The 56910-nt window shown below is 72.5% G+C and carries 53 protein-coding genes, 1 pseudogene and 1 riboswitch (1 of these 55 only partly in view); of the genes and pseudogenes, 33 read left to right on the top strand and 21 right to left on the bottom strand.

Translation table 11 applies throughout. The annotated features are described in order from the left end of the window. The first annotated feature begins 32 nt into the window (after window positions 1-32). The 16 genes from LL648_RS10615 to LL648_RS10540 all read left to right on the top strand — a co-directional run bounded on the left by LL648_RS10615 (window position 33) and on the right by LL648_RS10540 (window position 17431). Entirely contained in the window at window positions 33-1478 is a 1446-nt protein-coding gene (locus tag LL648_RS10615) for an FGGY-family carbohydrate kinase (protein WP_232662295.1), read from the top strand. Further along, the gene (locus tag LL648_RS10610) at window positions 1475-2113 is read left to right on the top strand and encodes a histidine phosphatase family protein (protein ID WP_232662294.1); all 639 of its coding nucleotides are present in this window, start codon (window positions 1475-1477) and stop codon (window positions 2111-2113) included. Before LL648_RS10615 ends, LL648_RS10610 begins: the two co-directional genes overlap by 4 nt. Continuing rightward, window positions 2110-3540 (top strand): extracellular solute-binding protein, encoded by a 1431-nt coding sequence (locus tag LL648_RS10605; RefSeq protein WP_232662293.1) that lies wholly within the window; start codon window positions 2110-2112, stop codon window positions 3538-3540. The genes LL648_RS10610 and LL648_RS10605 overlap by 4 nt, the downstream gene beginning before the upstream one ends. A gap of 3 nt (window positions 3541-3543) precedes the next feature. Then, complete coding sequence (locus LL648_RS10600) at window positions 3544-4479, top strand: carbohydrate ABC transporter permease (protein ID WP_232662292.1); 936 nt, start codon at window positions 3544-3546, stop codon at window positions 4477-4479. Between the two features lie 3 nt (window positions 4480-4482). Then, window positions 4483-5349, top strand: coding sequence for a carbohydrate ABC transporter permease (locus tag LL648_RS10595; RefSeq protein ID WP_232662291.1), 867 nt, complete (start codon window positions 4483-4485; stop codon window positions 5347-5349). Window positions 5350-5371: 22 nt separating this feature from the next. Next, entirely contained in the window at window positions 5372-6505 is a 1134-nt protein-coding gene (locus LL648_RS10590; protein WP_232662290.1) for an ABC transporter ATP-binding protein, read from the top strand. After that, complete coding sequence (locus LL648_RS10585) at window positions 6502-7626, top strand: ABC transporter ATP-binding protein (protein WP_232662289.1); 1125 nt, start codon at window positions 6502-6504, stop codon at window positions 7624-7626. Before LL648_RS10590 ends, LL648_RS10585 begins: the two co-directional genes overlap by 4 nt. Next, window positions 7623-8660 (top strand): NAD(P)-dependent oxidoreductase, encoded by a 1038-nt coding sequence (locus LL648_RS10580; RefSeq protein WP_232662288.1) that lies wholly within the window; start codon window positions 7623-7625, stop codon window positions 8658-8660. Before LL648_RS10585 ends, LL648_RS10580 begins: the two co-directional genes overlap by 4 nt. Window positions 8661-8900: 240 nt before the next feature. Beyond that, window positions 8901-10232, top strand: a complete 1332-nt coding sequence (locus LL648_RS10575; RefSeq protein ID WP_232662287.1) for a sodium/glutamate symporter — start codon at window positions 8901-8903, stop codon at window positions 10230-10232. 181 nt (window positions 10233-10413) lie between these two features. Further along, on the top strand, window positions 10414-11223 hold the full coding sequence (gene cobM, locus LL648_RS10570) for a precorrin-4 C(11)-methyltransferase (RefSeq protein WP_232662286.1): 810 nt from the start codon (window positions 10414-10416) through the stop codon (window positions 11221-11223). Further along, complete coding sequence (gene cbiE / locus LL648_RS10565; RefSeq protein ID WP_232662285.1) at window positions 11220-12407, top strand: precorrin-6y C5,15-methyltransferase (decarboxylating) subunit CbiE; 1188 nt, start codon at window positions 11220-11222, stop codon at window positions 12405-12407. The genes cobM and cbiE overlap by 4 nt, the downstream gene beginning before the upstream one ends. Further along, window positions 12404-14101: a precorrin-3B C(17)-methyltransferase gene (gene cobJ / locus LL648_RS10560; RefSeq protein ID WP_232662284.1), complete on the top strand. Its 1698-nt coding sequence runs from the start codon at window positions 12404-12406 to the stop codon at window positions 14099-14101. Before cbiE ends, cobJ begins: the two co-directional genes overlap by 4 nt. Window positions 14102-14150: 49 nt before the next feature. Further along, entirely contained in the window at window positions 14151-14750 is a 600-nt protein-coding gene (locus tag LL648_RS10555; RefSeq protein WP_232662283.1) for a precorrin-8X methylmutase, read from the top strand. Continuing rightward, window positions 14747-15673, top strand: coding sequence for a sirohydrochlorin chelatase (locus LL648_RS10550; protein WP_232662282.1), 927 nt, complete (start codon window positions 14747-14749; stop codon window positions 15671-15673). The genes LL648_RS10555 and LL648_RS10550 overlap by 4 nt, the downstream gene beginning before the upstream one ends. Further along, complete coding sequence (cobA, locus tag LL648_RS10545) at window positions 15670-16875, top strand: uroporphyrinogen-III C-methyltransferase (RefSeq protein ID WP_232662281.1); 1206 nt, start codon at window positions 15670-15672, stop codon at window positions 16873-16875. Before LL648_RS10550 ends, cobA begins: the two co-directional genes overlap by 4 nt. Window positions 16876-16882: 7 nt before the next feature. Then, the gene (locus LL648_RS10540) at window positions 16883-17431 is read left to right on the top strand and encodes a cyclodeaminase/cyclohydrolase family protein (protein ID WP_232662280.1); all 549 of its coding nucleotides are present in this window, start codon (window positions 16883-16885) and stop codon (window positions 17429-17431) included. A 38-nt stretch (window positions 17432-17469) separates the two neighbouring features. Here LL648_RS10540 and LL648_RS10535 read toward each other — a convergent pair whose 3' ends face one another. The 4 genes from LL648_RS10535 to LL648_RS10520 form a co-directional block, all read right to left on the bottom strand. After that, window positions 17470-17985 (bottom strand): TrmH family RNA methyltransferase, encoded by a 516-nt coding sequence (locus LL648_RS10535; protein ID WP_232662279.1) that lies wholly within the window; start codon window positions 17983-17985, stop codon window positions 17470-17472. 77 nt (window positions 17986-18062) lie between these two features. Then, window positions 18063-20162 (bottom strand): MMPL family transporter, encoded by a 2100-nt coding sequence (locus LL648_RS10530; protein ID WP_232662278.1) that lies wholly within the window; start codon window positions 20160-20162, stop codon window positions 18063-18065. Window positions 20163-20391: 229 nt separating this feature from the next. Then, window positions 20392-20982, bottom strand: a complete 591-nt coding sequence (locus LL648_RS10525) for a hypothetical protein (protein ID WP_232662277.1) — start codon at window positions 20980-20982, stop codon at window positions 20392-20394. Next, on the bottom strand, window positions 20979-21656 hold the full coding sequence (locus LL648_RS10520; RefSeq protein WP_232662276.1) for a hypothetical protein: 678 nt from the start codon (window positions 21654-21656) through the stop codon (window positions 20979-20981). The genes LL648_RS10525 and LL648_RS10520 overlap by 4 nt, the downstream gene beginning before the upstream one ends. A 131-nt stretch (window positions 21657-21787) precedes the next feature. After that, window positions 21788-21960, top strand: a riboswitch (cobalamin riboswitch). Window positions 21961-21992: 32 nt separating this feature from the next. Here LL648_RS10520 and cobN point away from each other — a divergent pair. The 3 genes from cobN to cobT are packed head-to-tail and all read left to right on the top strand — an operon-like array spanning window position 21993 to window position 28154. Continuing rightward, entirely contained in the window at window positions 21993-25691 is a 3699-nt protein-coding gene (cobN, locus tag LL648_RS10515; protein ID WP_232662275.1) for a cobaltochelatase subunit CobN, read from the top strand. Continuing rightward, window positions 25688-26425, top strand: a complete 738-nt coding sequence (gene cobI / locus LL648_RS10510) for a precorrin-2 C(20)-methyltransferase (protein ID WP_232662274.1) — start codon at window positions 25688-25690, stop codon at window positions 26423-26425. Before cobN ends, cobI begins: the two co-directional genes overlap by 4 nt. Before the next feature lie 10 nt (window positions 26426-26435). After that, window positions 26436-28154 (top strand): nicotinate-nucleotide--dimethylbenzimidazole phosphoribosyltransferase, encoded by a 1719-nt coding sequence (gene cobT, locus LL648_RS45145; RefSeq protein WP_232662273.1) that lies wholly within the window; start codon window positions 26436-26438, stop codon window positions 28152-28154. 134 nt (window positions 28155-28288) lie between these two features. Here cobT and LL648_RS10500 read toward each other — a convergent pair whose 3' ends face one another. The 6 genes and pseudogenes from LL648_RS10500 to LL648_RS10475 all read right to left on the bottom strand — a co-directional run bounded on the left by LL648_RS10500 (window position 28289) and on the right by LL648_RS10475 (window position 32560). Then, window positions 28289-29029 (bottom strand): DUF998 domain-containing protein, encoded by a 741-nt coding sequence (locus LL648_RS10500; protein ID WP_232662272.1) that lies wholly within the window; start codon window positions 29027-29029, stop codon window positions 28289-28291. Window positions 29030-29123: 94 nt separating this feature from the next. Then, on the bottom strand, window positions 29124-30458 hold the full coding sequence (locus LL648_RS10495) for a DNA polymerase IV (RefSeq protein WP_308190288.1): 1335 nt from the start codon (window positions 30456-30458) through the stop codon (window positions 29124-29126). Between the two features lie 174 nt (window positions 30459-30632). After that, window positions 30633-30941 (bottom strand): annotated as a pseudogene (locus LL648_RS10490) (VOC family protein); the annotation flags it as partial. Next, on the bottom strand, window positions 30938-31558 hold the full coding sequence (locus LL648_RS10485) for a TetR/AcrR family transcriptional regulator (RefSeq protein ID WP_232662270.1): 621 nt from the start codon (window positions 31556-31558) through the stop codon (window positions 30938-30940). The pseudogene LL648_RS10490 and the gene LL648_RS10485, both read right to left, overlap by 4 nt. A 33-nt stretch (window positions 31559-31591) precedes the next feature. Further along, the gene (locus LL648_RS45140) at window positions 31592-32275 is read right to left on the bottom strand and encodes a 4'-phosphopantetheinyl transferase family protein (RefSeq protein WP_232662269.1); all 684 of its coding nucleotides are present in this window, start codon (window positions 32273-32275) and stop codon (window positions 31592-31594) included. An 81-nt stretch (window positions 32276-32356) separates the two neighbouring features. Further along, entirely contained in the window at window positions 32357-32560 is a 204-nt protein-coding gene (locus tag LL648_RS10475; RefSeq protein WP_232662268.1) for a hypothetical protein, read from the bottom strand. A 352-nt stretch (window positions 32561-32912) separates the two neighbouring features. On the opposite strand from LL648_RS10475, the gene LL648_RS45135 reads away from it, so the two are divergent. Next, window positions 32913-34097 (top strand): cytochrome P450 family protein, encoded by a 1185-nt coding sequence (locus LL648_RS45135; RefSeq protein ID WP_232662267.1) that lies wholly within the window; start codon window positions 32913-32915, stop codon window positions 34095-34097. A 66-nt stretch (window positions 34098-34163) separates the two neighbouring features. Further along, entirely contained in the window at window positions 34164-35285 is a 1122-nt protein-coding gene (pcaB, locus tag LL648_RS10465) for a 3-carboxy-cis,cis-muconate cycloisomerase (protein WP_232662266.1), read from the top strand. Between the two features lie 133 nt (window positions 35286-35418). Here the strand turns inward: pcaB and LL648_RS10460 are convergent, their stop codons facing one another. Beyond that, window positions 35419-36846, bottom strand: coding sequence for an MFS transporter (locus LL648_RS10460; protein ID WP_232662265.1), 1428 nt, complete (start codon window positions 36844-36846; stop codon window positions 35419-35421). A gap of 102 nt (window positions 36847-36948) precedes the next feature. Here LL648_RS10460 and LL648_RS10455 point away from each other — a divergent pair, with 102 nt between their 5' ends. Then, the gene (locus tag LL648_RS10455; protein ID WP_232662264.1) at window positions 36949-37815 is read left to right on the top strand and encodes a helix-turn-helix transcriptional regulator; all 867 of its coding nucleotides are present in this window, start codon (window positions 36949-36951) and stop codon (window positions 37813-37815) included. Between the two features lie 102 nt (window positions 37816-37917). Next, entirely contained in the window at window positions 37918-38970 is a 1053-nt protein-coding gene (locus tag LL648_RS10450; RefSeq protein ID WP_232662263.1) for a winged helix DNA-binding domain-containing protein, read from the top strand. Between the two features lie 10 nt (window positions 38971-38980). Here LL648_RS10450 and LL648_RS10445 read toward each other — a convergent pair whose 3' ends face one another. Continuing rightward, complete coding sequence (locus tag LL648_RS10445; RefSeq protein WP_232662262.1) at window positions 38981-39136, bottom strand: hypothetical protein; 156 nt, start codon at window positions 39134-39136, stop codon at window positions 38981-38983. Between the two features lie 85 nt (window positions 39137-39221). Between LL648_RS10445 and LL648_RS10440 the strand changes: the two genes are divergently transcribed. Next, window positions 39222-40205 (top strand): GlxA family transcriptional regulator, encoded by a 984-nt coding sequence (locus LL648_RS10440; protein WP_232662261.1) that lies wholly within the window; start codon window positions 39222-39224, stop codon window positions 40203-40205. On the opposite strand, the gene LL648_RS10435 is transcribed toward LL648_RS10440, so the two are convergent. Next, window positions 40183-41289 carry a DICT sensory domain-containing protein gene (locus tag LL648_RS10435; RefSeq protein WP_232662260.1) on the bottom strand — a complete coding sequence of 369 codons (1107 nt, stop codon included), beginning with the start codon at window positions 41287-41289 and terminating at the stop codon, window positions 40183-40185. The two genes, LL648_RS10440 and LL648_RS10435, sit on opposite strands and share 23 nt — an antisense overlap. A 129-nt stretch (window positions 41290-41418) precedes the next feature. Between LL648_RS10435 and LL648_RS10430 the strand changes: the two genes are divergently transcribed. From LL648_RS10430 to LL648_RS10415, 4 genes are all read left to right on the top strand, one after another. Continuing rightward, window positions 41419-42222 (top strand): crotonase/enoyl-CoA hydratase family protein, encoded by an 804-nt coding sequence (locus LL648_RS10430; RefSeq protein ID WP_232662259.1) that lies wholly within the window; start codon window positions 41419-41421, stop codon window positions 42220-42222. Further along, window positions 42219-42995, top strand: a complete 777-nt coding sequence (locus LL648_RS10425) for an enoyl-CoA hydratase-related protein (protein WP_232662258.1) — start codon at window positions 42219-42221, stop codon at window positions 42993-42995. The genes LL648_RS10430 and LL648_RS10425 overlap by 4 nt, the downstream gene beginning before the upstream one ends. A gap of 107 nt (window positions 42996-43102) precedes the next feature. Next, window positions 43103-44455: an FAD-dependent oxidoreductase gene (locus tag LL648_RS10420; RefSeq protein ID WP_232662257.1), complete on the top strand. Its 1353-nt coding sequence runs from the start codon at window positions 43103-43105 to the stop codon at window positions 44453-44455. 246 nt (window positions 44456-44701) lie between these two features. Beyond that, the gene (locus LL648_RS10415) at window positions 44702-46492 is read left to right on the top strand and encodes an acyl-CoA dehydrogenase (protein WP_232662256.1); all 1791 of its coding nucleotides are present in this window, start codon (window positions 44702-44704) and stop codon (window positions 46490-46492) included. A gap of 238 nt (window positions 46493-46730) precedes the next feature. Here the strand turns inward: LL648_RS10415 and LL648_RS10410 are convergent, their stop codons facing one another. The 3 genes from LL648_RS10410 to LL648_RS10400 form a co-directional block, all read right to left on the bottom strand. After that, the gene (locus LL648_RS10410) at window positions 46731-47477 is read right to left on the bottom strand and encodes a DUF4190 domain-containing protein (protein ID WP_232662255.1); all 747 of its coding nucleotides are present in this window, start codon (window positions 47475-47477) and stop codon (window positions 46731-46733) included. 79 nt (window positions 47478-47556) lie between these two features. Beyond that, entirely contained in the window at window positions 47557-48297 is a 741-nt protein-coding gene (locus tag LL648_RS10405) for a DUF4190 domain-containing protein (protein ID WP_232662254.1), read from the bottom strand. A 66-nt stretch (window positions 48298-48363) separates the two neighbouring features. Then, a complete protein-coding gene (locus tag LL648_RS10400; protein ID WP_232662253.1) occupies window positions 48364-48639 on the bottom strand; it encodes a hypothetical protein in 276 nt (91 codons plus the stop codon). A 200-nt stretch (window positions 48640-48839) separates the two neighbouring features. On the opposite strand from LL648_RS10400, the gene LL648_RS10395 reads away from it, so the two are divergent. Genes LL648_RS10395 through LL648_RS10385 form a run of 3 tightly spaced genes read left to right on the top strand, consistent with a single transcriptional unit; the run spans window position 48840 to window position 50373 of the window. Further along, a complete protein-coding gene (locus LL648_RS10395; RefSeq protein WP_232662252.1) occupies window positions 48840-49697 on the top strand; it encodes an NAD-dependent epimerase/dehydratase family protein in 858 nt (285 codons plus the stop codon). A gap of 29 nt (window positions 49698-49726) precedes the next feature. Next, window positions 49727-49963: a type II toxin-antitoxin system Phd/YefM family antitoxin gene (locus LL648_RS10390; protein ID WP_232662251.1), complete on the top strand. Its 237-nt coding sequence runs from the start codon at window positions 49727-49729 to the stop codon at window positions 49961-49963. Beyond that, entirely contained in the window at window positions 49960-50373 is a 414-nt protein-coding gene (locus tag LL648_RS10385) for a type II toxin-antitoxin system VapC family toxin (protein ID WP_232662250.1), read from the top strand. Before LL648_RS10390 ends, LL648_RS10385 begins: the two co-directional genes overlap by 4 nt. Window positions 50374-50384: 11 nt before the next feature. Here the strand turns inward: LL648_RS10385 and LL648_RS10380 are convergent, their stop codons facing one another. From LL648_RS10380 to ctaE, 5 genes are all read right to left on the bottom strand, one after another. Further along, entirely contained in the window at window positions 50385-51407 is a 1023-nt protein-coding gene (locus LL648_RS10380; RefSeq protein ID WP_232662249.1) for an LLM class F420-dependent oxidoreductase, read from the bottom strand. Window positions 51408-51727: 320 nt separating this feature from the next. Next, window positions 51728-53443 carry a cytochrome bc1 complex cytochrome b subunit gene (gene qcrB / locus LL648_RS10375; RefSeq protein WP_232662248.1) on the bottom strand — a complete coding sequence of 572 codons (1716 nt, stop codon included), beginning with the start codon at window positions 53441-53443 and terminating at the stop codon, window positions 51728-51730. Beyond that, window positions 53440-54567, bottom strand: a complete 1128-nt coding sequence (gene qcrA / locus LL648_RS10370) for a cytochrome bc1 complex Rieske iron-sulfur subunit (RefSeq protein ID WP_255685005.1) — start codon at window positions 54565-54567, stop codon at window positions 53440-53442. The genes qcrB and qcrA overlap by 4 nt, the downstream gene beginning before the upstream one ends. Then, the gene (gene qcrC, locus LL648_RS10365) at window positions 54564-55406 is read right to left on the bottom strand and encodes a cytochrome bc1 complex diheme cytochrome c subunit (RefSeq protein ID WP_232662247.1); all 843 of its coding nucleotides are present in this window, start codon (window positions 55404-55406) and stop codon (window positions 54564-54566) included. The genes qcrA and qcrC overlap by 4 nt, the downstream gene beginning before the upstream one ends. Window positions 55407-55440: 34 nt before the next feature. Next, window positions 55441-56055, bottom strand: a complete 615-nt coding sequence (ctaE, locus tag LL648_RS10360) for an aa3-type cytochrome oxidase subunit III (protein ID WP_232662246.1) — start codon at window positions 56053-56055, stop codon at window positions 55441-55443. Window positions 56056-56292: 237 nt separating this feature from the next. On the opposite strand from ctaE, the gene LL648_RS10355 reads away from it, so the two are divergent. Next, the gene (locus LL648_RS10355) at window positions 56293-56724 is read left to right on the top strand and encodes a hypothetical protein (RefSeq protein WP_232662245.1); all 432 of its coding nucleotides are present in this window, start codon (window positions 56293-56295) and stop codon (window positions 56722-56724) included. 5 nt (window positions 56725-56729) lie between these two features. Next, a protein-coding gene (gene trpD, locus LL648_RS10350) for an anthranilate phosphoribosyltransferase (protein ID WP_232662244.1) crosses the window boundary here: on the top strand, window positions 56730-56910 show its start. 869 nt of this gene lie beyond the right edge of the window; the window shows 181 of its 1050 coding nt (coding positions 1-181); the start codon lies at window positions 56730-56732; the stop codon falls past the right edge of the window.

Here is a 56910-nt window from a genome sequence, read left to right as displayed (position 1 = left end):
CGGGTGAACAAGCTCACAAAGGAGGCGCTGCTGTGCCGGGAGTCTGGCTCGGTGTCGACATCGGAACCCAGGGGGTGCGCGCGGTACTGGTCGACGGTGCCGGCGAACTGCTGGGTGAAGGTGCCGCCCCGCTGCGCAGCGTGCACGGCGCCGACGGCCGCCACGAGCAGGACCCGGCCGAGTGGTGGAGCGCGACGTGCGCCGCGACCCGTGCCGCCACCGCCGCGGCGCCCGACGTCACCGTCGACGGCCTGAGCATCGACTCCACCTCCGGCACGCTCGTCGTGCAGGACGGCGACTGCCGACCGGTCGGCCCCGGCCTCCTCTACGACGACCGCCGCGGCGCGAGCGAGTTCGACCGAGTCCGCGACGCCGGCAGCGAGCTCTGGGCCCAGCTGGGCTACCGGATGCAGGCGAGCTGGGCACTGCCGAAGGTCGCGTGGCTCACCGCGCACGATGCGATCCCGGCTGCGCACCACGTCGCGCACCAGGCCGACCACATCGGGGCGCGGCTGACCGGCCACCGGGTCGCCTCCGACTGGAGCCACGTGCTCAAGACCGGGTACGACCTGCTCACCGACCAGTGGCCGAGCGCCCTGCTCGACACGCTCGGCATCAACCCGGCCGTGCTGCCCGACGTCGTCCGGCCGGGGACGCAGGTCGGCGTCGTGAGCGCGGCCGCGGCGCAGGAGAGCGGAATCCCCGCCGGCACGCCGGTGGTCGCCGGGATGACCGACGGCTGTGCGGCGCAGGTCGCGTCGGCCGCGCTGGCGCAGGGCGAGTGGTGCTCCGCACTGGGCACCACGCTCGTGCTGAAAGGCTCCACCGACAAGCTGCTGCGCGACGCGACCGGGGCCGTCTACAGCCACCGCAACCCCGACGGCGGCTGGCTGCCCGGCGGGGCGTCGAGCATCGGGGCCGGCGTGCTCACCAGCGACCTGCCCGGCGCCGACCTCGACGCGCTCACCGCGCAGGCCGCGACGATGGGCGTCCCGGCAGGCGCGACGTACCCGCTGGCCGGCAAGGGCGAGCGGTTCCCCTTCGTGGCGGGCGACGCCGTCGGGTTCGACATCGGTGGGCCTGACACCGGGGACGCCGCGACCCGGCTGCAGCGGGTCGCGCACGGCGTGGCCTACGTCGAGCGGCTCGCGTTCGACGAGATCGCCGCGCTGGGTGCCGAGGTGGGCGACGAGGTCGTCGTCACCGGTGGGGCCACCCGCAACGACTGGTGGACGCAGCTGCGCGCCGACGTCCTGCAGCGCAGCCTCGCGGTCCCGGAGCGCTCCGGCTCGGCGTTCGGCTCGGCGGTGCTCGCCGCCGCGCCCGTCGGACGGCTCGCCGCAACGGCCCGCGACATGGTCCGGATCCGGCGGTGGTTCGAGCCGCGGCCGGCCGCGGCGGCCGAGCTCGACGACGGCTACCGCCGTCTCGTCGCCGCGCTGCGCGATCGCGGCTGGTTGCAGGCTGCGCGCCCATGACCGAGCACACGCACCTCACGCTGGTCCGGCACGGCCGGACGGTCTGGCACGCGGAGAACCGCTACGCCGGCATCAGCGACATCGCGCTCGACGACACCGGCGTGGAGCAGGCGCAGCAGCTGGCGGAGTGGGTGCGCGAGCACCCGCAGGACGCCGTCGTCTGCTCGCCGCTCTCGCGGGCCAGGGTGACCGCGGCCCCCGCGGCGGCCGTGCTGGGGGTGACCCCGGAGGTCGTCGACGAGCTGCGTGAGGTCGACTTCGGCGCGATCGAGGGCCGCACGCTCGCCGAGATGCGCGAGAGCGACCCCGCGGCGGCCGAGGCGTTCGTCGCCGACCCGGTGCGAAACGCGTTCGTCGGCGCCGAGCCGCCGGACGCCGCGGCCGCGCGCGTGCTCGGCGGGCTGCGCGGGGTCGCCGAGCGGCACCGCGGCTCGTCCGTCCTGGTGGTCGCGCACAACACGGCGTTCCGGCTGGCGCTCTGCGCGTGGCTGGGCATCCCGCTCGCCCGCTACCGCGACGTGTTCCCCCGGCTCGACAACGCGGCGATCACCCGGCTCCGGGTCGCCGACGACACCACGCGGAGCCCCGCACTCCTTTGTCTGAACGTCCCCACCCACTCAAGGAGAAACTCATGATCCGGAATCGAACACCGGAGTACGCCCGGCGCGACGTGCTGCGGATGCTCGGCGTCGGAGGCGCCGCGGTCGCGTCCGCAAGTGCCCTCTCCGCCTGCGGTCTCGGTACCGGTGGATCGTCGGCGTCGAACGGTGCCAACGAGGTGACCGGCTCCTTCGACTGGAAGAAGGCGGCCGGCACGGAGATCTCGATCCTGCAGACGCCGCACCCGTACCAGGTGGCGTTCCAGCCGCTGCTGGCCGAGTTCACCGAGCTCACCGGCATCACCGTCAAGGCCGACCTGGTGGCGGAGGCCGACTACTTCACGCGCCTCAACACCGAGCTGGCCTCGGGCGCCGGCAACTACGACGCGTTCATGACCGGCGCATACTTCATCTGGACCTACGGGCCTCCCGGATGGATGGAGGACCTGCGCCCCTGGATCGACAACCCGGCCGCGACCGCCGGGGAGTACGACTTCGAGGACATCTACGAAGGCCTGCGCACCTCGACCGCGTGGGACTTCCAGGTCGGCAGCCCGCTCGGCACCGGCGGGCAGTGGGCCATCCCGTGGGGCTTCGAGACCAACGTCATCGCCTACAACAAGGCCGAGTTCGACCGTCGAGGCATCCGGCCGGCCGAGACCTTCGACAACCTGATCCAGCTGGCCACGGACCTGACCGATCGTTCGCAGAACCGCTACGGCATCGCGTTCCGCGGCTCCCGCTCATGGGCGACGATCCACCCGGGCTTCATGACCCAGTTCACCCGCCAGGGCTGCGTCGACTACGTCAACGAGGGCGGCAAGCTCACCGCGCAGATGAACTCGGCGAAGGCGGTCGAGTTCACGCAGAAGTGGGTCAACCTCGCGAAGGCGGCCGGCCCGACCTCGTGGACCACCTACGAGTACCCGGACTGCACCGGTGACCTCGGCGCCGGCACCGCGATGATGTGCTACGACGCCGACTCGGCGACGTACCCGCAGAACAAGCAGGGCAACAGCGCGCAGGCCGGCAACCTGGCATGGCACCCGGGCCCGCCCGGGCCGGACGGCAAGTACGGCACGAACCTGTGGACGTGGTCGCTCGCGATGAGCTCCGCGTCGAAGAAGAAGCTCGCTGCGTGGCTGTTCATCCAGTGGGCCACCGGCAAGGAGGCCCAGGCCAAGGCCGTGCAGACGGGCAAGCTCGGGTTCGCCGACCCGACCCGCAAGTCGGTGTTCGACGGCACCTTCAAGTCCACGCTGGGCGGGTTCCCCGGCTACCAGGAGACGTTCGAGAAGGTCATCGACTCGACGTCGATCAAGTTCACGCCGCAGACGCAGTTCTTCGACACGACCGAGCAGTGGGCCGCCGCGCTGCAGGACATCTACTCGGGTCAGGAGGCCAAGGGCCGCCTCGACGCGCTCGCCGCCGCCAGCACGACATCGGTGAACGAGGGGCGCTGACCCGTGACCCTCACTGCGACGCCCGGCAAGCTCGAACGGACCGGGCCACCGGTCCGTGCGGTGCCGCCATGGCGGCGCAAGCTGCGGCCGTACGTGCTCTCGCTGCCGGCGGTGTTCCTCATCGTCGGCATCCTGTACCCGTTCGGCCTCGGCGTGTACTACGTGTTCCTGAACTACGCGGCGCAGGTGCCGCGGCCCGTGCTGATCGGGCTCGCGAACCTCACCGGGGTGCTCTCCGACGCGGCGTTCTGGAACAGCGCGGGGTTCACCGTCCTCTACGCCGTGCTCGCCACGGTGATCGAGACGGTGCTCGGGGTGGGCATCGCGCTCCTGCTCAACCGGTCGAGCCTGATCGGCCGGGTGCTGGAGCGGGTGCTCATCCTCCCGCTGATGATCGCGCCCGTGATCGCGGGCGTGATCTGGGGGCTGATGTTCAACCCCCAGTTCGGGGTGCTCAACTACGTGCTCGGGCTGGGGTCGACGTTCGACTGGTTCAGCGAGAGCCGGGCCATGTGGTCGGCGCTGCTTGTGGACGCGTGGATCTTCACGCCGTTCGTCGCGGTGCTGGTGCTGGCCGGGATCCGCTCGCTGCCGCGGGAGCCGTTCGAGGCCTCGGAGGTGGACGGCGCGAGCTGGTTCACGATGTTCCGCAGGCTCATGCTGCCGATGATCTGGCCTTACATCCTCGTGGCCGTGATCTTCCGGTTCATGGATTCGCTGAAGGTGTTCGACCACGTCTTCGTGCTCACCGCGGGCGGGCCGGGCGACGCCACCCGCACGCTGCAGATCGGCGCGTACCAGAACTCGATCATCACGTTCAAGTACTCGATCGGCAGCACCTACATGTTCCTGCTGTGGGTGATCGTCTTCCTGACCGCGCGCTACCTGGTCGGCGTGCTGGGCAAGGCGCAGCGGCGCGCGGCCGGAACGGAGGCCTGAGACATGGCACGCGAACTGCGGCCGGGGCAGCGCAAGTACTCGCCCGGCTCGATCGCCGCCGACGCCGTGCTGGTCGGCTGGTTCATCTTCTCGCTGTTCCCGCTGGTGTGGATGGTGCTGCTGTCGCTCAAGTCGCGCAGCGAGCAGATCTCGACGTACTTCGCCTTCACCCCGACGCTGGAGAACTTCGGCACCGTCCTGAGCGACGAAGGCACCCGCCTGACCAGCGTCAACTTCACCGAGGCGCTGCTCACCAGTGTGATCAACTGCGTCGGCGCGGTGATCGTCTCGCTGGTGATCGGCATCCCGGCGGCGTACGCGGCCGGCCGGTGGAAGTACCGCGGCTCCAACGACGTGATGTTCACGATCCTGTCGTTCCGATTCGCGCCGGAGCTGATGGTGATCGTGCCGCTCTTCATCATCTACAACCAGCTGGGCATCTTCGACACGAACGTCGGCATGATCTGGGTGCTGCAGCTGGTGACGATGCCGCTGATCGTCTGGATCCTGCGCTCCTACTTCCAGGACATGCCGGCCGAGCTGGAGCAGGCGGCGCTGCTCGACGGGTACTCGCGCAAGCGGGCGTTCCTCATGGTGGCGCTCCCGCTGGTGCGCCCGGGCATCGCGGCGTCGGCGCTGCTGGCGTTCATCTTCGCCTGGAACAACTACGTCTTCCCGCTGATCCTCACCGGGAGCCGGCACACGCCGGTGACGGTGGCGGTCACCCGCTTCCTCGGCGGCGGCGGGCAGGCCTACTACAACCTGACGGCGGCGGCCGCGTTGATCGCGGCACTGCCGCCGCTGCTGGTGGCGCTGTCCATCCAGCGGTACCTGGTGCGCGGGCTGTCGTTCGGCGCGGTCAAGTCGTGACCAGGATCGTGAGGAGCATCTGATGGCCACGCTGACGTTGAGCGGGCTGACCGCCCGCTACGACCGCACGACCGCGCTGCACGGGCTGGACCTCGAGATCGCCGACGGCGAGTTCTTCGTGCTGCTCGGCCCGTCCGGCGCCGGCAAGACGACCACCCTCAAGTGCGTCGCCGGGCTGATCGACGACGTCGGCGGTGAGGTCGGCATCGGCGGGCGCTCGATGACCGGCGTCGAGCCGTACGAGCGCGGCGTGGCGATGGCGTTCGAGAGCTACGCGCTCTACCCGCAGAAGACCGTGGAGGAGAACCTGGCCTCGCCGCTGCGTTCGGGGCGCCTGGGCAGCTGGACGCCCGCGCAGCAGGCGGAGCGCATCAAGCAGGTGACGACCACGCTGGGCATCGACCACCTGCTCAAGCGGTTCCCGCGGGAGCTGTCCAACGGACAGCGCCAGCGCACCGCGCTGGGTCGGGTGCTGGTGCGGCCCGCCGACGTCTACCTGCTCGACGAGCCGCTCTCGCACCTCGACGCGAAGCTGCGCGCCGCGATGCGCGCCGAGCTGACCCAGCTGGGCGAGATGTCGGACACGACGACCCTCTACGTCACGCACGACTACCAGGAGGCGCTCGCGCTGGGCAACCGCATCGGCGTGCTGCGCGACGGCAAGCTGGTGCAGGTCGGGACGCCGGAGGAGCTGTGGACGGAGCCGGCCGACACGTTCGTCGCGCGGTCGCTGGGCCAGCCGGAGATGAACCTGCTCGACGCCACCGCCGTCGACGGAGTGGCGAAGACCGCGGGCGGGGTCGAGGTCGGGGTGCCGGCCGGCGTCTCCGGACCGGTGCGGATCGGGATCCGACCGCGTGACCTCACCATCGGAACCGTCGGCGCCGGCGGGTCCGCGGACGGTGCCGACCGGCTCACCATCGCCGGGCGCGTGGTGCTCGCCGAACGGCTCGGCCGCGCGGTCGAGCTCAGCGTCGACGCGCACGGCGACCGGATCATCGTGGTGACCACCGACCAGAAGGTGCATGAGGACGACACCGTGGAGCTGTCGGTCGAGCGAAGCGCGGTGCACATCTTCGCCGCCGCCGAGCCGGGGCAGGACTCGGAGCGCATCGGCGCCGCCGAGCCGATCCGGGTGGCGGAGGTGGAGCGATGACGGTCACCGCAACGGAAACCGGAACGGCGCAGCGGCTGCGACTCAGCTCGCTGCGCAAGACCTACACGGCGCGCGGCCGCGAGCCGTTCGAGGCCGTGAAGGGCATCGACCTCGACATCGAGCCCGGCGAGCTGGTCGCGTTGCTCGGCCCTTCGGGCTGCGGCAAGACGACCACCCTCCGGATGATCGCGGGCCTGGAGACCGTCACGGCCGGCGAGATCAAGATCGGCGACCGGTCCGTCGGCGACCTACCGCCCGGCAAGCGCGGGGTGGGCGTCGGGTTCGAGAGCTACGCGCTCTACCCGCCGCTCACCGTTCGCGAGAACCTCGCGTACGGGCTCAAGGCGCGCCGCGCGAAGGACGTCGCCCAGCGGGTCGACGCGATCGCGGAGCGGCTGGAGATGACCGAGCTGCTCGGGCTGCGCCCCGCGAACCTGTCGAGCGGGCAGAAGCAGCGGGTGGCGCTGGCGAGGGCGCTCGTGCGCAACCCGCCCGTGCTGCTGCTCGACGAGCCGCTCTCGCACCTCGACGCCGCGCAGCGGCAGCGGGTGCGGCGTGAGCTGAAGGTGCTGCAGCGCGAGTTCGGCTACACCACGATCGTCGTCACGCACGACCAGCAGGAGGCGCTCAGCCTGGCCGACCGGATGGCCGTCATGGACGCCGGCCTGATCCAGCAGTTCGGCACCCCCGACGAGGTGTTCGACCGGCCGGCGAACCGGTTCGTCGCCGACTTCGTGGGGGAGCCCGCGATCGCGCTGGTGGACGGACGCACCGAAGCGGGTGCCGTCCGGATCGGCGACGCGGGCGCGCTGCCGGTGCCCGACGGGATCGCGAACGGCAAGGACGTCGTGGTCGGGCTGCGGCCGCAGGACTGCCACCTCACGGAGTCCGGCGCCACGGAGTCCGGCGCCGGCCTGCGGGCCACCGTCAGGGTGTTCGAGAACCTCCTGGAGTTCGGGCTCGCGACGCTCGACCTGCCCGGTGTCGACGTGCCGCTGGTCGTGCAGGTCGACGTGACCGTGCGCGACCGGAGGCTGCCGGAGCGCGGCGACACCGTGACCGTCGCCGCTGCACCCGACCGCGTGCACCTGTTCGACCCCACCAGCGGGGAACGGCTGTGACGCACCGGATCGTGTGCGCGGGCGACCAGTTCATCTCGGCCGAACTGCTGGCCAGATCGGTCGAAGCCGCGCTCGACGGGGACGTCACACCGGTGCTCGTCGGGTCGGCGTGGCCGACCGAGCCGTTCGGTGAGATCGACGGCGTGCGGGAAGCCGCGGGCGACCCGTCGGAGCTGGCGGCGGCCGTCGAGGGCGCCGCTGCGGTGATCACGCACCTCGCCCCGATCACGGCGCAGGTGCTGGCCGCCGGGAAGGGCAGCCTCCAGGTGGTCGGGGTGACCCGCGGCGGACCAGTGAACGTCGACCTCGCGGCGGCGACGGCGGCCGGGATCCCGGTCGCGTACCTGCCGGGGCGCAACCTCAACGCGGTGGCCGAGTTCTGCGTCGGGACGATGATCTGCGCGATGCGCGGCCTGCCCGCCGCCGCGGCGCGGCTTGCGTCGGGGACCTGGGACGCCACCGGGTTCAAGTACGAGCGCACGGGGCTGGAGCTGGCCGCGGCCACCGTCGGGCTGGTGGGGCTCGGTGCCGTCGGGGCCCGGGTGGCGCAGCTGCTCGGCGCGTTCGGTTCGCGGGTGCTCGCCCATGACCCGTACCTGGCCGACGCCCCGCCCGGCGTGACGCTCGTCGACCTGCCGGAGCTGCTGGCCGGCAGCGACGTCGTCAGCCTGCACGCGCGGCTCACCCCGGAGACCCGGCACCTGATCGACAAGGCCGCCCTGGCGACCATGCGTCCCGGTGCGGTGCTGATCAACACCGCCCGTGGGGAGCTGGTCGACCGCGCCGCGCTCGACGCCGCGCTGGAGTCGGGATCCCTGCGGGCCGCCGTGCTCGACGTGTTCGACCCCGAACCGCCCGACCCGACCGACCCGCTGCCCCGCCGCCCCGAGGTGCTCGCCACCCCGCACCTCGCCGGCGCGTCCCGGCAGGTGGCGGAGCAGTCGGCGGCCCGCATCGCGGCGGAGGTCGCGGCCGTCCTCACGGGCGGCCGCCCCACCCACTGCGCGAACCCGGACGCGCTCGACCCCCAGTAGAAGTTCCCCACCGTTTTGCCAACCTGCACGGCCTCCAGGGTGTGCAAGTAGGCAAAACGGTGGGGAAGTTTCGCGCGCCTGCTCTACTCGACGTAGAACATCCCCATCGTTTCGGGTGGATGCGCGCGAAAAACGCGCGCATGTGCCCAAAACGGTGGGGAACTTCGGGGAGCGGGTGGGCGGCTCATCTGACAAGGTCGGCGTTTGGTGATCCGTTCGGGCTCAGCGAGGAGTGTCGACGTGCCGTACACGGCGTGGTCCGCATTGGTGGACATCGGGGCCATCGCGGCGTTGCTGCTGGTGGGGAAGCTGCTGCGGGCGAACGTCGGGATCGTGCAGCGGCTGCTGCTCCCGGCGAGCCTGATCGCGGGCGCGTTGGGGCTCGCGCTCGGTCCGCGCGGGCTGGGCTGGATCCCGTTCTCCGACCAGCTGAACACCTACGCGTCGATCTTGACGGCGGTCGTGTTCGGCGCGATCCCGCTGACGGAGTCGTTCCGGATCCGCCGCGGCCTGCTCACCAACGCGCGCGTGATGTGGACGTACTCGGTCTCCAGCTACGTGCTGCAGTGGGGGCTCGGGGTGCTGTTCTCGATCACCGTTCTCGCGTTCTTCTTCGACGTCCCGCCCGGTTTCGGGCTGCTGCTCGCGGCCGGCTGGGCGGGCGGGTTCGGCACGGCGGCCGCTGTCGGGACGACGCTCGCGCAGGCCGGCTGGGCCGACGCGCTCACGCTCGGGTTCACCTCCGCGACGGTCGGCGTGATCGTCTGCATCGTCGGGGGCCTCGCGCTCGCGCGCTGGCGCGGCACGGGGCGCGGCCGGTTCGCCGACCTGCCGGAGAGCTGGCGCACCGGGCTGGTCCGCGACGACGCCGAGCGTGAGCCGCTCGGCCACGCCACCGTCTCCGCCAGCTCGCTCGAACCGCTTGCACTGCAGTTCGCGCTGGTCGTCGTCGTGACGTTCGGCGGGTACCTCGTGACGAAGGGCGTCGCGGCGCTCTTCCCGGCCGTTGCGGTGCCGGTCTTCGCGGCGGCGTTCATCGTCGGGCTGCTGGTGCGGATCGTGCTCGACCACACGCCGGCGGGCGCCTACCTCGACGGCACGACGGTCCGTTCGATCTCCGGGGGCGCCACCGACGTGCTCGTGGCCGTCGGCATCGCGGCGATCGTGCCCAGCATCGTCGTGGCCTACGCGGTGCCGCTCGTGCTGCTGCTCGTCTTCGGGACGGTGTTCTGCGTGGCCGTCTTCCGCTACCTGACGCCGGTGATGTTCGGCGAGCGCTGGCTCGAACGCGGCCTGTTCACGTGGGGTTGGGCGACGGCGTCGATCGCGACGGGACTCGCGCTGCTGCGCATCGTCGACCCCAAGCTGGAGAGCGGCACGGTCGAGGAGTTCGGCGTCGCCTACATCGCGTTCGCGCCGCTGGAGATCGCCATGGCGATCGTCGCGCCGCTGGTGGTGATCGCCGGCTTCAGCGGCTCGTTCGTCGCCGCGACCGTGACGCTCGGAGTCGGCCTGCTGCTCGTCGCGCTCCTGCTGAAGTGGCCGGCGAAGCGCATGGCCGAGACGAGCTGAAACCTCCCCACCGTTTTGCCAACCTGCACGGCCCTCAGGGTGTGCAGATTGGCAAAACGGTGGGGAAGTTCGGGGTGCGCGCGATCGACGAGACCGATGGTGCGCACCGTCTCAGTCTTCGCGGACGCGTGGACTCCGCGCCCGCGAACGGCACAGACTGTCCGGCGTGGATCGTGGGAAAGTGTCGTTCGTGGGTGCCGGCCCGGGTGCCGCCGACCTGATCACCCTGCGCGGCGCGCGGCGCATCGCGGAGGCCGACGTGGTGGTCTGGGCGGCGAGCCTGGTGATGGAGGAGTGCGTCACCGAGCACGCCCGCGCCGACGCCGAGCTGGTCGACTCCTCCAAGATCGCGCACGAGGACGTCCTCGCGCTCTACCGCCGGGCCGCCGCGGAAGGGCTGAAGGTCGCGCGCGTGCACTCCGGCGACCCGGCGCTGTGGGGTGCTGTCCAGGAGCAGTACGACGCGGCGGAGGAGCTCGGGCTCGACGTCGAGATCGTGCCTGGCGTCTCGTCGTTCGGCGCGGCCGCTGCTGTTGCAGGCCGCGAGCTGACGATTCCCGAGGTCGCGCAGTCGGTTGTGCTCACCCGGCTCGAAGGCGGCAAGACCCCCATGCCGAGCCGTGAGAAGCTGCGCGAGTTCGCCCGCCACGGCACCTCGATGGCGATCTTCCTCTCCGCCGCGCGCACGACGAAGATGGTCGAGGAGCTGCGCGCCGGCGGGTATCCCGACGACACTCCTGTGGTGATCGCCTACCGCACGAGCTGGCCGGACGAGCTGACCGTCCGCTGTCGGCTCGACGAGGTCGAGGCCATCTGCAAGCAGCGCAAGCTGTGGCGGCACACACTGTTCCTCGTCGGCGCCGCGCTCGGCGCGAAGGGCACCCGGTCGCACCTCTACCACGCAGGCCACTTCCACACGTTCCGCAAGCCCGACGCCGACGCGCGCCGGCAGCTGCGCGAGTCGCGTGCAGCGGGCAGACCCACGACGTGACGATCACCGTCATCGGCCTCGACGGCGGGCCGCTGCCGCCCGCTGCCGCCGAGGCGCTGGCCGGCGCCGAGGTGATCGCCGGCGGGCGCCGGCACCTCGCGATCGCGCCGGCGGGCGCGGAGCAGATCGTGCTCGGCCCCGTCGAGCCCGCGCTAGGGAAGCTCGCCGGGCGCCGCGCGGTGGTGCTGGCCAGCGGTGATCCCGGTTTCTTCGGCATCGTCCGGCTCCTGCGCGAGCACGGGCACGAGCCGGTCGTGCTGCCGGCGGTGTCGAGCGTCCAGGCCATGTTCGCCCGGCTGGGCCGCTCGTGGGACGACGTCGCCGTGGTCAGCGCGCACGGTCGAGACCTGCGCCGCGCCGTCAACGTCTGCCGCGCCCGAGCCGCGACGGCCGTGCTCACCGGCCCCGGCGCCGGCCCTGCGGAGATCGGGGCCGCGCTGCACGGCTGGCCCCGAACGCTCGTCGTCGCGGAGCAGCTCGGCGCTGCGGGGGAGCGGCTGACCACCGTCGACGCCTCCGCGGCCGGGCGCGACTGGGACCCGCTCTCGGTGGTGCTCTGCCTGCGTGCGCCGGCCTTCGGCCCGCTCGCCGTGCCGCCCCGCGGCTGGTGCGCGGGCGGTGAGCCGCTCCCGCCGGCCGGCGGGTGGGCGCTGCCCGACGACGCGTTCGAGCACCGGGGCGGGATGGTCACCAAGGCCGAGGTGCGGGCGGTCGTGCTGGCCAGGCTGGCGCCGCGGCCGGGCACGCTCGTGTGGGACGTCGGCGCGGGTTCGGGCTCCGTCGGTGTCGAGTGTGCGCGCCTCGGGTCCGCGGTGCTCGCGGTCGAGCGGCGTCCCGACGACACCGCGCGGATCGCGGCCAACGCGGCCGCGCACGACGTGGAGGTTCGGGTCGTGGAAGGCGTGGCGCCCGGGGCGCTGGTCGGGCTGCCCACCCCCGACGCGGTGTTCGTCGGGGGCGGCGGTCTCGACGTCCTGGCCGCCGCTGCCGCGGCCGGCGCCGAGCGGGTGGTCGTCTCGCTCGCCGCGCTCGACCGCATCGGCCAAGCCCGGACGCTCCTCGTCGAGGCCGGTTACGAAGTCGACGGTGTCCAGCTCGCGGCCTCGCGGTTCGCGCCGCTGCCCGGCGGCGCCGTCCGGCTGGCCGCGACCAACCCGATCACGATTCTCTGGGGGACCCGATGATCGCGCTCTTCGCCGTCACCGACGCGGGGCGCCGCGCCGCCGACGAGGTGGCGGTCGCCGTCGACGGGCAGGTCTGTCCGCTGGACGAGCTGCCGCGGCTCTGGTCGGGGCTGGACGGCGCGGTGTTCTTCCTCGCGGCCGGCGCCACCGTGCGCCTGATCGCGCCGCTGCTCGCCGACAAGCGCACCGATCCGGGGGTGGTGTGCGTCGACGAGGCCCGCCGCTACGCCATCGCGCTCGCCGGCGGCCACGGCGGGGGAGCGAACCAGCTGGCGACCCGCGTCGCCGCGGCCATCGGCGCCGAACCCGTGATCACGACGGCGTCCGACGCGACCGGGACGACCGGGCTGGACGAGCTGGTAGCGGTGCTGGACGCGCACGTCGACGGGGATCTGGCCGCAGCCGGGACCGCCCTGCTGGACGGCGCCGCGCTCGTCGAGAACCCGCTCGGCTTCCCGCTCCCGCCGCTGCCGCCGGTGTCGGGGCCGGCCCGGCACACGATCGTCGTCACGGACCGCGCCGGCACGGCCGACCCGTCGACGACACGGCTGGTGCCGCCGACGCTCGTCGTCGGGATCGGCAGCGCTCGCGGGGTGTCTGCCGACGCGGTGCGCGCCACGCTGCGCCGGCTCGAGACCGAGCACGGCCTCGACCCGCGGGCCGTGCGCGCCTACGCCAGCGTCGACCTCAAGGCCGACGAGGCCGGGATCCTCGCGGCGGTCGCGCCCTCGCGGCTACTCACCTACCCGGCCGCGGTGCTCGGGGCGGTCGACGTGCCCAACCCGAGCGATGTCGTCATGGCCGAGGTCGGGACGCCCAGCGTCGCCGAGGCCGCCGCGCTGCACGCCGCTCGCGAGCTGGCCGGTGGCGCGCCCGTCGAGCTGGCCGCGGAGAAGACCAAGGACGCGATGGTGACGGTGGCGTCCGCGCGGATCCGTCCGCGCGGCCGGCTCGCGATCGTCGGGCTCGGGCCCGGCGCCGCCGACCTTCGCGTGCCGCGCGCCGACGCCGAGCTGCGCAGGGCGTCGGTGGTGGTCGGACTCGACCAGTACCTCGACCAGGTCGCGCACCTGCTGCGACCCGGCACGGAGGTGCACAGCAGCGGGCTCGGCGACGAGGAGCGGCGTGCCGCCGACGCCGTTGCGCTCGCGGCCAAGGGCCACGCGGTCGCGCTGATCGGCTCCGGCGACGCGGGCGTCTACGCCATGGCGAGTCCCGCGCTGCAGCAGGCGGGCAGCGACATCGAGGTCGTCGGGGTGCCGGGGGTGACCGCGGCGCTCGCGGCCGCGGCGCTGCTCGGCGCGCCGCTCGGGCACGACCACATGCTGATCTCGCTCTCCGACCTGCACACGCCGTGGGACGTCATCGAGCGCAGGATCGCGGCGGCTGCCTCCGCCGATGTCGTCGCGTGCTTCTACAACCCGCGCAGCCGCGACCGGCACTGGCAGCTCGGTGCCGCGCTCGACACCCTGCGGGCGCACCGGCCGCCGTCGACGCCGGTCGGCGCGGTCCGGCAGGCCGGCCGGCCGGGTCAGCGCGTCTGGACGGCCCCCATCTCCGATTTCGACCCGACCGAGGTCGACATGCTCACGACGGTGATCGTCGGCTCGTCGTCGACCCGCCTGACGGCCGGCCGCATGGTCACCCCGCGCGGCTACCGCTGGAGCGTCGACAACGACGTTCTGGCTGACTGAAACGTTTCATAACAGCCATTACGTCGTTGTCGACGGGATACCGTGAGGAGTGATCGACATTCGCGCCACCGTGCACCCCATCGAGGTGGAGTCGTACGCGATCCTGCGGGCGCGCGTGGACACGTCCGACCTCCCGCCGCTCACGCGCGCCGTCGTCGAGCGGATCGTGCACACGAGTGCCGACCCGAGCTGGGCCGGCGAGCTGGTCTGCGACGAGGACGCGCTGCGGGCCGGGCAGGCGGCGCTGCGCGACGGTGCCGTGCTGGTCACCGACGTGCGGATGGTCGCGGTGGGGATCACGAGCCGCCCGTCCGTCGTTGCGCTCGACCTGGCCGGAACGCCCGAGGACGGCGTCACCCGGTCGGCGGCCGGCATCCGCGGGGCCGTCGAGGCCCATCCCGACGGCGCCGTGTGGGCGATCGGCAACGCACCGACCGCGCTCGCGGAGCTGGTCCGCCGCGCCGCGGCCGGGCTGGTCAGGCCCGCGCTCGTGGTCGGGCTGCCCGTAGGGTTCGTCGGGTCGGTCGCCGCCAAGGCGGCGCTGCGGGCGTCCGGGCTGCCCGCGCTGTCCAACCGATCGGAGCGGGGCGGCGCTGCTGCGGCCGCCGCCGCCGTCAACGCACTGCTCTACACGGGGGATCCTGCATGACACCGCCACTGATGATGGTCGGCCACGGCACTGTCGACGCGACCGGCGTCGCCGAGTTCGTCGCCTTCACCGAGCGGCTGCGACGCCGGCTCGGCGCCCGCGGCATCGACGTGGACGGCGGCTTCATCGAGCTCGCCAAGCCGACGGTGCACGAGGCGTGGGAGCGGCTGGCCGCGCTCGGCCACACGGACATGACCGCCGTCCCGATGGTGCTCGTCGGGGCCGGGCACGCGAAGGGCGACATCCCGGCCGCCCTGCAGCGCGAGGTCGTGCGCGACCCCGCCACCAGCTACGTCTTCGGCCGCCCGCTCGGGCCGCATCCCGTGCTCCAGGAGCTGCTCGACGCCCGGGTGCGGGCAGCGCTCGGCGAGACGCCCGCCGACGGCACCGCGGTGCTGCTCGTGGGCCGCGGCTCCACCGACCCCGACGCCAACGCCGAGGTCTGCAAGGTCGCGCGGCTGCTGCAGGAGGGCCGCCAGTACGACTTCGTCGAGCCCGCGTTCGTCTCGCTCGCGCGGCCCGACGTCGCCACCGGCCTCGACCGCTGCCGCGCGCTCGGCGCACGCAGGGTCGTCGTCGCGCCCTACTTCCTCTTCGACGGCGTGCTGCCGCGCCGGGTGATCGACCAGTCCACGGCGTTCGCGGCCGACCACCCCGCGATGGACGTGCGGGTGGCCGGTTACCTCGGCGACTGCGACGAGCTCGCCGACCTCGTCGTCGAGCGCTACGAGGAAGCACTGCACGGTGACATCCGGATGAACTGCGACACCTGCGCGTACCGTGTGCTGCTCCCGGGGTTCGAGGACAAGCTCGGTGCGCCGCAGACGCCGCACCACCATCCCGACGACCCGGCGCACGGTGACGGTCATGGGCATGGTCACGGGCACGGCCATGCGCACGGACACGCGGTAGCAGGAGAATGATCATGACGGAGCCGTATCTCGTCGGGCTCGACCTCGCCGGCAAGCGCGTGGTCGTCGTCGGCGGTGGCACGGTCGCGCAGCGCAGGGCCGCCGGGTTGATCGCGGCCGGCGCGGATGTGGAGATCGTCGCGCCGGAGGTGACGCCGGCCGTCGAGGGCATGGCGGTCGCGGGCGAGCTGCGCTGGACCGCGCGCGCCTACCGCGACGGCGACCTCGACGGTGCCTGGTACGTCGTCGCCTGCACCGACGACACGAGCGTGAACACGGCCGTCGGCGCCGACGCCGAGCGCAGGCGAACGTTCTGCGTGCGCGCCGACGACGCCCCGGCCGGCACTGCCGTCACCCCCGCGGTCGGTCGGCACGACGGGCTGACCGTCGGCGTGCTCGCCGGGCGGCGGCCGCGCCGCTCGGCCGCGGTGCGGACGGCGCTGGTCGAGGCCTTGCAGTCGGGCACGGTCGACGACTCGGCCGAGCCCGTGCGGCCCGGTGTCGCACTGGTCGGCGGCGGCCCCGGCGACCCGGAGCTGATCACCGTGCGCGGGCGCAGGCTGCTCGCGCGGGCCGACGTCGTGATCACCGACCGGCTCGGCCCTCGCGACCTGCTCGACACGCTCGGCCACCACGTCGAGGTCATCGACGCCTCGAAGATCCCGTACGGCCGCGCGATGAACCAGGCGCGCATCAACGAGCTGCTCGTCGAGCACGCGCGCGCGGGCAGGTTCGTGGTGCGGCTCAAGGGCGGCGACCCGTTCGTCTTCGGGCGCGGGTTCGAGGAGGTGCTCGCTTGCGCCGAGGCGGGCGTGGCCGTCACCGTCGTACCGGGGGTGACCAGCGCGTTCGCCGCTCCCGCCGTCGCCGACGTGCCGGTGAGCCACCGCGGGGTGGCGCACGAGATCGTCGTGGTGTCGGGGCACGTGGCGCCCGGCGACCCGCGCAGCCTCGTCGACTGGCCGGCGCTCGCCCGGTTGCGCGGCACGATCGTGCTGATGATGGCCGTCGAGCGGATCGCGGCGTTCGCCGACGCGCTGATCGAGGGCGGCCGGCCGGCGGACACGCCGGTCGCGGTGGTGCAGGACGGCACCACACGCATCCAGCGGTCGGTGCGTGCGACGCTGGCCACCGTCGCCGACGTCGTCGCGGAGCAGGACATCCGCCCGCCCGCGGTGGTCGTGGTCGGGGCCGTCGCCGGCCTGAAGGACTGACGCCGAGATGGCACTCGAGGACCTGACCGTCCGGGAACTGCTCGACGCCGTCGCCGCCAGGACGACGGCGCCGGGCGGTGGCGCGGCCGCGGCGCTGGCAACCGGGCTCGCCGCCGCGCTCGCCGCGATGGCCGCACGGTTCAGCGAAGGCCAGGACGCGGCGGCGGCGCGGGCCGACCAGCTGCGCGCGCGGGTCGTCCCGCTGGCCGACGCCGACGCCGAGGCGTACGGCGCGTTCATGGCGGCGCTGCGGCTGCCGAAGGACGACCCCGGCCGGCGGGCGGCCGTCGCCGCTGCTCGCGAGGCCGCCTCGGCGGTGCCGGCGCAGGTCACGGAGATCGCCGGCGAGGTCGCGGCGCTCGGCGCGGAGCTGGTGGAGCACGGCAACCCCAACCTGCGCGGCGACGCGCTGGCCGCCGTCGAGCTGGCCGCTGCTGCAGCGGCGACGGCCGCCGAGCTGGTCGCCGCCAACACCCGCAAGGGCGACGACCCACCCCAGCTGCGCACCGCCCGCGCCACCGCCGCGGCAGCCGCCGCCCACCGCACGGCCACCTGACGCGCGAGTCGGGGTGGACGCGTGCCCGAGTCGGGCTGTCACAGCATCCCGGCCAGCTTGTAGGCCACGAGCGAGCCGGCGACGGCGACGTTGAGGCTGTGCCCCGTCCCGATCATCGGGATCTCGACGACCTGGCCGAGCAGGGCGAGCGCCTCCGCCGGGATGCCCTCGGCCTCGTGGCCGAGCACGGCGACGGTGCGGGTGCGGGCGGCCGGCAGGTCGCCGAGCCGGATCGACTCGTCGGCCAGCTCGACGCCGATCAGCCGGGCTCCCGTCGAGCGCTGGTGGGTCAGCCACGACACCGGATCGGCGACCCGGTGCACGCACGAGCTGCGCCGCAACGTATTGCCGCGGGTGAGCGCGGCGTCGATCCACGCCCGCCGCGGCACCGCGAGGCAGGCCCCGACGGCGTCGCAGGTGCGCAAGAGCGTGCCGAGGTTGGCATCGTGCATTGGCCAGAGCGGCGCGATGTAGAGGTGGTCCCAGCAGGGGTGCTGCCGTGGGCGGCGTTCCCGGCGCAGGTCGGCCCGGGTGCGGACACGTGGGGCGCCCATCAGCGGGCGGGGTGGAGCTCCATCATGGGAGGGGCGCTTCGCGGTGCGCCCGGACCATCGACGACGGCAGGTCGGCCCTATCGTCGCACGAGTCCCGGCCACCAGCTGCGCTCGCCGAGCACCGTCATCACCGCCGGCAGGATGAGCGCCCGCAGCACCACCGCGTCGAACAGCACGGCGACGGTGAGCCCGAGGCCGACCTGCTTGAACTCGATCCGGTCGATGAACATGAAGCTCAGGAACACCGAGATCATGATCACCGCGGCGCTGGTCACGACGCTCGCCGAGCCCGCGATCCCGTCGAGCACCGCCTGGCGGGTCGGCACCCCGCGCTGCACGGCCTCGCGGATGCGGCTGACCACGAAGATCTGGTAGTCGGTCGAGAGCCCCACCAGGATCGCGAAGATCATCAACGGCATCCGCGAACCGATGAAGCCGGTCGAGGTGAACCCGAGCAGGTCCTCGGCCCACGTGGCCTGGAAGACCGCCGTCAGCACCCCCCAGCTGACGACGACCGCCGCGAGGTTGATCACGACGCCGATCGCGGCGAGCACCAGTGAGCCGAACGCGAAGAGCATCACGACCAGCGTCGCGAGCGACACGAACCCGATCACCCACGGGATCCGCGCCGCCTGGTGCGCCGAGTAGTCGACGCCCGCGGCGACGTCCCCGCTCACCGCGATGGTGACCCCGGGCTCCGGCAACAGCGCCGGCAGCTGCCCGCGCAACCGGTCGAGCGACTCCCGGCCCGCTGCGGAGTTGGCGGGGTGCCCGACCGGCAGCAGGAGCGTGCTCACCGTGCGGTCGGTCGACGTCCGCACGGCAGTCGGGTCCTCGGTGAGCCGGGCCAGTGCGGCGGCGACGTCGGTCGAGCGCGCCGGGTCGGCCGTCACCACGACGAAGTGGCGGGCCCCGGCCTCCGGGAACGACTGGGTCAGCCGGTCGTACGCGCCGACCGCCGGGATGCTCTTGGGGAACGTCTCCTTGCCCTCGATGCCCAGCGTCATCGTCATGGCCGGCAGCGCGAGCACCGCCGTCACCAGGCCGCCGACGACGAGCGTCGCGACCGGGTGCCGCAGCGCCGGCTGCAGGATCCGCTTCCACGCGGTGCCGGGACGGGCCCGACGGCGGCCGTCGATCCGCTTCCCGAGCACGACGAGCAGCGCCGGCAGCACCGTGAGCGAGCTGGCGACGGCCACCACCACGACGAGGATCGCGCCGGTCGCGATCGAGGAGAAGATCGCGTCGTTGACGATGTACAGCCCGGCCAGCGAGACGATCACCGCGAGCCCGGACGTAGCGATCGCCCGTCCCGAGGTCGCCGCGGCGATCCGGACGGCGTCGGCGTGCGTGAGAGCGCCGCGGGCGCGTTCCTCGCGCACCCGCTTGAGGTAGAAGAGCGAGTAGTCGATGCCGACGGCCATCCCGAGCAGGAACACGACGCTGATCGCCGCACCCCCGGCGTCGGGGAACACCCATGACGCCACGCCGTACAGGCCGACCGAACCGACGAACGCCGCGAGCGCCAGCAGCACCGGCACACCGGCGGCCAGCACGGCGCCGAACACCAGCAGCAGCACCACGAACGTGATCGGCAGGCTGATCAGCTCGGTCCTGGCGAGGTCGGCGCCCTGCTTGTCGTTGACGCCGACGGAGATCGACGCGTTGCCGGTCTGCGCGATCGTCAGCCCGGGGTGCTCGGCGGCCAGCTCGGACGTGCGCTCCAGCACGGCGCGGACGCTGCGGCGTACCGAGTCGACGTCGCCCTTCAATGTCACGGCCACGCGCACCGCCGTGCCGTCGGCCGCCACCACCGGCGCCCCGACACCGGCGACGGCGGGCAGCTCGCTCAGGCCCTGCGCGACGTCCCGGGCCGCCGCGCTGGCGACGTCGATGTCGAGCGGCCCGCTCGGCGAGGTCACCAGGATCTGCTCGACGGGCTGCGGGGCGACCCCGGCCGCGGTGGCCGCGGCCTCGGCGCGGCCCGCCTCACCGATCCAGAAGTCGTCGAACGTGCCCCGGTTCGTCCCGGTCAGCATGCCGGCGACGACGCACAGCGCGATCAGGACGAGCCAGCTCCCGATCGCCCGCCCCGGGTGCCCCGCGCTCCACGCGGCGAGCCGCACCGCCGTCGGAGTTCGGGTCCCGGTGTCCGTGCTGCTGCCGAAGCGCGCCATACGCCAAGCGTGGCGCGGCCGGCGCCGGCGGACAGACCGGCAAACCCGCGAAGATCAGGTAGGGCAAACCCCACCCGGCCGCGGGGGGGGGGGCCTGGCCCGGGTCGGCCTGGGGAGGGCAGGAAAGCCACTTTCCTGCCCTGTGGGGGCCGGAAAGTGGCTTTCCTGCCCTCACGTGCGAAACGCACGTGTCCCGTCCCCGACCAGTGCGGGCGGCTTGCGGCGGCCCTCAGACCGAGAGCAGGCGGTCGAAGAGGCTGCGGTAGCGGCGCAGCGCGAGCCGCAGGTCCTCGGTGGACGACTCGCCGGCGTCGATCTTCTCGACGATCTCGGCGCGCTGCTCGCGGAACAGCTTCTCCAGGTCGCTGAGCAGCTCGCCCACAAGCGCGTCGGCCCGGTTCACGGCGTCGCGCGGCTCGTCGACGAAGGAGCCCTTCACCTCGTCCCAGCGCGAGCCGTACTCGGTGGCACGGTCGGTCGGCACGAGCCGCTCGCGGGTCTCGCCCGCCGGCTGCATCCGATCGGCGTCGCCGGCCTCGGGCATGCCGGTCGGTGCCGCAGCGGTGGTCTCCGGCTGGTGCGTGCCGGCCTGCATCTCGGGCTGCTGTGCGCCCGTCCGAACGCTGTCGGCATCGGCATCGCGCACACCTGCCTGCGGCTGCGCGTCGCGGGGTTCGGTGTCGAGCTGGCCGTCGTGCTGCCGGTCGTCGAGGTGCTGGTTGCCGGGCTGCGGCTCCCGCGGCTCGGCGAACTGCGCGTCGAGCGCCTCCTCGCGCGGGTCGTCCAGGTCCTGCTGGCGGTCGGGGCGCGGCATGGTCATCGGGTCGTCCTCTCGTCGTGGGCGGTGTCGGCGGTGCGGGTGTGGCTGCTGTCGGTCTCGGGCGTGCCGAGCCGCGGCTCCGCACCGTTGTGCTGCACATCCGCGCGGTCGGGCCGGTCGTCGTGCATCCGGTCCTCCTGCGGCCGGGCGTCGCCGAGCAGCGCGTGCACCAGCGACCGGTACGACGTCACGGCCTGCCGCTGCTGCTCGGTGTCGATCTCGCCGCTCTCGCTCGCGGTGCGCACGCGGCTGGCGTCGCGGTAGTGCTGGACGACGTCGGGGTGCTCGACGGAGATGTCCTCGGCGCGGCGGTCGAAGTCGTCGACCGGGTAGCCGCGGGTGCGCATGACCTCGACGACCAGCCGGTCGGCGTCGTGCAGCGCCGTGCGGGGGTCGTCGACGAACCCGCGCTGGACCTGGTCCCACGACGCGGCGTAGCGCTCCCGCTCCTCGGGACGCAGCTCGCGCACGTCGAGCTGGCTGTGCCGCTTGCGGCGCTCGGCCAGCTGGTTCTCGGCGGCGCGGCGGTCTCCGGTCTCCTCGACGCTGCGCTCGTACTCCGGCCCGAACTGCTCCTGGAGCTGGCTGGAGCGGCGCCGGCGCATCAGCACGAACGCGGCAGCGGCGACGAGCACCACCAGCACGATGACGATGATCAGAACGGTGGCGTTCACCGGACTTCCTTCCTGTGACTGAGCACTCACTCGATCGAGTGAATCGCTGGCACAGGCTTCCCAGCCGTCCGGTCGTCCGAAACGTGGGTCGGCAACCTCACCTGGCGTTGACCGGCGCCCCCTGGGTGTGTTGCAGTTCTCGCGACGGCAGTGGAGGAAGCCGGTGCGAGTCCGGCGCGGTCCCGCCACTGTCACCGGGGAGCGAGCCGTCCACCCTCATGACCACTGCCGTGTCGCGGCGGGAAGGTCGGGCGGGTCGCGCTGATCCGGGAGCCAGGAGACTTGCTGCCGTCGTGGTATCCCCGACCGGAGGGCGCGGACCCTCGTGAGGATGACATGACGGTTCCTGTCCTGCTGCTCTCCACCGCCGACACCGAGCTGCTGGCTGCCCGCAGCTCGGGTGCGGTCTACCGGACGGCCAACCCCGCGCGGGTGGAGCCGGCGGGGCTGCCGCCGCTGCTCGAAGGCGTCTCGGTGGTCGTGCTGCGCCTGCTCGGCGGGCGGCGGGCCTGGCCGGAGGGCGTCGACGTGCTGGTGGCCTCGGGGTTGCCGGTGGTGCTGCTGGGCGGCGAGGCCGCGCCCGACGCCGAGCTGATGGGTGCCTCGACGGTGCCGGCCGGCGTGGCGTCGGAAGCGCTGGCCTACCTTGCCGCGGGCGGGGTCGACAACCTGCGCGAGCTGCACCGCTTCCTCTCCGACACGGTGCTGCTGACGGGTGAGGGCTTCGCGCCGCCCGTTCCCGCGGCGGAGTTCGGAGTGCACGGGCAGCGCGCGCTCGACGCCGGCCGCCCGACCGTCGGCATCGTCTTCTACCGGGCCCACGAGCTCTCCGGCAACACCGCGTTCGTCGACACCCTCTGCGACGCCGTCGAGGCCCGTGGCGCCAACGCGCTGCCCGTCTTCTGCGGCTCGCTGCGCGGCGCCCAGCCGGAGCTGATGGAGCTGCTCGGCAAGGCGGACGTGCTGGTGGCGACGGTGCTGGCCGCCGGCGGCACCGTCGCGGCCGACGCCAGCGCCGGCGGCGAGGAGGACGCCTGGGACGCGGGCGCGCTCGCGACGCTCGACGTCCCGGTGCTGCAGGGCCTCTGCCTCACCACCTCGCGCGCCACCTGGGCGGAGTCGGATGCCGCGCTCTCGCCGATGGACGCCGCGATGCAGGTCGCCATCCCCGAGTTCGACGGCCGCCTGATCACGGTGCCGTTCTCGTTCAAGGAGACGGCCGAGGGCGACGACATCCCGACCTACGTCGCCGACCCCGAGCGGGCGGCGCGGCTGGCCGGGCTCGCCGTGCGGCACGCGCGGCTGCGTACGACCCCCGTCGCCGACCGCAAGCTGGCCGTCGTGCTGTCGAGCTACCCGACGAAGCACGCGCGGGTCGGCAACGCCGTCGGGCTCGACACCCCGGCGTCGGCCGTGGTGCTGCTGCGGGCGCTGCGGGCCGCCGGCTACTCGGTCGGCGAGTTCCCAGAGGACTCCGACACGCTGATCCACACCTTGATCGCCGCCGGTGGCCACGACGTCGAGTGGCTCACCGAGGAGCAGCTCGCCGCGGCGCCGTCGCGGGTGCGGCTCGACGAGTACCGGCGCTGGTTCGACGCCCTGCCCGGCGAGCTGACCAGCGGGATCCGCGAGCACTGGGGTGAGCCGCCCGGCTCGCTCTACGTCGACGGCGGCGACATCGTCCTGGCGGCGCTGCGGTTCGGGAACGTGCTGCTGATGATCCAGCCGCCGCGCGGCTTCGGCGAGAACCCGATCGCGATCTACCACGACCCCGACCTGCCGCCCTCGCACCACTACCTGGCCGCCTACCGCTGGCTGGACAACGAGTTCGGCGCCGACGCGGTGATCCACCTCGGCAAGCACGGCACCCTCGAATGGCTGCCCGGCAAGGGTCTCGGCCTCGCACCCGACTGCGCGCCCGACGCCGTGCTCGGCGAGCTGCCGCTGGTCTACCCGTTCATCGTGAACGACCCCGGTGAGGGCACGCAGGCCAAGCGCCGCGGGCACGCCGTCGTCGTCGACCACCTGGTGCCGCCGATGGCGCGCGCCGACACGTACGGCGAGATGGCGAAGCTCGAACAGCTCCTCGACGAGTACGCCACCGTGCAGGCCATGGACCCGGCCAAGCTGCCGGCGCTGCGGGTGCGGATCTGGGAGGTCGTGCAGGCCGCGCAGTTGCACCACGACCTACACGTCGACGCCGCGCCGGGCGAGGAGGAGTTCGACGACTTCATCCTCCACATCGACGGCTACCTGTGTGAGGTCAAGGACGTCCAGATCCGCGACGGGTTGCACATCCTGGGCGGCGTCCCGGCGGACGAGGCGCAGGTCAACCTGGTGCTCGCGATCCTGCGGGCGAGCCAGGTGTGGGGTGGACGCAAGGCGCTGCCCGGCCTCCGGGCGGCGCTCGCGGCGTGGGCGGGGCTCGACGAGCAGGCGCTCCTCGCCGCCCCCGGCGAGCCGTGGGGAGGGCAGGAAAGCCACTTTCCTGCCCCCACAGGGCCGGAAAGTGGCTTTCCTGCCCACCTCGCGCGGCTCGTTGCGATCTCCGGTGGTCCGTCGCGGACTGGTGCGGATCTTGTCGATGTGCTGGAAGGAGTCGCTCGCCGGCTCGTCACCGGTGTGCAGGAACGGGGGTGGCGCGAGCCGGCCGTCGTCGTCACCGAGCTGCTCGGCGAGCCCGTCGCCGACGTCGTCGCCGTGCTGGAGTTCGGCTGCGCCGAGGTCGTCCCGCGGCTCGACCGCACCACCGACGAGGTGGCGAACGTCCTGCACGCGCTCGACGGCGGGTACGTCCCGGCCGGTCCCTCGGGCTCGCCGACGCGCGGCCTGGTCAACGTGCTGCCCACCGGCCGCAACTTCTACTCCGTCGACCCGAAGGCGATCCCGTCGCGCAGCGCGTGGGAGATCGGCAGCGCGCTGGCCGACTCGCTCGTCGCGCGCCACCTCGCCGACACCGGCACCTACCCGACGTCGGTCGGCCTCACCGTCTGGGGCACCGCGGCGATGCGGACGCAGGGTGACGACCTCGCCGAGATCCTCGCACTGATCGGCTGCCGGCCCGTCTGGGACGACGCCTCGCGGCGGGTCACCGGGTTCGAGATCGTCCCGCTCGCCGAGCTCGGCCGCCCGCGCATCGACGTCACAGTGCGCATATCCGGGTTCTTCCGCGACGCGTTCCCGCACGTCATCACGCTGATCGACGACGCGATCCGGGCCGTCGCCGAGCTGGACGAGCCGGCCGAGCAGAACTACCTGCGCAAGCACGTCGACGAGGACGAGGCGACGCACGGCGACCGCCGCCGCGCCACGTCCCGGATCTTCGGCTCCAAGCCGGGCGCCTACGGGGCCGGGCTGCTGCCGCTGATCGACGCCCGCAACTGGCGCAGCGACGCCGACCTGGCCGAGGTCTACGCGGTCTGGGGCGGCTACGCCTACGGCCGCGGGCTGGACGGGCGCGAGGCGCGCGCCGACATGGAGCAGTCGTTCCGGCGCATCGCGGTCGCGGCGAAGAACCAGGACACCCGCGAGCACGACATCGTCGACTCCGACGACTACTTCCAGTACCACGGCGGCATGGTCGCGATGGTGCGCGCGCTCACCGGCCGCTCGCCCGCCGCCTACGTCGGCGACTCCGCCGTCACCGACGCGGTGAAGACCCGCACGCTCGCCGAGGAGACCAAGCGCGTGTTCCGGGCACGGGTCGTGAACCCGAAGTGGATCACCGCGATGCAGCGCCACGGCTACAAGGGCGCGTTCGAGCTGGCCGCTACCGTCGACTACCTCTTCGGCTATGACGCCACCGCCGGCGTCGTCGACGACTGGATGTACGGGCAGCTCGCCGAGAGTTACGTCTTCGACGAGACGAACCGGGCGTTCATGGAGAAGTCCAACCCGTGGGCGTTGCGCGGGATCACCGAGCGGCTGCTCGAAGCGGCCGATCGCGGCATGTGGGCCAAGCCGGACGACGCCGTGCTCGACCGGCTCCGCCAGACCTACCTGGATCTCGAAGGCGATCTGGAGGGTGACTCATGAGCGGCACCCTCGTCGGGGTCGGCGTCGGGCCGGGCGACCCCGACCTCGTCACCGTCAAGGCGGCGAACCTGCTGGCCAAGGCCGACGTCGTCTTCGTCCCCGTCGCGGACACGGGGGAGACCGGCCGCGCCGAGCAGACCGCGCTGTTCTACGCGGAGGCGTGGCGGGTCGAGCGGGTGGTGTTCGCGCTGCACGACCGCGAGCACTCCGAGCGCCGTGAGCAGGCGTGGGACGCCGCCGCGGCGCAGGTCGCTCGCTGGTTCGCCGAGCACCCCGGCGGCACGGCCGCGTTCGCGACCATCGGCGACCCCTGCGTCTACTCGACCTTCACCTACCTCGCGGCGACGGTCCGTGAGCTGGTGGGGGAGCTGTCCGTCGAGCTGGTGCCGGGCATCACCGCGATGCAGGACCTCGCGGCGCGCTCGGGGACACCGCTGGTGGAGGGCCGCGAGTCGCTCGCGCTCTTCCCCATGACGGCGGGCCCGGAGCGGTTCCGGGAGGCGCTCGACCACTTCGACGCGGTGGTGGCCTACAAGTTCGGCCGGATGCTGCCGGAGACGCTCACCGTCCTGCGCGAGACCGGCCGGCTCGACGACGCCGTCTACGGGGCCGGGCTGGGCCTGCTCAGCGAGGACATCCGGCCGGCGTGCGAGCTCGACCCCGCCGAGCAGGGGCCGTACCTCTCGACTCTGATCGTGCCGCCGAAACGGGCGGGTCGCGGCGGCTCCCTATGAAGATGGCACTGTGGACGACGGCGCTGTGAGGTTCTACGACGTCGTCGCCGCCCGGCGGGACGTCCGCACCGGCTTCCGGCCCGACCCGATCGACCCCGCCGCGCTGCACAGGGTGCTCGCCGCGGCGCACGCCGCGCCGTCGGTCGGTTTCTCGCAGCCGTGGGACTTCCTGCTGGTCAGCGACCTGGCGACCCGGCAACGGGTGCACGATCACGTCGCGGCGGCCCGCGCCGCCTACGCGGCCTCGCTCCCGGCCGCGCGGGCGGCGGCGTTCCGCGACCTCAAGGTCGAGGCGATCCTCCACACCCCGCTCAACATCGCCGTCACCTGCGACCCGACCCGCGGCGGCCGCCACACGCTCGGCCGCCACACCCAGCCGCGGACGGCGGCGTACTCGGTGGTCGGCGCGGTGCAGAACCTGTGGCTCGCTGCGCGCGCCGAGGGTCTCGGCGTCGGCTGGGTGAGCTTCGGCGACGAGCGTGCGCTCGCCGCCGAGCTGGGGTTGCCCGCGCACGTCGAGCTGGTCGCCTATCTGTGCATCGGGCACGTCACGGCGTTCCCCGACGAGCCGGAGCTCGCGACCGCGGGCTGGGCGCGCCGGCGGCCGCTGGCCTGGGCCGTGCACCACGACACCTACGGGCTGCGCGGCCTGCCGGGGGAGGAACCGATGGACCTGCTTGCCGAGACCGTCGCCGCGGTCGAGCCGGTGGACGCTGCCGCTCAGGCCGCGGCCGCTGAACGCCTCGACCGGATGACCAAGCCACGGGGCTCACTCGGGCAGGTCGAGGACGTCGCGGTGACGCTTGCCGGGATCGCCGGCAGCTGCCCGCCGCCCCTGCCCGCCCCGGCCGCGGTGGCGGTGTTCGCCGGCGACCACGGCGTGCACGCGCAGGGGGTCACGCCCTGGCCGCAGGAGGTGACGGCCCAGATGGTCGCCAACTTCCTCGCCGGCGGGGCAGTGGTGAACGCGTTCGCGAGGTCCGTCGGGGCCGAGGTGTGCGTCGTCGACGTCGGGGTCGCGGCGCCCGTCGAACCGGTGCCCGGGCTGGTGCCCCGCCGGGTGGCGGCCGGCACCGCCGACATGACCCAGGGCCCCGCACTGACGCGTGACCAGGCACGGGCGGCGGTGGAGGCCGGCATCGAGACCGCCCGCGACCTCGTCGCCGCCGGCAACCGCTGCCTCGTCACCGGCGACATGGGCATCGCCAACACGACCGCCGCCGCGGCCCTGATCTGCGCCTTCACCGGCGCGGACGCCGCCGCGGCCACCGGGCGCGGCACCGGCATCGACGACACGACGCTCGCGCACAAGACCAGCGTCGTCGCCGCGGCGCTCGCACTGCACGCTCCGGACCCCACTGACCCGCTCGGTGTGCTGGCCGCGTTCGGTGGGCTGGAACACGCCGGGCTCGCCGGGTTCGTGCTCGGCGCGGCCGCGCTGCGCGTGCCGGTCGTGCTCGACGGCGTCAACGCCGGCGCCGCGGCACTGGTCGCCGGAGCACTGGCCCCCGACGCCATCGGCTACTGCCTCGCCGGCCATCGATCGGCCGAGCCGGGGCACCGGCTCGCGCTCGACCACCTCGGCCTGGAACCGCTCCTCGACCTAAGGATGCGCCTCGGCGAAGGCACGGGCGCGCTGCTCGCCCTCCCGGTGGTGCAGGGGGCGGCGCAGGCCCTGCGGGACGTCGCGACGTTCGACGCCGCGGGGGTGGCGGAGAAGAACGGATAGGCGACACCACGAGAGTCGAGCCGCCTCCGGCGGGAGGGCAGGAAAGCCACTTTCAGGCCCTGTGGGGGCAGGAAAGTGGCTTTCCTGCCCTCGCGTGCGGGACGACGCGTACCCCCGAGTCGGACCCGGTGGGTTCAGCGCTCCAGCGGGCGCGCCGCCGGGTCGGCCGTCCAGGCCTCCGCCTTGTCGCGCAGCGTCGTCACCGACACCCGCACCAGGTGCACCGCCAGCGCTGCGATCACGGCGATGTCGAACGCGAACACCATCCGCTGCAGCGCGCCGTCGACGTCGGTGATCCCGAACGGCACGACCATGCCGGGGATGAACTCGATCGCCCTGCTCAGCAGGTACGCGAGGGCGAGCACGGCGGCGCCGGCGGAGAGCATCCGCAGCTGCCCGACGACCGGTGCCCACGACGGGTTCTCCGCCAGCCGCGGCGCGGCCGCGAACCCGGCGAACGACAGCAGCGCGAGGATCCCGGCGCCCGCGAACTGGTGCACCCAGCCGCCGAACGTCTCGATGTTGGGGGAGTTGTCGGTCGGGAAGATCGCCGCGAGCAGCAGGCACATCGACCAGACCGTGTACAGCATGGTCGGCCGCCCCGCCATCCGCACGCCCGCCCACGTCATCCCGACGAGCACGGCGAGCATCGCGACCGCGAGCGCGACCGCCGCGGTGGTGTACGGCGGGCCGCCGCCGTCGGTGAAGACGTAGTAGCTGGCAGGGGTGGCGATGGGGTTGACCTCGGCGCTGTACTCGAAGCCGAGGTACACGAGCGTGATCGCGCATCGGGCGGCCGACACCAGCGCGAGGAGCGCGAGCAACAGCGTCCCGATACCCCACCAGCGCTTCGCCGGGCGGTGCTTCGTCGCCATCGCTTCCCCCCTCGTAGTTCCATATCGATCATACGGTCGGGAGGGGTGGAAAGGCATCGAGTTCACGTCTGGGTGACAGGTGCACCCGAAGGGTTCAGGCAAGGCTGTCGAGCGGGTCGGCGCGGGTCAGCGCGGTGTCGTCGGCGGCGAACGTGTGGGCCCGGCCCGGCCCGCTCGTGCGGGTCTCGAACCGAACGGTGACCCGTCCGTGCCCGGCGCCCTGCACCCAGCCGTGCCCGTGGTCGGGGTGCCGGACGTCGTCGCCCGCCTGCCACGGCCGGCTGGTCTCGACCGGTGCCGAAGCCGGTACTGCCGCGGCCGGTTCGACGTCCTGCGCCACCCGGATCTCCTCCTCGACCGCAGGCTCGAACAGCGCGGGCGGCGGGTTCTCGCCGAGCCCGGCCAGCGAGACCCCGATGAGCCGCACCCCGCCCTCCGGCACGGCCGACTCCGCGAGCCTCCGCGCGACGGACGTGAGCGCGCCGAGGTCGGTGCTGGCCACGCTCGACGTCTCGGAGCGGCTGTGGGTGGTGAAGTCGGCGCTGCGGACCTTCACGGTCACCGTGCGCGCGGCCCGACCGCCGGCGACGAGCCGCCGGTGCGCCGCCGCCGTCATCCGCGCGACGGCCTCGTGCACGGCCGACATGGCGGTGAGGTCGGTGTCGAACGTGGTCTCGGCGCTGACCTGCTTCGCAGCGCCCGGCGGCGCCACCGGGCGGTCGTCGATGCCGCGGGCGAGCTGCTGGAGCCCGGAGCCGACGGCGCTGCCGAGCAGGCCGGTCAGCTCCCGCAGGTCCATCGCGGCGAGCTCGCCGACCGTGGTGATCCCGACCTTGCGCAGCCCGGCCTCCGCGACCGGCCCGACACCCCACAGCGCGCGGACGGGCAGCGGCGCGAGCACCGCCTGCTCCTCCGCGGCCGGGACGACCCGCAGGCCGTCGGGCTTCGCCAGCTCGGAGGCGATCTTGGCGAGCTGCTTGCCGGAGCCCGCGCCGACGGAGGCCGGCAGGCCCGTCGCCGCCCGCACCGCGGCCCGCAGCTCGACGCCGAAGGCGGTGACGGCCTCGGCCTCGGCGCCGACCAGCGCCGGCGGCTCGAGGAACGCCTCGTCGAGCGAGATGGGTTCGACGACGGGCGCGGCGTCGGACAGCACCTCCATGACCCGCGCGGAGAGGAACTGGTAGAGCGCGAACCGTGGCGGCAGCACGACGGCGTGCGGGCACAGCCGCCGCGCGTGGCCCATCGGCATGGCCGACCGCGCGCCGAACACGCGGGCCTGGTAGCTGGCGCCGGCCACGACCGACCGCGGCCCCAGGCCGCCGACCAGCACCGGGCGCTCCCGCACGGTCGGACGGGTGAGCTGCTCGACCGACGCGTAGAACGCGTCCATGTCGAGGTGCAGCACCCACCGCGCCGCCGTGCCGGTCACGGCGCCATCATCCCCCGCAGCCCCGACAACACCGTCGACAACGACGTTATGGCTGTTGTGAGCGCTAACAAACGACCAGAACGTCGTTGTCGACGGTCACCTGGCCGGCGTGACGACCTCCAGCAGGTGTCCGTCGGGGTCGGAGAAGTAGAGCCGTCCGGCCTCGCCGAGGCAGTCGGTCGTCTCGCCGTTCTCGGGCTCGGCCGGGTTGTTGCCGAACGCGATGCCGCGCTCGCGCAGGCCCGCCACGACACCGGCGAACCGGTCGGGGTCGACCCGCAGTGCGAGGTGCCCGCGCGGGATGTCGTCGGTGGCGCCGACGGTCATGTAGAGCAGCATCGCGCCGTCGCCGACCGGGACGGAGCTCATGTCGCCGTCCGGCCCCTCGGGGCGCGGCTGGACGCCGCCGAGCAGGTCGGCGAGGAAGCGGGCCGAGCGCTCGGCGTCGCGCGCCGGCAGTGCGACGTGGTCGAACTCGATCATGCGGAGACCCCCTGGAGTGCGCCGTTGAGGAACAGGTCGACGAGCTGCTCGGTCGTGATCACCGATCCGGAGAACGGGCGGGTCCTCGCGAAGAGTTGGCTCACGAACATGCCGGCCAGCTGCTCGGCCGGGTAGCGCAGCGCGGCCTTCTCCGGGGCGAGCAAGGCCGAGATCGCGTCGATGGTGTCCTGGTAGGACTGCGTTCGGGCCGACGCGGGAGGGTGTTCGCCCTGCTCGTCCCGTGCGCGACGGTCGCGCGGGCGGGTGCCGTGCAGCGCGCCGACGACCGCGCCGATGCGGGCGAGGTGGGCGTCGAGCGCGGTGGCAGCCTCGGTGAGCCGCTCGGCGAGCGGCTGGTCGAGGTCGATCGAGGCGATCTCGTCGAGCGCGGTGTCGGGGCGCAGCGCCTCGACGATGCAGGCGTCGAGCAGCTCGTCCTTGTCGCGGAAAACACGGAAGATCGTGGCCTCGCCGATGCCGGCCGCACGAGCGACCTGGCTGGTTGTGATCGCGGCGCCCTGCTCCGCGACGAGTGGGAGCGCGGCGGCAACGATCATCTCGCGCCGCCGCTCGGGTGTCATGCCCGGCGCGCGGCGCCGGGGAACGGGTTCTGTCATGAAACCGACGCTACGGAGTGAGTACTCACTCCGTCAACGGAGTAGCGGGTTCCCGTCCCGTTCCTCGACGGCGGGCTCGGCGCCGAAGCCGGCGACAGCGGCCGGATAGCCCGCGGCCGGCCGCAGGTCGCGCAGCCACATCGGCGCGCTGGGCGCACCCTCGCCGACCCACTCGCGCACGCCTCGCGCGTCGAGTGTGATCGTGGACATGGGCGTCGAGAGCCCGTCGCCGGTGGCCTTGAGCAGCGCCTCCTTGCGTGTCCACGCGGTGAAGAAGGCCCCGGGATCCGGGATGCCTGCGGCCAGCTCGGCGGGGGAGCAGACGTGCTCCGCCATGCCGGCGAGGTCGGGGAGCTCGCGGATCTGCTCGACGTCGATGCCGACGGCGGCGGAGTGCACGGCGACGCCGACGAGGTCGCCGGCGTGCGTCATCGAGAACGCGGGCGTCGGGCGGTCGGCCAGCACGGGCTTGCCGTGCTGCTTGCCGCAGCGGCACGTGCGGTCGAACGTGATCGCCGCCGCGTCGAGCCCGAGCATGCCGGCCAGCACGATCCGGGTGAGGGAGTGGGCGGCGAGGTAGCGGGCGGAGTCGATCGGTTGCCGGAACCGGGAAAGCCTGTCGCGTTCGTGGGCGTCGAGCAGGTCGACGAGCCCCGGCGCGCGCTCGGGTGCGACGGGTGCGGCCCACCAGACCCTGCACGGCTGATCGGTGATCACGCCCCCATCGTCACATGTGGGAACGGCCGTCGGCGCCGCCGACCCCGTGGACGCGGGGTCGGCGACGCCGGTGCAACCGGCTCAACCCGTACGGCGTACCGGGTTGATCCGGCGGCCCTGGGCGGGCCTCGCGTGCCCCGCGGATCCGTGGTAGCGATCGGCCGCGGCGGCCTGGTTCTTGGCCTTGCCCCGACGGGCCGCCCGGTTGGCCGGGGCGGTCTCGGGTTCAGGCTGCTCGACCGTGATCTCGCTGATCAGGTCGGTGAGTGACGGGCGTGCAGGCATGGATGCCTCCTGTGGGATGCGGCCGACGGAGCCAGGAACGGCGTTGAAGCCGGCCGGACGGACCGAGGGAAGGGCTCCTGCAACGAGGAGCCGGGCGGTCGGACGCACGAGTGCTCGGACCGCCGCCGCGCTGAGCGCGGGGAGCATCACCTGAGGCGCATGAGAGGACGGTAAACGGGCCGCACCGCCGGCGCCAGCGATTAACGACGCCGACTTCCCCACTGTTTTGGGTGGATGCGCGCCCGCACAGCGCGCATCCACCCAAAACGATGGGGAAGTTCGGACGGTGACGGTGGCTCGCCGACTTCTGTAAGCTCGTGCTTACATCGTTCCGCCTGACGCTAGGAGCCCGGTGACCGCCACGTCGATCGACATCTTCGAGGGAGCCTTCTGGGCTGATCCTTACCCCGCGTACGCGGCCTTGCGTGCCGACGAGCCGGTGCGGGAGGTGCAGCGGCCGGACGGCCCACTCTGGCTCCTCTCGCGCTACACCGACGTCCGCGCTGCGCTCGCCGACCCGCGGCTGAGCAAGGACTGGCGCTACACGCTCCCCGAGGAGCAGCGCGCCGAGGCCTTCCACCAGCAGCAGATCCCGATGATGCTGCTGATGGACCCGCCCGGGCACACCCGCCTGCGCAAGCTGGTCTCGCGGACGTTCACGCTGCGGCGGATGGAGGAGATGCGCCCGCGGGTCCGCCAGATCGCGGAGGAGCTGATCGAGGCGCTGCCCGCGGAGGGCAAGGTCGACATCATGGCGGAGTACGCCTTCCTGCTGCCCGTGTTCGTGATCTGCGAGCTGCTCGGCGTGCCGGCCGACGACCGGGACGAGTTCGCTGCGTGGTCGAACGACATGGTCGACGCGTCGTCGCACGAGGGCTCGGCGCAGGCGATGCAGAACCTCCACGGATACCTCGCGGCGCTCATCGAGCGCAAGCGCGCCGAGCCGGACGACGCCCTGATCAGCTCGCTCATCGAGGTGGCCGACGACGGCGACCGGCTGTCGGAGGCCGAGCTCGTCGCGATGGCGATGATGCTGCTGATCGCGGGGCACGAGACCACCGTCAACCTCATCGGCAACGGCCTGCTCGCGCTCATGACCCACCCCGAACAGATGGCGCTCCTGCACGAGCGTCCGGAGCTGCTGCCCGCGGCGATCGAGGAGTTCCTGCGCTGGGACTCCCCGGTGCACACCACACCCGCCCGGTTCGCCATCGAGGACGTCGAGTACTCCGGTGTGACGATCCCCGCGCGGTCGGTCGTCGTGCTCTCGCTGGCGTCGGCCAACCACGACGGCGACCGGTTCGACGCGGCCGCCGAGCTGCGCGTCGACCGCGAGGGCAGCGGCCACGTGGCGTTCGGACACGGCCTGCACCACTGCCTCGGCGCCCAGCTGGCCCGCATCGAGGGGCAGGAGGCGATCGGCCTGCTAATCAAGCGGTTCCCCGGGCTCGCACTCGACGGAGACGTCGCCGAGCTCGTCTACCGGCAGAGCCCGCTGGTCCGCGGCCTGCGCACGCTCCCGGTGACGTTGGCGTAACCCGCTCGGGACCCCAGCCGACCGCCGAATCCGGGCCCACCACCCGGCGCCCGTACGGTGCGCGGCATGGGTTCAGCGCTCTTCGACCCCCTGTTCGGCGCCGATCGTGTTGCGGCGCGCCTCGACGACGCTTCGTGGACGGCCGCGCTGGTCGCCGTCGAGGTTGCGTTGTCGCGCGCGGCGGCCGAGCACGGGATCGTCCCGGCCGCGCACGCCGAGCGGATCGAAGCTGCCGCCGCCGAGCTCGCGGTCGACCCGGCGACGCTCGGGATGGCGGCGGTGGAGGGCGGCAACCCGGTGATCCCGCTGGTCAGGCAGCTGCGCGCGGCCGTCGGCGACGCCGGCGGGTCCGTGCACCCGGGTGCGACCAGCCAGGACGTCATGGACACCGCCGCCGTGCTGCTCGTCGGCTGGGCCGGCGACGTCGTGCTCGACGACCTGCGCGGCGCCGCCGACGCCGCGGCCCGGCTCGCGGCGCAGCACCGCGAGACCCCGATGATCGCCCGGACGCTCGGGCAGCACGCGCTGCCGACGACTTTCGGGCTGGTCGCCGCAGGCTGGACGGCCGGGCTCGACCGCTCCCGCGCGGCGCTGCAGCGCGCTGTGGCTGCGCTGCCCGTCCAGTTCGGTGGGGCGGCCGGGACGCTCGCCGCACTGCACCCCCACGGGCCGGCCGTGGCGGAGTCGCTCGCCCGGCAGCTGCGCCTCGCCGACGCGCCGCCGTGGCACACCGAGCGCACCCGGATCGGGGAGCTTGCCGGCGCGCTCGCCGTCGCCGCCGGAGCCTGCGCGAAGCCCGCGACCGACGTCGTGCTGCTCGCCGGCACCGAGCTGGGGGAGGTGTCCGAGGCCGCGCCCGGCGATTCGTCGTCCATGCCGCACAAGCGCAACCCAATCGCCGCGATCACCGCCCGCGCCTCGGCCCGCCGCGCGCCGGGTCTCGCCGCCATCCTGCTCGCCGCCGCCGACCACGAGCACCAGCGCGCGGCCGGCGCGTGGCACGCGGAGTGGGAGACGCTCACGGACCTGTTGCGCGCCACCGGCGGCGCGGCCGCGCGGCTGCGGGTGAGCCTCGAAGGCCTGACGGTCCACCCCGACCGGATGGTCGCGAACCTAGCGCTGACCAGCACGGAAACCGACACGGGCCACGCGGCGGACCTGGTGGACCGCATCCTCGCCGCCCGCTGACGTCCCCGGGCACCGGAGCCCGGGGAGGGCAGGAAAGCCACTTTCCTGCCCTGTGAGGGCCGGAAAGTGGCTTTCCTGCCCACGCGTGCGGAACGCACGCATTGCTGCCATCTCCCGGGGCGCTCGCGGCTCCTCACCGCCCCGCGCGCGGGTCGGGCAGCCGGCGCGCGGCGACGGCGATCCCGACCACCATGATCACCTGCAGTCCGACGATCAGCACCAGCGTCGCCTCCGGCCCCAGCACCCCCGGCTCGCGCAGCGCGACGAACAGCGAGCCGAGCAGTCCGACGCCGAGCGCGAGCGCTGTCTGCTGCGTGGTCGCCAGCGCCCCGCTCCCGGCCCCCGCGCTCTCGGCCGGCACGCCGGAGAGGATCACCCGGAACAGCGTCGGCGCGACGAGCCCCTGCCCGATCCCGCAGATCACCGAGCCGGGCACGAGCGCGAGCACCGTGAGGTCGGGCCACGCGACGAGCGTCGTCGCGATCAGTACGAGCAGCCCCACCGCCTGCACCACCGCGCCGACGACGACCACCCGCCGCCCGAAGCGGGTGACGAGACCGGTGCCGAGCAGCGACGTGACCAGGAAGGCGAGGGCGAGCGGCGCGAGCGCCAGGCCCGAGCCGAGCGGCCCGAAGCCGAGGCTCTCCTGGACGGTCAGCGTGACGGCGAAGAGGAACGCGCCGAACCCCGCGAAGAACGCCGCGGCGATGGCCAGCCCTCTGCGCATGCTCGGGACCTGCAGCAACGACATCGGCAGCAGCGGCACCGCGCCACCGCGCTCCAGCTGCCGCTCGGCCCGCACGAACGCCACCGCGGCGAACGGGCACACCGCCAGCAGCACCCAGCACCACCACGGCCAGCCCAGCTCGCGGCCCTCCAGCAGCGGCACGAGCAGCGTCAGCAGGGTGAGCCCGAGCAGGAGCGTCCCCCGCACGTCGATGCCCAGCGGCTCGCGCGACCGCGACTCGGGCAGCGTCCAGCGCGCCGTGACGAGCCCGAGCAACCCGATCGGCACGTTCACCAGGAAGATCAGCCGCCACCCGACGCCGCCGAGGTCGGCCGTGACGAGCACGCCGCCGAGCACCTGCCCGATCACCATCGCGACGCCGGCGGTGGCGCCGTAGAACCCGAGCATGCGCGAGCGCCGCTCCCCGGACGCGCTGGTCTGGATGATCGAGAGCACCTGCGGGACCATCAGCCCGGCGGCGACGCCCTGCGCCACCCGGGCCACGACCAGCGTCGCGGCGTCCGGCGCCAGCCCGCAGATCAGCGACGTGATCGTGAACGCGCCCAGCCCGATGACGAACAGCCTGCGCCGCCCGAATGCGTCGCCGAGCCGCCCGCCGACGACCAGCAGCAGCGCGAACGCGATGCCGTAGCCGGCGACGATCCACTCCAGCGTGGCCGCGGGCGCCCGGAGGTCGGCGCCGATCGTGGGCAGCGCGACGTTGACGATGAAGAAGTCGAGCGGCGCCAGCGCGGCGCCAAGGAGGACGGTGGTCAGGCCGGCCGGCGTGAGCCCCCGGTTCGCGGCCGGTTCCAGGGGGGTGGAAAGTGCCATGGCGCCCACGCTCGGCCGGCGCCGAGCCTGGTACCAGAAGCCTGCTCATCCTGGTACCCGCACCACCTGGCTCGGGCGTGGCGACTCTGCGACGCTGGTCGGGTGGCGACGATTGCAGCGGCGTGCGGTGTGCGCCAGCAGGAGCTGGCCGCGTTCCTGCGCAGCCGGCGTGAGCGGATCACCCCGGAACAGGTCGGCCTCCCGACGATGGGCCGCCGCCGGACGCCGGGCCTGCGCAGGGAGGAGGTCGCGCAGCTCGCGGGCGTCGGTGTCACCTGGTACACGTGGCTCGAGCAGGGCCGCGACATCAACGTGTCCGAGCAGGTGCTCGACGCCGTCGCGCGCACGTTGCGGCTCGACCCGCACGAACGCGCGCACCTGTTCCGGCTGGCCGGCGCGCCCCCGCCGCCGCTGGAGGCGGAGAGCAAGGCGGTGCCCGACGAGGTCCGCGTGATGCTGACGCAGCTGGAGCCCTACCCCGCGGCCGTCTACAACGCCCGCACCGACATCCTTGCGTTCAACCGCGCCCACGACTGGCTCTTCGACGTCAGCTCGGTGCCCTTCGCCGACCGCAATTCGGTGCTGCAGTGCTTCACCAACCCGCAGTGGCAGGCCCGGCTGCCCGAATGGCCCGACAGCGCACCACGCGCCGTCGCGCAGCTGCGCGCGGCGCTCGCCGACCACTACGGCGATCCGACCTGGAGGTCGTTCATCACGCGCCTGCGCAACAGCTCGCCCGCGTTCGAGGCGCTTTGGGGCCAGCACGACGTCCAGCCCATGCACGGCCACCCCAAACGGGTGCAGCACCCGGAGGTGGGCCTGCTCACCTTCACGGCGACGCACCTGTGGCTGGGCCGCGCATCGGAGACGCGGCTGACCACGTTCATCCCCGCCGACGACACCACCGCGGCGCACCTGCGCGCCCGCGCCACCGTCGACAACGACGTAATGGCTGTTTGTGAGCGCTAACAACAGCCAGAACGTCGTTGTCGACGGTGGCGGGAGCAGTGGGGCGGGTCAGCGATCTGACCTGACTCATGTCACGTCGAGGGCGGAAGGCAGACTCGCGGCATGACCGAACGTGTGCTGAGCACCCGCGAGCTCAACCGGGCGGTGCTCGCCCGCCAGCTGCTGCTGGAACGGTCGACGTCGTCGCTGGTCAGCGCGGTGGAGCAGGTCGCGTGCCTGCAGACGCAGTACTCGCCATCGGGGTACGTCGGGCTGTGGTCGCGGCTCGCGGGTTTCGAGCGCGAAGCGCTGACCGCCGCCTTGCTCGACGGGTCGATCGTGCAGGGCTGGGCGATGCGCTGCACGATCCACATGCTCTCGGCGGCCGACTACGCACCGCTCGTCGAGGCGGTGCGGGAGCCGCGGCAGGAGTGGTTCCGCAGGGCCTGGAAGGCCGACGACATCGACATGCAGACGGTGGCCGATGCCGTGCGCGGGTACCTCGCCGACGGCCCGCTCAAGCAGGCGGAACTGCAGAAGCGGCTCGTCGCGGACGGTCATCCGAAGGCTGCGTGGCCGGGGGTCCAGCTGTGGATCGACCTGGTCAGGGTGCCGCCGGCCGGGACGTGGGGCACGCCGCGCGCCCACGTCTACGGGCTCGCCGAGCACACGATCACGCTGCCGCAGCCGCGCCCGACCCTTGCCGAAGGCTGCGAGCTGCTGGTCACGCGCTACCTGGGCGGGTTCGGCCCGGCATCGGTGAAGGACGTCGGGTCGTTCTGCGGCTGGAAGCTGACGGAGACCCGTGAGGTGCTCGAACGGATGGAGCTGCGCCGGTTCCGTGACGAGGCGGGCGGCGTGCTGTTCGACCTGCCGGAGGCGCCGCTGCCGGACCCGGAGACGCCGGCGCCCGTGCGGTTCATCGGGCAATGGGATGCGGTGCTGCTGGTGCATGCCCGGAGGGGGCAGATCCTGCCGGAGCACTACAGGCAGAACGTGTTCGCGACGTCGATGCCGCAGTCGATCCCGACGTTCTTGGTCGACGGCCAGGTCGCCGGCACGTGGAAGTTCGTCGACGGCGAGATCAGCTGCTCGCCGTTCCACGAGCTCGACGACCCGGCCGCCGATGCGGTGGCGGCGGAGGCGGGCCGGCTGGCCCGCCTGTACACGGGATGATGAGTACTGCTCACAGGTGCACGTCGGCACGCGCGCCGACGTGCGCGCGGAGCTCGGCGAGCTGACGGTCCTCCTCACTGGGCGACAGGCGCGGCAGCGACGGACGTGCCGCCGAGAGCCAGACGAGGAGGGTGACGAAGACGAGGACTGCAATCGCGGTAGCCATGGCAGTAAGTTTGCGCTCGACAAGATGCTGACACTAGCGGCAGAAACGTCTTCCTTCGTAAAGATCCTGCCAGTATGCTTCGGGGATGCTCAGATCCGTTGCCGCGCTGGTCGTGCCCGCCGTCGCGCCGTTCGAGTTCGGCACGTTGTGCGAGGTCTTCGGCACCGACCGCACCGAGGAGGGCGTGCCGCCGATCGAGTTCCGCGTCTGCGGGCCCGAGGCCGGCCGTCCGCTGCGGATGTCCGTCGGCGCGACGGTAACCCCGGAGTACGGCCTGGACGGACTGCAGGGCGTCGACCTCGTAGCCGTCTCGGCGACGAAGGCGCGGGAGTTCGACGAGGCGAGCCTCGAAGCGCTGCGGGCGGCGGCGCGGGGCGGCGCCACGATCCTCGCGATCTGTTCCGGCGCGTTCGTGCTGGGTGAGGCCGGGCTGCTCGACGGCAGGCGGTGCACGGCGCACTGGATGCACACCGACGAGCTGCGCAGGCGCTACCCGCTCGCCGACGTCGATCCCGACGTGCTCTACGTCGACGACGGCGACATCGTCACCAGCGCCGGCACCGCGGCGGGCATCGATGCCTGCCTGCACATCGTGCGCCGCGAGTTGGGCAACTCGGCCGTCAACGTCATCGCGCGGCGCATGGTCGTCCCACCGCAGCGCGACGGCGGCCAGCGCCAGTACGTCGAGCAGCCGATCCCGAGCTGCTCGGCCGACCGGCTCGCGCCGGTGCTGGAGTGGGTGATCGAGCGCCTCGACGTCGACCACTCGGTGGCGGAGCTCGCGCAGCAGGCCCGGATGTCGGAGCGCAGCTTCGCGCGGCGGTTCGTCTCGGAGACCGGCACCACGCCGCACCGCTGGATCACGCAGCAGCGGGTGCTGCTCGCCCAGCGGATGCTGGAGGACACCGACATGGGCATCGACGCGATCGCGGCACGCTGCGGCTTCGGCAGCGGGGCGCTGCTGCGCCACCACTTCCGCAAGGCCGTGGGGGTGTCTCCCGCCGACTTCCGACGGACGTTCCGCGCTGTGTCGATCAACCCGGTGGTCAGCCCGATCGCGGGCCAGTGAGCTGGCGCTCCTCCGCGGTGGCCGCGCTCATCAGCTGTTCGAGCGGCAACGGTCGGTCGCGGGTGACGACGTGCGCCGTGACGGCCGGCAGCGCGACGAACGGGTAGGCCTGGTCGAGCGCGGCCAGCCGCACCCGCACCTCGTCGACCAGCCGTCGCACGCCCTCGTCCGACCACGAGGGCAGCACGAGCAGGAAGTCGTCGGAGCCGCCGACGTGCGCCTCGCCGCCGAGCCGCACGATCCGGTCGGTGTCGGAGATCAGGTCGGCGACGCATCCGGTCACACCTTGCACCGCGGCGAGCTCGGCGCGCAGGCCGAGCGTGCGCAGGTCGGTCAAGCCGGGCACCCGCACCAGCACGAGCCCGACCGGCAGCGTGCCGGCGCCCAGGCCCGCGGTCCATCGCCGCAGGTAGGTCTCGGTGTAGACGCCTGTGCGCGGGTCGCGCTCGACGCCGTCCTCCTGCGCCAGCTCGAGCGCCCTCGTGGCGTCGGCGCGCTCGCGCGCGGTGGCCCGCATCCGTTCGGCGAGGAACCGCAGCGGGACGTCCAGCCAGTCCTGGTGGCGGGGCTCGGGCTCGTCCAGCACCGCCCGGAGGACGGCGTCGATGTCGTCGGCGGTGGCGGCCGGCAGTCGCAGCTGGGTGCGCAGGCGCAGCGTCTCCCGGTACGCGTCGGAGCGGCGGAACGACCAGTGCCCCGTGAACTGCCGCCCGTGCTCCAGCGTCGGCGCGGTGGGATCGACCCGCTCCAGGTCGGTCGCGACCAGCGTCGCCCCGCCGCGCGGGCCGAGCACGGTGACGCTCCACTCCCGGGCGAGCGAGTCGGAGGCCGCGAGCAGCGCGGGGCGCACGCCCATCGGCAGCATCGGCGTGGCGTCGGCGACCATCCCGACCAGCGTGACCGCACCCCGCTCGGCGATCTCCTGGTACGCGTGGGCGGCGCGGGCGAAGTACGACTCCCTCTGGAACATCGCGATGACGGCGAGCGGGCTGCCGGGCGGCGCGGCGAGCGCGAACTGCTCGACGGCGTGCGAGAGCTCGACCAGCTCGGACTTGCGGTACAGCAGGTCATCGGGGGAGGCCACGACCTCGGAGGGTAGTTGGCACCGGGTGGTCGCACCGATCGGCGGGAGCCGGATGACGCACCGTCACCGCATTTGAGCCGATAGAGGACGCGACCCCGAAATTCCGGAAAGTTGTTCTAGCCTCCGAGGGTGACGGATCGCGTGCTCTGCACCATCGACAACGGGGTCGCCGACGTCCGGCTCAACCGGCCGGAGAAGCTCAACGCGCTCGACGCGGGCATGTTCGCCGCGCTGGCCGAGGTCGGCGCAAGCCTGCGGGACGCACCCGGCCTGCGGGCGGTGGTCCTCTCCGGCGAGGGCCGGTCCTTCTGCGCCGGGCTGGACATGTCCGCGTTCCAGGCCATGGCGAGCGGCGGGACGTGGCGCCCGACGCAGGTGGCGGAGCCCGACGGGCTCTCCCGCGGCCAGCGGGCCGTGCTCGTCTGGCACACGCTGCCGGTCCCGGTGATCGCGGCGGTGCGTGGGCACGCGCTGGGCGGCGGGCTGCAGGTCGCCCTCGGCGCCGACATCCGGTTCGTCGCCCCCGACACCGTGCTGGGCGTGCTGGAGATCCGCTGGGGGCTCGCGCCCGACATGGCGGGCACGCAGCTGCTGCCGCGGCTCGTCGGGCCGGCCGTCGCGGCGGAGCTGACCTGGAGCGGGCGGACCGTTGACGCCGAGGAGGCCGTCCGGATCGGGCTGGCCAACCGCGTCGCTGATGATCCACTCGCCGCTGCGCACGAGCTGGCTGCGAAGATCGCCACGAGCAACCCCGACGCGATCCGCGGGGCGAAGCGCATGCTCGACCTGGCCTTCACGGGCACCCTCGCCGAAGGGCTCGAAGCCGAGCGGGACGGCTTGCGGACGATCATGGGCAGCGCCAACCAGCGGGAGGCGGCGGCAGCCGCGCTGGAGAAGCGGGTGCCGCATTTCACGGATGGGAGTGGGGCATGACCGACGCGGTTCTCGCCGATCGTGACGATGCCGGTGTGCTGACGCTGACGTTCAACCGGCCCGACCGCCACAACGGCTGGTCGGAGGAGCTGCAGCTGCCGTACTACGCGCTGCTGGAATCCGCCGCGGTTGATCCCGACGTGCGCGCGGTCGTCGTCACCGGAGCGGGGAGGTCCTTCTGCCCCGGCGCCGACATGGGGCGGCTCACCGGGCTCGGCGAAGGCGGCGCGGGCCTGCCGATGCAGTCGCCCGTACCGCGGCGCTTCCCGAAGCCGCTGATCGCGGCCATCAACGGGGCGTGCGCCGGCGTCGGACTGGTGCAGGCACTGTGGTGCCACGTGCGGTTCGCCGCCGACACGGCCAAGTTCACCACCGCGTTCGCGCGTCGCGGCCTGATCGCCGAGTACGGGATGGGGTGGATGCTGCCGCGGCTCGTCGGGCTGGAGAACGCGCTCGACCTGCTCGTCTCCGCCCGGACGATCGACGCGGCGGAGGCGAAGCAGCTCGGGCTGGTGAGCCGGGTCGTCCCGCGTGACGAGGTGCTCCCCGCGGCGCAGGCCTACGCGCGCGACATCGCCGTGCACTGCTCGCCGCAGGCGATGGCCACGATCACGCGAGAGGTGCTCGACGGGCTCGATCTGCCGTTCGAGGAGGCGTACAACCGCTCGCACGAGGACATGAACCGCTTCCTCGGCGGCCCCGACCTGCGCGAAGGGGTGGCGTCGTTCCTCGAGAAGCGGCCGCCGCGGTTCCCGCCCCTGCAAGAGGGCTGACGGCGCGCAACAAGCCCGAAAATGACGTGCTGACGGGCATGTCGCAGCCGCGCGCCCGTCACCGAAAAGGGGCAGGATCGGTCTCACCACCACGCAGGAGTTGAGACATGCCTCAAGGACTGGCACGTGTTGCCGTGATCGGAGCCGGCCCGTCGGGCCTCTACGCAGCAGCCGCGCTCGTGGCATCGGGGCAGCCGGTCAGCGTCGAGGTGCTGGACCGGCTACCCGCGCCGTACGGGCTGGTGCGCTACGGGGTCGCGCCCGACCACGTGAAGATGAAGTCCGTCATCAGAGTGCTGCAGAAGCCGTTCGACCCCGCCGAGGTGGAGTTCCTCGGCAACGTCCGGGTCGGCGAGGACGGCATCCCGCTCGACGTGCTGCGCGAGCACTTCCACGCGATCGTGCACGCCACCGGCAGCTCGGTCGACCGCGCGCTCGGCATCCCCGGCGAGGAGCTCGCCGGCTCGATCGGCTCGGGCGCGTTCGTCAGCTGGTACTGCGGCCACCCCGACTTCACGCAGCTCGACCCGCCGCTCGACCACCCCGGTGTCGCCGTCGTCGGCGCGGGCAACGTCGCGCTCGACGTCGCGCGGGTGCTCGGCAAGACCTCCGACGAGATGGCAGCCACCGACGTCCCCGAGCCGGTGCTGACGGCGCTGCGCGGCAGCGCGGTGCGCGACGTGCACGTGCTGGTGCGGCGCGGCCCGCAGCACGCCAAGTTCACGCCCGCCGAGCTGCGCCAGATCGGGGACCTGAGCGGCGCCGACGTCCTCGTGCACGACGACGGGCTGCTCGCGGCCGGCGTCGGGGAGCCCGAGGACCGGCGGCACAAGCAGATCATCGAGATGCTCACCGGCTGGACCGCGAACGAGCCGACCGGCAAGCCGCGGCGGATCCACCTGCGGTTCCTCCGGACGCCCGTGCGGCTCGTCGGGCGGAACGGGCGGGTCAGCGGGGTCGTCGTGGAGCGCAACCGGCTCGAGGACGGGCGGGTGGTCGGCACCGGGGAGCAGGAGACCCTCGACGTCGGGCTGGTCGTGCGCGCGATCGGCTACGACGCCGAACCGATCCCGGGGCTGCCGTTCGACGCCCGTACCGGGACCGTCCCGAACGAGGGCGGGCGGGTCGTCCGCGAGGGGAAGCCCGTGCCGGGGTCGTACGTCACGGGCTGGATCAAGCGCGGCCCCACCGGCGTGATCGGGACCAACAAGGGTGACGCCGTCGAGACCGTCGCCGCCGTGCTCGCCGACCTGCCGACGCTGCCGGAGCCCGCCCACCCCGACCCCGAGGACCTGCGGGCGGCGCTGGCCGCGCACGGCGTGCACCCCGTCGACTGGTCGGCGTGGATGCGCCTCGACGCCGAGGAGATCCGCCGGGGCGGGCTGCGCGCCGCGGAACGGGTGAAGGTCGCGGAGCTCGCCGAGATGCTCGACGCCGCGCACGGCGTCGCCGCACCGTAAGGCGACACTCGCGCACCGAAACGTGCCACTCGCGCGCGGAAACGTGGGACTCGCGCGCGGAAACGTGCCACTCGCGCCGTGCCGGCGAGTCCCACGTCCGGGCGGGCGAGTCCCACGTTTCGCCGGGCGAGTCCCACGTTTCGGGTGGTGAGTCGCACGTTTCGGGTGGTGAGTTCTGCGTTTCGGTGGGTGAGTTGTGCGTTCGGCACGATGTCGGGGGGCCTGGCGGCGGGTTAGCCTCCCGGGGTGCGATCGCTGCTGCTCTCCCGCCGTGACCTGGACTTCCTGCTGCACGAGTGGCTCGAAGTCGAGGCGTTGACCAAGCGCGAACGGTTCGCCGAGCACTCGCGCGAGACGTTCGACGCGGTGCTGGATCTGTGCGAGCGGCTCGCGACCGATCGGTTCGCGCCGCACAACCGCACTGCGGACGACGACGAGCCGCGCTTCGACGGCGAGCGGGTGCACATCATCCCCGAGGTCGGGGAGGCGTTGAAGGCGTTCGGCGACGCCGGGATCGTCGGGGCGGGGATGGACGCCGAGATCGGCGGCATGCAGCTGCCGCAGACCGTCGCGCAGGCCTGCTTCATGTGGTTCCAGGCCGCGAACATCAGCACGGCCGCGTACCCGTTCCTGACGGTCGCGAACGTGAACCTGCTGGTCGAGCACGCCGACCCGGAGCTGGTGGCGCGCTTCGTCGGGCCGATGGTCGAAGGCCGTTCCTACGGCACGATGTGCCTCTCCGAACCGCAGGCGGGCTCGTCGCTCGCCGATATCACCACCCGCGCCGAGCGCCGCGACGACGGCACCTTCCGCCTGTTCGGCAACAAGATGTGGATCTCCGGCGGGGACCACGAGCTCAGCGAGAACATCGTCCACCTCGTCCTCGCGAAGATCCCCGGCGGCCCGCCGGGGGTGAAGGGCATCTCGCTGTTCGTCGTGCCGAGGTTCCTCGTCGATGCCGACGGGACGATCGGCGAGCGCAACGACGTCGTGCTCGCCGGCGTGAACCACAAGATGGGCAACCGCGGCATGGTCAACACCCTGCTCAACTTCGGCGAGGGCAGGCACACGCCGGGCGGTGCGCCGGGCGCCGTCGGGTACCTGGTGGGGGAGGAGCACCACGGCCTCGCCTACATGTTCCACATGATGAACGAGGCCCGCGTCGGCGTCGGCGCCGGTGCGGCCGCGCTCGGGTACACCGGGTACCTGCACGCGCTCGACTACGCCCGCACCCGCACGCAGGGCCGTCCGGCTGGGGCGAAGGATCCGTCGGCGCCCCAGATCCCGATCATCGAGCACGCCGACGTCGCGAGGATGCTGCTCGCGCAGAAGGCGTTCGCTGAGGGCGGCGTCGCGCTGATCCTCTACTGCGCCCGCCTGCTCGACGAGGAGCGCACCGCGGCGACCGACGGCGAGCGGGCGCGGGCGCACCTGCTGCTCGACGTGCTGACGCCGATCGCGAAGAGCTGGCCGTCGCAGTGGTGCCTGCACGCCAACGAGCTGGCGATCCAGGTGCACGGCGGTTACGGGTACACCCGCGAGTACGCCGTCGAGCAGATTTACCGCGACAACCGCCTCAACCCGATCCACGAGGGCACACACGGCATCCATGGCCTCGACCTGCTCGGTCGCAAGGTCGTGATGGACGGCGGCGCCGGCCTGGCGGTGCTGCTGGAGACCGTCACGGCGACCGTCGGGCGGGCGCGCGCCGCGGGTCTCACCGAGCAGGCCGACGCCGTCGGCGCGGCGGCCGAGCGCGCCGGCGCGGTGACAAAAGCGCTGTGGGCGGCCGGCGACCCGCGGGTGACGCTGGCGAACTCGTCGATCTACCTGGAGGCCGTCGGGCACGTCGTGGTGGCGTGGTTGTGGCTGGAGCAGCTGCTCGCCGCGGGCGACCGGGAGGGCGACTTCTACGCCGGCAAGCGCGCCGCGGCCACGTTCTTCTTGCGCTACGAACTGCCTCGCACCGGCCCCCAGTTCGCGCTGCTGGAGAGCCTCGACCGCACCACCCTCGACATGAACCCCGCCTGGTACTGAGCCCGCGTTCAAGAAGTCCTGATCGCGCTCTTCGCGCCCAGATCGCCGCTGGCGGCGTTGCCGCCACGACCGGGTACGTCAAGTACGACGGCTCGTGGCGGCGCCTTGCCAGCGACGATCTGGATCACGAAGAGCGCGATCAGGACTTCTTGAACACGGGCTAAATCTCCCCACCGTTTTGTGCACCTGCGCGCTCTGTGGGCGCGCAGGTGCACAAAACGGTGGGGAAGTTGAGCGGTCAGCGGCCCCTGATGGAGCTGGTGGTCGTCCCTTGGACGGCGGAGGCGAGGCAGACGACCTCACGGTCGCCCGTCGCCCACGTCTCTTCGGTCGGGCGCACGATGCTGAGCTTGATCGCCGGGTCGTCCGGAGCGGACGGCGAGTAGCCGGGCAGCCGGTCGGAGCAGTCGTTCGACCAGGTCTCGACGCCCGTCGCGGCCGGGAACGGCCCCTCGACCGCGTCGAAGACGGCGAACACCTCGCTCTCGTGCGGCTGGGTGCACGGCACGACCGGCAGGTCGGTCACCTGCGGCCCGACGGTGAAGGTCGCGACACAATCGCCGACCTGCAGCGCCGTCGACGACACCGTGCCCCCCGACGTGACGCCCCCGGCATTGTTGCGCACCGGTGCCGTCGCGATCGCGGCGATGACCCCGATGGCGATGAGCAGCAGCCACAGTCCGGAGATGATCAGGCCCGCGATCGCGAGCCCGCGCCCGCCCTGCCCGGTCCGCTTGATCTGCGAGAGCGCGACGAACCCGAAGATGACGCTCAGCAGTATGCCGCCGATGATGCTCAGTACCAGCGCCGCGATGGCGAACCCGTTGGTGCCCTGCTGCGGGGCCGGTGGGTGCGGGGCCGGTGGGTACGGGGCGGGCGGGTAGCCCGGTTGCGGCGGATACCCCGGTTGCGGCTGCGGATACCCCTGCGGTGGCGGGTACTGCCCTGGTTGCGGCCCCCACTGGCCGCCCGGTGGTTGTGACATTGTCTGTCCCCCCTGAACCATAATTCCTGGTCAGGATTATGAGTCGGGTCGATCTGCGAGGGCGTTAGGGGGTGGCCGCTCAGCGGTCCCGGATGGAGCCGGTGGTCGTCGTCCCCGAACGCTCGATGGCGACGCAGGTGACCTGGCGATTGCCCCGGGCCCACGCCGCGGCTGTCGGGTAGACGACGGAGATGCTGGTGTCCGGATCGCTCGCGGCGGAAGGGGAGTAGCCGGCCAGCCGTTCGGAACAATCGGCGAACCAGGTGTCGAACCCCGCGTCGCCCGGGTAGGCCCCTGAGGCCGCCGAGAAGGTGGCGAACACCTCGCCCGCGTGCGGCTCGGTGCACGGCACGATGGGCAAGCTCTGGATCTCCATCGCCTCCTCGGTAGCGTTGACGTCCTTGACGCACTGGCTGACCTGCATCGCAGTCGTCGGTGCCGGACGGGCCAAGATCGTCGACGGCACCGCGCCGCCCGAGGTGGTACTTCCGGTGCTGCTGCTCGTCGGGGTGATGGCCGCACCGACGACCAGCAGCAGGACGACCCCCACCACCCACACGGCGGAAATGACGAGCCCGGCGATCGCGAGCCCGCGCCCGCCCTGCCCCGTCCGTTTGATCTGGGAGAGCGCGATGAACCCGAAGATGATGCTGAGCAGGGTGACGCCGATGATCCCGAGCACCAGCGCCGCGATGGCGAGCCCGTTCGTGCCCTGCTGCCGCCCAGGCTGATACGGCGCGGGCGGGTACGGGGCAGGCGGATAGCCCTGCGGAGGCGGGTACTGCCCGGGACCCCACTGGTCGTTCGGCGGGTACGTCACGTCGGGCCCCCGAGTCCTCCTGGCGGAACTGCTGGTCAGGAGGACTCGAGTGGATCGACGGCTCTGTTAGCGGGGTTCGACGGACACGACGTCCTGGACGGCGCCGATGTCCTCGCAGAACGAGTCGGATTCCGTGGTCGTGAGGGCGACCGTGCAAGTGACCGACGCGTACGGGACGCCGTCGCGGACGTCGACGGCGAAGTCGCGCACGGGGTACCCGCAGCCGGAAAGGGCCTCGCCGACGCGGAGGACACCGGCCATCCCGCCGGTGACGATGATCTCGTGACGGCGGTGGAGTCGGGGTGCGTAGGTGGTTCGGGGTGAATGGTCGAGAACGGTCATGACGGCTCCATGGGGGGATCCACTGCTTGGTGGGACCCGAGCCAGGTCTCGGTTCGAGTTGGGGGGAGCGGCGCGCCGGCACCCTGGCTCAGCCGACGCGCAGCCCTACGGCGACGTCGAGAGCAAGTGTGAGGCGCACGACACAAGGTTAGCGGACCCGTGCGGATGGCCCTCCAGCGACATGCGGCAAGCTCTCTTGTATGACAACTGTTGCGGTGACGGGGAGTAGCGGCAAGCTCGGCCGTCACGTCGTGGCGGACCTGTCCGGGCACGGGTACCGCGTGGTCGCGCTCGACCGGGTGCCCGACCCGAACAGCCGCGCCGCGGTCTCGGTGCGGGTCGATCTCACCGATTACGGCCAGGTGCACGAGGCGTTGACCGCCGTCGACGACCGCCACGACGGTGTCGACGCCGTCGTCCACCTCGCTGCGATCCCCGCACCGGGCCTGACGACGAACTCGGCGACGTTCGCGAACAACGTCACCGCCAGCTACAACGTCTTCGCCGCCGCGCGCGCCGCCAAGATCCACAACGTGGTCTGGGCGTCGAGCGAGACGGTGCTCGGGCTGCCCTTCGACACGCCGCCGCCCTACATCCCGGTCGACGAGGAGTACCTGCCCCGGCCGGAGAGCACCTACTCGCTGGTGAAGACGCTCGAGGAGGAGATGGCGCGGCAGTTCTGCCGCTGGGTGCCGGAGCTGAAGATGATCGGCCTGCGGTTCTCCAACGTCATGGACGTGGCCGACTACGCGCGGTTCCCCGCCTTCGACGCCGACCCGGACCTGCGCCGCTGGAACCTCTGGGCCTACATCGACGGCCGTGACGGCGCGCAGGCCGTGCGCCGCGCGCTGGAGCACGACTCGACCGGCACCGACGTCTTCGTGATCGCCAACGCCGACACCGTCATGTCACGACACAGCGCCGACCTCGCCGCCGCGGTGTACCCGGGTGTCACGGTGACCAAGGAGCTGGGCGAGCACGAGACGATGCTCTCGATCGACAAGGCCCGCCGGGTGCTGGGGTACGAGCCGCAGCACAGCTGGCGGGACGAGGTCTGATCATGTCTCACCAGTGATACGCTGCGCCCGTGGACGAAGTCACGGTGCGGGAGCTCCGCAATCATGGCGGCGATGTGATCGATCGCGTCGAGCAAGGCGAGACCCTCCTGGTGACACGGGCGGGAGTCCCGGTCGGCGTACTCGGACCGATCCCTCGCCCTCGTCTGAGCGCAACCTCCTTGCTCGCACGCTGGCGAAACGTCCCTCGAATCGATGCCGATGCATTCCGTTCCGACATCGACGCAGTGATCGACCCGACCCTATGACGGATCGGACGCGCCAGGGACTGCTCGACACCAGCACGGTGATAGCACTGCCGACCCTCAGTTCAGAGCGCGGCCTTCCGGAGGAGCCGCTCATCTCCTGCATCACGCTTGCAGAGTTGTCTGTCGGCCCGTTGGTTGCCGGCACAGATCAACTGCGAGCCCAGCGGCAGGCAGTTCTCCAACAAGCCGAGGCCGACTTCGAGCCGCTGCCATTCGACGCACCCGCCGCGCGTGCCTTCGGCCGAGTGGCAGCGTCGCTGCGCGCCGCAGGGCGTAAGCCGCAGGCGCGGGCCTACGACGCGCTGATCGCCGCCGTCGCATTGGCGAACGACCTGCCCGTGCACACCTGCAACCCGGACGACTTCGCCGCGATCGACGGCCTCCGGGTGGTGGCGGTGCCGCTGCCGTAAGGCCGACGCTCTCAAGCCGCCCGCAGCGTCTCGATCGCGGGCGCGAAGAGCTCGTCGTCGTGCCGGTACGGCGCGTAGAAGGTGAAGCGGTCCACCATCCCGCCGAACCGGTCGAGGATGGCCGCCCCCAGCTCGTCCGGCTCCGCCACCACGGCGAACGCGCGCAGCACCTCGTCGTCGACGAGGTCGCCCATCCGCTGCCACCGGTCGTCGTCGGTGCTGCGGGAGAGGGCGTTCAGCTCGACGCCCAGCTCGCCCCACCCGTGCAGCTCCAGCACGGTGCGGTAGCTCGGGGTGCTGCCGTAGAACGCGATCTGCTCGCGCACCCCGCGTGCGGCGCGTGCCATCTCCTCCTCGTCGCGCCCGGTGACGACGAACCCGCCGAAGCTGATCGAGAAGTCGTCGAGCGAGCGGCCCGCGACGGTGAGGCCCTCCTGCAGCAGCGGCATCGTGCGCTCGCGCATGTACCGCTCGGTCGTGAAGGCGTGCGGCATCAGCCCGTCGCAGACCTCGCCGGCGGTGCGGGTCATGTGGTCGCCGACGGCCGCCAGGTACACCTTCGGCGGCCCGAACGGGTTCTCGCCGGGGGAGAAGAACGGCGTCATGAGGGTGTGGGAGTAGAAGTCGCCGCGGAAGTTCAGCCGCTCACCCGTCTGCCACGACTCCCAGATCGCGCGCACCGCCTGGATGTACTCGCGCATCCGCGGGGCCGGGTGGCTCCACGGCATCGCGAACCGGCGCTCGATGTGCGGCTTGACCTGGCTGCCCAGCCCCAGCAGGAACCGGCCCTCCGAGTGCAGCTGCAGGTCGTTCGCGAGGTAGGCCACGTTCATCGGGTTGCGCGCGAACGCCACGGCGATCGCGGTGCCGACGACGACCCGCTCGGTGTGCTCGGCGACCGGCAGCAGCGGGAGGAACGGGTCGTGGCCGGTCTCCGCGCTCCACAGCCCGCTGTACCCGGCCGCCTCGCGCTCCCGGCCCTCCGCCGCCAGGTCGGCCAGTCCGGTGCTGCGCAACATCGCGTCGACCTGCATGCCATCTCCCGGCGTCCCGCCCGCGGCCACGTTGCCGCCGGCTCCGAACCCCGATCATGGACGACGGGACGCCCGGCAACCAGCGTGGTGTGGCCAAGGTCGTGTTTAGGAAGTCAGGGTCGATGCTCTTCGTGATCCAGATCGTCGCTGGCAAGGCGCCGCCACGAGCCGTCGTACTTGACGTACCCGGTCGTGGCGGCAACGCCGCCAGCGGCGATCTGGGCGCGAAGAGCGCGACCAGGACTTTCTAAACACGGCCTTGGAAACGCCGGAGGGCCCCTCCCGTGAACGGGAAGGGCCCTCGGGGGTGAACTCCCGACTCAGTCCTGCACGCGACCCGCTTCCGGGCCGGCCAGCACCTCGCGCTGGTTGGTGCGCGACTCGCGCTCGGCGTCGCCGACGTGCCCGTTGCGGCTGCCGTTGTGCGCCGCGGCCTCGGCTGCGGCCTCCTCGGCACGTGCCTTCTCCAGCGCCGCCGTCTGCTCGACGGGGTCGGGCGTCAGCAGCGAACCGGGAACCGGCGCACCGCCCATGCCCAGCTGGTTCATCCGCTTCGGCACCGGGGCGCCCTGGTAGGTCAGCGGGATGGCGTGCCCGTGCTCGTCGACGCCACCGAGCGGCTGGTGCACTTCGACGAACTCACCGTGCGGGAGCCGCTTGATGATGCCGGTCTCGATGCCGTGCTCCAGCACCGCGCGGTCGGAGCGCTGCAGCCCGAGGCACACCCGGTAGGCCACCCAGTAGGCGATCGGAGGCAGGATCAGCAGCCCGATCCGGCCGGCCCACGTGGTGGCGTTCAGCGAGACGTCGAAGAAGTAGGCGATCCAGTCGTTCGTGCCGCAGAGCACGAGCCACACGTAGGTGGTGACGGCCATGGCGCCGAGCGCCGTGCGCACCGGGGTGTCGCGCGGGCGCTGCAGCAGGTTGTGGATCGCGTTGTCCTTCGTGAAGCGCCGCTCGATCGACGGGTACGCCCCGGCGATCACGAACAGCACCGGCAGGAACGCCGCGGTGCCCCAGAACGCCGCCGGGATCGTGTAGTTGCCCAGGTAGATCTCCCACGGCGGGAAGATCCGGCCGAAGCCCTCCGAGAAGAGCATGTACCAGTCGGGCTGCGATCCGGCGATCACTTGTGACGGGTTGTAGGGGCCGAGGTTCCAGATCGGGTTGATCTGCAGCAGCCCGCCCATGAGGCCGATGACACCGACGGTGACGGCGAAGAACGCGCCGCCCTTCGCCGCGAACGCCGGCAGGATCCGGATGCCGACGACGTTGCCCTCGGTGCGGCCGGGGCCGGGGAACTGGGTGTGCTTCTGGTACCAGACCAGCCCGACGTGCAGCCCGATCAGCGCCAGCAGGATGCCGGGGATCAGCAGCACGTGCACGATGTAGAGCCGCGGGATGATCTCCGTGCCGGGGAACTCGCCGCCGAACAGCGCCCAGTGCACCCACGTGCCCATCACCGGCACGGTCAGCGTGATGCCCGACGCGATCCGCAGCCCGATGCCGGAGAGGAGGTCGTCCGGGAGGCCGTAGCCGGTGAAGCCGGCGAACGTGCCGACGAAGAGCATCAGCACGCCGATGATCCAGTTGGCCTCACGCGGCTTGCGGAACGCGCCGGTGAAGAACGTCCGGAGCATGTGGGCGATCATCGCCGCCATGAACAGCAGCGCGGCCCAGTGGTGCACCTGGCGCACGAAGAGCCCGCCGCGCACCTCGAACGAGATGTCCAGCGTGCTGGCGTAGGCGCGGCTCATGTGCACGCCGCGCAGGTTGTCGAACACCCCGTCGTAACGCACCTCGGCCATCGACGGGTCGAAGAACAACCCGAGGAACGTGCCGGAGAGCAGCAGCACGATGAAGCTGTACAGCGCGATCTCACCGAGCATGAACGACCAGTGCGTCGGGAAGACCTTGTTGAACTGCTTCCGCATGCCCGCCGCGGGGTGGTACCGCTGGTCGAGCTCGTCGAGCGCTGAGGCCGCCTTGGCTTGCAGCCCGGTGGCCGAGCTGGTGGGTGTCGTGATCGAACTCATGACTTCCGCTCCCAGAATGCCGGACCGATCGCTTCGATGAAATCGCTGGTGGCGACGAGGTACCCCTCATCGTTCACCGTGATGGGCAATTGGGGAAGCGCCCGGGTGGCCGGACCGAAGACGGGGCGCGCGTGCTCCGTCGCGAGGAACTGCGACTGGTGGCACGGGCAGAGGATGCGCTGGGTCTGCGCCTCGTACAGTGAGGTCGGGCAGCCGAGGTGGGTGCAGATCTTGGAGAAGGCGTAGAAGTCGCCGTAGTGGAAGTTCTCCTGGCCTTCACGCTCGATCACGTGCGTGCCGGGCCGCAGCCGGATGAGCATCACCGGGTTGTCGGACTTGCGCAGCGCGTGCAGCAGCGCCTCCTCGTCACCCCGCTCCGATTCGCGGAACGGGAAGACGGTCTCCATCGAGCCCGCTTCCTGGTCCTCGGGCCGGACCAGCGAGATCTCCTCCGGGTGCCCGGTGTCGCGGCGCAGGTAGACGACCTCGCCGTTGGTCTCGCGCCACCCGGTGTGCCAGAGCGGGGAGTTCTCCCGCTCCTTCCACGGGTTGTGCACCAGCGGGGCGACCGCGGCGATGCCGAGCCCGAGACCCATCACGCCTGCCGCGGCCCCGGCCGAGCGCTTGATCAGCGAGCGGCGGGCGATGCCGACGTCCTTGCCGGCCTTGGCCAGCTGCGCCATCACGGTGCGGCGCGCGAGGTCGTCGGACGCGCCGTCGTGGCGCTGCTGGACCGACACCTCGTCGGGGAAGAACTTCTTGACGTAGGCGATGACGCCGATGCCCAGCGCGAGCACGCAGAGCCCGAACATCCCGCCGACGACGGGGGTGTAGAGCGCGTAGAGGTCGTAGCCCGGCTCACCGGGGGCGACGTACTCCCACGGCCAGAACAGGAACGAGCCCAGGAACGCTAGCCCCGCCAGCGCCGAGATGATGAACCAGCCGGCCACCGCCCGCTCGGCGCGCTTCTCCGCGCGCGTGCCGGGGATGGGGAACTTGCGCTGGTTGTGCACCACCACGACGTCGTCGAGGTTGGCCGCCAGCGTCGCCAGCTCGTCGGGGGTCATGTCCTCCAGCTCGGCCGCGGTCGGCGTGCGCTGCTGGTGGGACTCGGAGGTGGTCAATTCTTCGCTCCCAACCAGAGAGTCACGCCGATGAGGCCGGCGAGGCCGACGATGAAGACGACGAGGCCCTCCGACACCGGCCCGACGCCGCCCAGCGGGTTGCCGCCGGGGTTGTTGTTGCCGTTCGTCACCGACTTGACGTAGGCGATGATGTCCTTCTTCTCCTCCGGCGTGAGCTGCCGGTCGGAGAACTTGGGCATGTTCTGCGGGCCCGTGAGCATCGCGGTGTAGATGTCGGTCTCGGTGGCCGGGTCGAGCGTCGGCGCGTACTTGCCGGACGAGAGCGCGTTGCCGCGTCCGGTGGCGCTGTGGCAGGACGCGCAGTTGAGCCGGAACAGCTCGCCGCCGCGGGCCGGGTCGGGGCCGCGAAGCAGCTCGCCGCTCTCCGCCGGGAGCTCCGGGCCACCGCCGTTGGCCTGCACGAACGCGCCGAGCGCCTCGAGGTTGGCGAGGCCCTCCTCGGTGTGCGGGTCGAACTGCGGCAGCGTCGGCTTGCGCTCGGCCTGCGCCTCCTGGCGCGCCAGCGGCATGCGGCCGGTCGAGACCTGGAACCAGACGGCGGCCTCGCCGACACCGATCAGGCTCGGGCCGCGGTCCTGGACGCCCTGCAGGTTCGAGCCGTGGCAGCCGATGCAGGAGTTGTTGTAGAGCTCCTCGCCCTGCGCGACCTTCGCTGTGTCGCCCGGTGCCGCGGTGGCGACCTGCGGCTGCGGTACGAGCCCTGCGTAGAGGCCGCCGACCGCCAGCAGGCCGATGCCCAGCGCGACGGCGCCCGCGACTCTGCGGCGGAAGCGGCTGCGGGGGCCGCGCGCCTTGGCGGTACGGGATGTGGTGGTCATCGTCAGCGTCTTCCAGCCCTTTGGGTGGTCGGGGTCAGCGGATGAAGTAGATGACGGCGAACAGGCCGATCCACACGACGTCGACGAAGTGCCAGTAGTACGACACGACGATGGCGGCTGTGGCCTGCTGCGGGGTGAACTTGGAGAGCTTCGTCCTGATCAGCAGGTAGACGAAGGCGATGAGCCCACCCGTGACGTGCAGGCCGTGGAAGCCGGTGGCGAGGTAGAACACGGTGCCGTACGCGCTCGAGGCCAGCGTGGTGCCGTGCTGCACCAGCTGCACGTACTCGTACGCCTGGCCGAGCACGAACGCGGTGCCCATGGCCAGCGTGAGCAGGTACCACCTGCGCAGGCCGAACACGTCACCCCGCTCGGCGGCGAACACACCGAACTGGCAGGTGAACGACGAGGCCACGAGGATGATCGTCACGACGAGCGCGTACGGGACGTTCAGCTCGGTCGGGTGCGGTGGCCAGGTGTGTTCCGGGGGGTTCTGTGCCCGCGCGGTGAAATAGATCGCGAACAGCCCGGCGAAGAACATCAGCTCGCTGGACAGCCAGACGATCGTGCCAACGCTGACCAGGTTCGGGCGGTTCAGCGAATGGATCCGCGAACTGATGGTGGGAGCCGCTGTCGTCACAGGGGGCATTATGAACTTCTACAGCTTGTCGGGATACCCGGGGGCCCCTCTCGTCGGTGTGTCGTGGCACTAGTGCCCCCTCGCGGAAGGTTGATGCGGCAATCGGGTGATCCAGTCGTCTGCTGGCAAGGCGCCGCCCGCAGCTCAGACCGGGCGTCTTTGCAAGGGTGGCAACGCCGCCAGCGGGCGACTGGGCGCCCGAGTGCCGTGGCGAACCTTTCGCGAGGGGGCACTAGAGTCTCGATCGTGAGCAGCCCCGACGCGCACGAGCCGTTGAACGTACTGGTGTTCAGCCACCGGGCCGAGGTCCGCGAGGCCATCACGATGGCCGTCGGACGCAGGCCCGCGCCCGACCTCGGGCGGGTGCGCTACGTCGAGGCCGGCGGCATGGCCGAGGTGCTGCGCGCGATGGACGGCGGCACCATCGACCTGGCGATCCTCGACGGCGAGGCGCAGCCCACCGGTGGCATGGGCGTCTCGCGCCAGCTGAAGAACGAGATCGACGACTGCCCGCCGATCATCGTCACGGTGCGGCGGCGCGACGACCGTTGGCTCGCCACGTGGTCGCAGGCCGACGCCGTGATCGTGCACCCGCTCGACCCGCTGACCTCGGCCGAGACCGTCGCCGACGTGCTGCGTCGCTCGCGCTCGGGTGAGCTGCCCGCGCTGCGGGGCTGAGCGCCGTGGCCGACACCGGCGCGCTCACCTGGCCGGGCCTGCTCGCCCGGCTGATCCGCCGCGAGGACATCGGGGCCACCGACACCGCGTGGGTCATGGACCAGGTGCTGCGCGCCGAGGCCACCCCGGCGCAGCTGGCCGGGTTCCTGGTCGCGCTGCGGGCGAAGGGGGAGACCCCCGAGGAGG

The organism is Pseudonocardia sp. TRM90224 (assembly GCF_021245725.1).
Taxonomy (GTDB): Bacteria; Actinomycetota; Actinomycetes; order Mycobacteriales; family Pseudonocardiaceae; genus Pseudonocardia.
This window is presented reverse-complemented; position numbering and strand designations above follow the sequence as displayed.

What these genes read in the sequence shown, in the direction of transcription:
- LL648_RS10610 (WP_232662294.1), top strand. Translation starts at nt 1,475, where the DNA reads ATGACCGAGCACACGCACCTCACGCTGGTCCGGCACGGCCGGACGGTC.
- LL648_RS10605 (WP_232662293.1), top strand. Translation starts at nt 2,110, where the DNA reads ATGATCCGGAATCGAACACCGGAGTACGCCCGGCGCGACGTGCTGCGG.
- LL648_RS10595 (WP_232662291.1), top strand. Translation starts at nt 4,483, where the DNA reads ATGGCACGCGAACTGCGGCCGGGGCAGCGCAAGTACTCGCCCGGCTCG.
- LL648_RS10590 (WP_232662290.1), top strand. Translation starts at nt 5,372, where the DNA reads ATGGCCACGCTGACGTTGAGCGGGCTGACCGCCCGCTACGACCGCACG.
- LL648_RS10585 (WP_232662289.1), top strand. Translation starts at nt 6,502, where the DNA reads ATGACGGTCACCGCAACGGAAACCGGAACGGCGCAGCGGCTGCGACTC.
- cobJ (WP_232662284.1), top strand. Translation starts at nt 12,404, where the DNA reads ATGATCGCGCTCTTCGCCGTCACCGACGCGGGGCGCCGCGCCGCCGAC.
- LL648_RS10550 (WP_232662282.1), top strand. Translation starts at nt 14,747, where the DNA reads ATGACACCGCCACTGATGATGGTCGGCCACGGCACTGTCGACGCGACC.
- cobA (WP_232662281.1), top strand. Translation starts at nt 15,670, where the DNA reads ATGATCATGACGGAGCCGTATCTCGTCGGGCTCGACCTCGCCGGCAAG.
- LL648_RS10540 (WP_232662280.1), top strand. Translation starts at nt 16,883, where the DNA reads ATGGCACTCGAGGACCTGACCGTCCGGGAACTGCTCGACGCCGTCGCC.
- LL648_RS10535 (WP_232662279.1), bottom strand. Translation starts at nt 17,985, where the DNA reads ATGGGCGCCCCACGTGTCCGCACCCGGGCCGACCTGCGCCGGGAACGC.
- LL648_RS10530 (WP_232662278.1), bottom strand. Translation starts at nt 20,162, where the DNA reads ATGGCGCGCTTCGGCAGCAGCACGGACACCGGGACCCGAACTCCGACG.
- LL648_RS10525 (WP_232662277.1), bottom strand. Translation starts at nt 20,982, where the DNA reads ATGACCATGCCGCGCCCCGACCGCCAGCAGGACCTGGACGACCCGCGC.
- cobN (WP_232662275.1), top strand. Translation starts at nt 21,993, where the DNA reads ATGACGGTTCCTGTCCTGCTGCTCTCCACCGCCGACACCGAGCTGCTG.
- cobI (WP_232662274.1), top strand. Translation starts at nt 25,688, where the DNA reads ATGAGCGGCACCCTCGTCGGGGTCGGCGTCGGGCCGGGCGACCCCGAC.
- LL648_RS10500 (WP_232662272.1), bottom strand. Translation starts at nt 29,029, where the DNA reads ATGGCGACGAAGCACCGCCCGGCGAAGCGCTGGTGGGGTATCGGGACG.
- LL648_RS10485 (WP_232662270.1), bottom strand. Translation starts at nt 31,558, where the DNA reads ATGACAGAACCCGTTCCCCGGCGCCGCGCGCCGGGCATGACACCCGAG.
- LL648_RS10475 (WP_232662268.1), bottom strand. Translation starts at nt 32,560, where the DNA reads ATGCCTGCACGCCCGTCACTCACCGACCTGATCAGCGAGATCACGGTC.
- pcaB (WP_232662266.1), top strand. Translation starts at nt 34,164, where the DNA reads ATGGGTTCAGCGCTCTTCGACCCCCTGTTCGGCGCCGATCGTGTTGCG.
- LL648_RS10460 (WP_232662265.1), bottom strand. Translation starts at nt 36,846, where the DNA reads ATGGCACTTTCCACCCCCCTGGAACCGGCCGCGAACCGGGGGCTCACG.
- LL648_RS10450 (WP_232662263.1), top strand. Translation starts at nt 37,918, where the DNA reads ATGACCGAACGTGTGCTGAGCACCCGCGAGCTCAACCGGGCGGTGCTC.
- LL648_RS10445 (WP_232662262.1), bottom strand. Translation starts at nt 39,136, where the DNA reads ATGGCTACCGCGATTGCAGTCCTCGTCTTCGTCACCCTCCTCGTCTGG.
- LL648_RS10440 (WP_232662261.1), top strand. Translation starts at nt 39,222, where the DNA reads ATGCTCAGATCCGTTGCCGCGCTGGTCGTGCCCGCCGTCGCGCCGTTC.
- LL648_RS10425 (WP_232662258.1), top strand. Translation starts at nt 42,219, where the DNA reads ATGACCGACGCGGTTCTCGCCGATCGTGACGATGCCGGTGTGCTGACG.
- LL648_RS10420 (WP_232662257.1), top strand. Translation starts at nt 43,103, where the DNA reads ATGCCTCAAGGACTGGCACGTGTTGCCGTGATCGGAGCCGGCCCGTCG.
- LL648_RS10410 (WP_232662255.1), bottom strand. Translation starts at nt 47,477, where the DNA reads ATGTCACAACCACCGGGCGGCCAGTGGGGGCCGCAACCAGGGCAGTAC.
- LL648_RS10400 (WP_232662253.1), bottom strand. Translation starts at nt 48,639, where the DNA reads ATGACCGTTCTCGACCATTCACCCCGAACCACCTACGCACCCCGACTC.
- LL648_RS10395 (WP_232662252.1), top strand. Translation starts at nt 48,840, where the DNA reads ATGACAACTGTTGCGGTGACGGGGAGTAGCGGCAAGCTCGGCCGTCAC.
- LL648_RS10385 (WP_232662250.1), top strand. Translation starts at nt 49,960, where the DNA reads ATGACGGATCGGACGCGCCAGGGACTGCTCGACACCAGCACGGTGATA.
- LL648_RS10380 (WP_232662249.1), bottom strand. Translation starts at nt 51,407, where the DNA reads ATGCAGGTCGACGCGATGTTGCGCAGCACCGGACTGGCCGACCTGGCG.
- qcrB (WP_232662248.1), bottom strand. Translation starts at nt 53,443, where the DNA reads ATGAGTTCGATCACGACACCCACCAGCTCGGCCACCGGGCTGCAAGCC.
- qcrC (WP_232662247.1), bottom strand. Translation starts at nt 55,406, where the DNA reads ATGACCACCACATCCCGTACCGCCAAGGCGCGCGGCCCCCGCAGCCGC.
- ctaE (WP_232662246.1), bottom strand. Translation starts at nt 56,055, where the DNA reads ATGCCCCCTGTGACGACAGCGGCTCCCACCATCAGTTCGCGGATCCAT.